Annotated in this window: 45 protein-coding genes and 1 tRNA gene (1 of these 46 running past the window's edge); 26 read left to right on the top strand and 20 right to left on the bottom strand. The window is 56.7% G+C overall.

Translation table 11 applies throughout. The annotated features are described in order from the left end of the window. Positions 1-166 carry the 3' portion of a MoaD/ThiS family protein gene (locus H6F75_RS21460; protein WP_190754487.1) on the top strand. 110 nt of this gene lie to the left of the window's left edge, so only the last 166 of its 276 coding nucleotides appear in the window; its start codon lies beyond the left edge, outside the window; the stop codon is at positions 164-166. Positions 167-629: 463 nt separating this feature from the next. On the opposite strand, the gene H6F75_RS21455 is transcribed toward H6F75_RS21460, so the two are convergent. After that, a complete protein-coding gene (locus H6F75_RS21455) occupies positions 630-1,172 on the bottom strand; it encodes a type IV pilin-like G/H family protein (RefSeq protein ID WP_190754486.1) in 543 nt (180 codons plus the stop codon). 84 nt (positions 1,173-1,256) lie between these two features. Beyond that, a complete protein-coding gene (locus H6F75_RS21450; protein WP_190754485.1) occupies positions 1,257-3,818 on the bottom strand; it encodes an O-antigen ligase family protein in 2,562 nt (853 codons plus the stop codon). A 153-nt stretch (positions 3,819-3,971) separates the two neighbouring features. On the opposite strand from H6F75_RS21450, the gene H6F75_RS21445 reads away from it, so the two are divergent. Next, a complete protein-coding gene (locus H6F75_RS21445; RefSeq protein ID WP_242020260.1) occupies positions 3,972-4,781 on the top strand; it encodes a hypothetical protein in 810 nt (269 codons plus the stop codon). 7 nt (positions 4,782-4,788) lie between these two features. Here the strand turns inward: H6F75_RS21445 and H6F75_RS21440 are convergent, their stop codons facing one another. Continuing rightward, positions 4,789-5,313, bottom strand: coding sequence for a peptidylprolyl isomerase (locus H6F75_RS21440; protein ID WP_190754484.1), 525 nt, complete (start codon positions 5,311-5,313; stop codon positions 4,789-4,791). A 412-nt stretch (positions 5,314-5,725) separates the two neighbouring features. Then, positions 5,726-8,722: an L-glutamate gamma-semialdehyde dehydrogenase gene (gene pruA, locus H6F75_RS21435; RefSeq protein ID WP_190754483.1), complete on the bottom strand. Its 2,997-nt coding sequence runs from the start codon at positions 8,720-8,722 to the stop codon at positions 5,726-5,728. Between the two features lie 174 nt (positions 8,723-8,896). Between pruA and H6F75_RS21430 the strand changes: the two genes are divergently transcribed. The 5 genes from H6F75_RS21430 to H6F75_RS21410 all read left to right on the top strand — a co-directional run bounded on the left by H6F75_RS21430 (position 8,897) and on the right by H6F75_RS21410 (position 12,766). Continuing rightward, on the top strand, positions 8,897-9,472 hold the full coding sequence (locus H6F75_RS21430; protein WP_190754482.1) for a Uma2 family endonuclease: 576 nt from the start codon (positions 8,897-8,899) through the stop codon (positions 9,470-9,472). Positions 9,473-9,541: 69 nt separating this feature from the next. Further along, on the top strand, positions 9,542-10,072 hold the full coding sequence (locus H6F75_RS21425) for a tetratricopeptide repeat protein (RefSeq protein WP_190754481.1): 531 nt from the start codon (positions 9,542-9,544) through the stop codon (positions 10,070-10,072). 106 nt (positions 10,073-10,178) lie between these two features. After that, entirely contained in the window at positions 10,179-11,129 is a 951-nt protein-coding gene (locus H6F75_RS21420; protein ID WP_190754480.1) for a putative selenate ABC transporter substrate-binding protein, read from the top strand. An 11-nt stretch (positions 11,130-11,140) separates the two neighbouring features. Beyond that, entirely contained in the window at positions 11,141-11,884 is a 744-nt protein-coding gene (locus H6F75_RS21415; RefSeq protein WP_190754479.1) for a phosphonate ABC transporter ATP-binding protein, read from the top strand. 144 nt (positions 11,885-12,028) lie between these two features. Beyond that, complete coding sequence (locus H6F75_RS21410; RefSeq protein WP_190754478.1) at positions 12,029-12,766, top strand: endonuclease/exonuclease/phosphatase family protein; 738 nt, start codon at positions 12,029-12,031, stop codon at positions 12,764-12,766. A gap of 3 nt (positions 12,767-12,769) precedes the next feature. On the opposite strand, the gene surE is transcribed toward H6F75_RS21410, so the two are convergent. Continuing rightward, positions 12,770-13,453: a 5'/3'-nucleotidase SurE gene (gene surE / locus H6F75_RS21405; RefSeq protein WP_190754477.1), complete on the bottom strand. Its 684-nt coding sequence runs from the start codon at positions 13,451-13,453 to the stop codon at positions 12,770-12,772. Between the two features lie 258 nt (positions 13,454-13,711). Here surE and H6F75_RS21400 point away from each other — a divergent pair, with 258 nt between their 5' ends. Beyond that, positions 13,712-14,554 (top strand): hypothetical protein, encoded by an 843-nt coding sequence (locus tag H6F75_RS21400; RefSeq protein WP_190754476.1) that lies wholly within the window; start codon positions 13,712-13,714, stop codon positions 14,552-14,554. A gap of 351 nt (positions 14,555-14,905) precedes the next feature. Here H6F75_RS21400 and hemB read toward each other — a convergent pair whose 3' ends face one another. Next, positions 14,906-15,886, bottom strand: a complete 981-nt coding sequence (gene hemB / locus H6F75_RS21395) for a porphobilinogen synthase (RefSeq protein ID WP_190754475.1) — start codon at positions 15,884-15,886, stop codon at positions 14,906-14,908. 369 nt (positions 15,887-16,255) lie between these two features. Here hemB and H6F75_RS21390 point away from each other — a divergent pair. From H6F75_RS21390 to H6F75_RS21380, 3 genes are all read left to right on the top strand, one after another. After that, positions 16,256-16,327, top strand: a tRNA-Lys gene (locus tag H6F75_RS21390). 246 nt (positions 16,328-16,573) lie between these two features. Continuing rightward, positions 16,574-17,653, top strand: a complete 1,080-nt coding sequence (gene fba, locus H6F75_RS21385; protein ID WP_190754474.1) for a class II fructose-bisphosphate aldolase — start codon at positions 16,574-16,576, stop codon at positions 17,651-17,653. Positions 17,654-17,873: 220 nt separating this feature from the next. Next, the gene (locus H6F75_RS21380; protein ID WP_190754473.1) at positions 17,874-18,752 is read left to right on the top strand and encodes an inositol monophosphatase family protein; all 879 of its coding nucleotides are present in this window, start codon (positions 17,874-17,876) and stop codon (positions 18,750-18,752) included. A 94-nt stretch (positions 18,753-18,846) separates the two neighbouring features. Here H6F75_RS21380 and H6F75_RS21375 read toward each other — a convergent pair whose 3' ends face one another. The 3 genes from H6F75_RS21375 to H6F75_RS21365 form a co-directional block, all read right to left on the bottom strand. Then, positions 18,847-22,800, bottom strand: a complete 3,954-nt coding sequence (locus H6F75_RS21375) for a hypothetical protein (RefSeq protein ID WP_190754472.1) — start codon at positions 22,798-22,800, stop codon at positions 18,847-18,849. An 88-nt stretch (positions 22,801-22,888) separates the two neighbouring features. Beyond that, positions 22,889-23,854, bottom strand: coding sequence for a hormogonium polysaccharide biosynthesis glycosyltransferase HpsN (gene hpsN, locus H6F75_RS21370; protein WP_190754471.1), 966 nt, complete (start codon positions 23,852-23,854; stop codon positions 22,889-22,891). A gap of 71 nt (positions 23,855-23,925) precedes the next feature. Continuing rightward, positions 23,926-24,843, bottom strand: coding sequence for an NAD(+) kinase (locus tag H6F75_RS21365; protein ID WP_190754470.1), 918 nt, complete (start codon positions 24,841-24,843; stop codon positions 23,926-23,928). 296 nt (positions 24,844-25,139) lie between these two features. Between H6F75_RS21365 and H6F75_RS21360 the strand changes: the two genes are divergently transcribed. Beyond that, entirely contained in the window at positions 25,140-25,400 is a 261-nt protein-coding gene (locus tag H6F75_RS21360) for a DUF3146 family protein (RefSeq protein WP_190521372.1), read from the top strand. Between the two features lie 140 nt (positions 25,401-25,540). Here the strand turns inward: H6F75_RS21360 and H6F75_RS21355 are convergent, their stop codons facing one another. Then, positions 25,541-25,942, bottom strand: coding sequence for a Holliday junction resolvase RuvX (locus H6F75_RS21355; protein WP_190754497.1), 402 nt, complete (start codon positions 25,940-25,942; stop codon positions 25,541-25,543). 307 nt (positions 25,943-26,249) lie between these two features. On the opposite strand from H6F75_RS21355, the gene smc reads away from it, so the two are divergent. Together smc and H6F75_RS21345 are read left to right on the top strand one after the other, a co-directional pair. Further along, positions 26,250-29,969 carry a chromosome segregation protein SMC gene (gene smc, locus H6F75_RS21350; RefSeq protein ID WP_190754469.1) on the top strand — a complete coding sequence of 1,240 codons (3,720 nt, stop codon included), beginning with the start codon at positions 26,250-26,252 and terminating at the stop codon, positions 29,967-29,969. A 269-nt stretch (positions 29,970-30,238) separates the two neighbouring features. Further along, on the top strand, positions 30,239-31,162 hold the full coding sequence (locus tag H6F75_RS21345; protein WP_190754468.1) for a PRC-barrel domain-containing protein: 924 nt from the start codon (positions 30,239-30,241) through the stop codon (positions 31,160-31,162). A gap of 53 nt (positions 31,163-31,215) precedes the next feature. Here the strand turns inward: H6F75_RS21345 and H6F75_RS21340 are convergent, their stop codons facing one another. From H6F75_RS21340 to bchD, 3 genes are all read right to left on the bottom strand, one after another. Further along, positions 31,216-32,208: a pentapeptide repeat-containing protein gene (locus H6F75_RS21340; RefSeq protein WP_190754467.1), complete on the bottom strand. Its 993-nt coding sequence runs from the start codon at positions 32,206-32,208 to the stop codon at positions 31,216-31,218. A 17-nt stretch (positions 32,209-32,225) separates the two neighbouring features. Further along, positions 32,226-34,115 carry an adenylate/guanylate cyclase domain-containing protein gene (locus tag H6F75_RS21335; RefSeq protein WP_190754466.1) on the bottom strand — a complete coding sequence of 630 codons (1,890 nt, stop codon included), beginning with the start codon at positions 34,113-34,115 and terminating at the stop codon, positions 32,226-32,228. 131 nt (positions 34,116-34,246) lie between these two features. After that, complete coding sequence (gene bchD / locus H6F75_RS21330; RefSeq protein ID WP_190754465.1) at positions 34,247-36,289, bottom strand: magnesium chelatase ATPase subunit D; 2,043 nt, start codon at positions 36,287-36,289, stop codon at positions 34,247-34,249. Between the two features lie 334 nt (positions 36,290-36,623). On the opposite strand from bchD, the gene H6F75_RS21325 reads away from it, so the two are divergent. Beyond that, entirely contained in the window at positions 36,624-37,223 is a 600-nt protein-coding gene (locus H6F75_RS21325) for a hypothetical protein (RefSeq protein ID WP_190754464.1), read from the top strand. Between the two features lie 107 nt (positions 37,224-37,330). Continuing rightward, the gene (locus H6F75_RS21320) at positions 37,331-37,729 is read left to right on the top strand and encodes a gamma-glutamylcyclotransferase (protein WP_190754463.1); all 399 of its coding nucleotides are present in this window, start codon (positions 37,331-37,333) and stop codon (positions 37,727-37,729) included. Here H6F75_RS21320 and selD read toward each other — a convergent pair. Then, complete coding sequence (gene selD / locus H6F75_RS21315) at positions 37,708-40,002, bottom strand: selenide, water dikinase SelD (RefSeq protein ID WP_242020258.1); 2,295 nt, start codon at positions 40,000-40,002, stop codon at positions 37,708-37,710. The two genes, H6F75_RS21320 and selD, sit on opposite strands and share 22 nt — an antisense overlap. A gap of 166 nt (positions 40,003-40,168) precedes the next feature. On the opposite strand from selD, the gene H6F75_RS21310 reads away from it, so the two are divergent. Beyond that, positions 40,169-40,816: a PRC-barrel domain-containing protein gene (locus H6F75_RS21310; protein ID WP_190754462.1), complete on the top strand. Its 648-nt coding sequence runs from the start codon at positions 40,169-40,171 to the stop codon at positions 40,814-40,816. A 190-nt stretch (positions 40,817-41,006) separates the two neighbouring features. Here the strand turns inward: H6F75_RS21310 and H6F75_RS21305 are convergent, their stop codons facing one another. Continuing rightward, positions 41,007-42,137: a cob(I)yrinic acid a,c-diamide adenosyltransferase gene (locus H6F75_RS21305; protein WP_190754461.1), complete on the bottom strand. Its 1,131-nt coding sequence runs from the start codon at positions 42,135-42,137 to the stop codon at positions 41,007-41,009. A 148-nt stretch (positions 42,138-42,285) separates the two neighbouring features. On the opposite strand from H6F75_RS21305, the gene fraC reads away from it, so the two are divergent. From fraC to H6F75_RS21290, 3 genes are read left to right on the top strand one after another with little or no spacing between them, the layout of a single operon-like run. Next, positions 42,286-42,879, top strand: a complete 594-nt coding sequence (gene fraC, locus H6F75_RS21300) for a filament integrity protein FraC (protein WP_190754460.1) — start codon at positions 42,286-42,288, stop codon at positions 42,877-42,879. Beyond that, positions 42,873-43,901 (top strand): DUF5357 family protein, encoded by a 1,029-nt coding sequence (locus H6F75_RS21295; protein WP_190754459.1) that lies wholly within the window; start codon positions 42,873-42,875, stop codon positions 43,899-43,901. The genes fraC and H6F75_RS21295 overlap by 7 nt, the downstream gene beginning before the upstream one ends. A 23-nt stretch (positions 43,902-43,924) precedes the next feature. Further along, entirely contained in the window at positions 43,925-44,704 is a 780-nt protein-coding gene (locus tag H6F75_RS21290; RefSeq protein ID WP_190754495.1) for an ABC transporter permease, read from the top strand. A 281-nt stretch (positions 44,705-44,985) separates the two neighbouring features. Here the strand turns inward: H6F75_RS21290 and H6F75_RS21285 are convergent, their stop codons facing one another. The 3 genes from H6F75_RS21285 to H6F75_RS21275 form a co-directional block, all read right to left on the bottom strand. Continuing rightward, positions 44,986-45,477, bottom strand: a complete 492-nt coding sequence (locus H6F75_RS21285) for a hypothetical protein (protein WP_190754458.1) — start codon at positions 45,475-45,477, stop codon at positions 44,986-44,988. Positions 45,478-45,934: 457 nt separating this feature from the next. Then, on the bottom strand, positions 45,935-46,342 hold the full coding sequence (locus H6F75_RS21280; RefSeq protein ID WP_190754457.1) for a MauE/DoxX family redox-associated membrane protein: 408 nt from the start codon (positions 46,340-46,342) through the stop codon (positions 45,935-45,937). A gap of 100 nt (positions 46,343-46,442) precedes the next feature. Further along, on the bottom strand, positions 46,443-46,730 hold the full coding sequence (locus H6F75_RS21275; RefSeq protein WP_242020255.1) for an acetyltransferase: 288 nt from the start codon (positions 46,728-46,730) through the stop codon (positions 46,443-46,445). 209 nt (positions 46,731-46,939) lie between these two features. Here H6F75_RS21275 and H6F75_RS21270 point away from each other — a divergent pair, with 209 nt between their 5' ends. Continuing rightward, entirely contained in the window at positions 46,940-47,923 is a 984-nt protein-coding gene (locus tag H6F75_RS21270) for an SDR family NAD(P)-dependent oxidoreductase (protein ID WP_190754456.1), read from the top strand. 203 nt (positions 47,924-48,126) lie between these two features. Then, positions 48,127-48,651: a DUF3592 domain-containing protein gene (locus tag H6F75_RS21265; protein WP_347710688.1), complete on the top strand. Its 525-nt coding sequence runs from the start codon at positions 48,127-48,129 to the stop codon at positions 48,649-48,651. Between the two features lie 12 nt (positions 48,652-48,663). Here the strand turns inward: H6F75_RS21265 and H6F75_RS21260 are convergent, their stop codons facing one another. Together H6F75_RS21260 and H6F75_RS21255 are read right to left on the bottom strand one after the other, a co-directional pair. Then, positions 48,664-49,722 carry an NAD(P)-dependent alcohol dehydrogenase gene (locus tag H6F75_RS21260; RefSeq protein ID WP_190754454.1) on the bottom strand — a complete coding sequence of 353 codons (1,059 nt, stop codon included), beginning with the start codon at positions 49,720-49,722 and terminating at the stop codon, positions 48,664-48,666. A 12-nt stretch (positions 49,723-49,734) separates the two neighbouring features. Further along, positions 49,735-50,352, bottom strand: a complete 618-nt coding sequence (locus H6F75_RS21255) for an SDR family NAD(P)-dependent oxidoreductase (RefSeq protein ID WP_347710689.1) — start codon at positions 50,350-50,352, stop codon at positions 49,735-49,737. A gap of 598 nt (positions 50,353-50,950) precedes the next feature. Between H6F75_RS21255 and H6F75_RS21250 the strand changes: the two genes are divergently transcribed. The 4 genes from H6F75_RS21250 (at position 50,951) to H6F75_RS21235 (ending at position 57,319) form a co-directional block, all read left to right on the top strand. Next, complete coding sequence (locus H6F75_RS21250) at positions 50,951-53,752, top strand: ATP-binding protein (protein WP_190754453.1); 2,802 nt, start codon at positions 50,951-50,953, stop codon at positions 53,750-53,752. Next, a complete protein-coding gene (locus H6F75_RS21245) occupies positions 53,742-56,372 on the top strand; it encodes an EAL domain-containing protein (RefSeq protein WP_190754452.1) in 2,631 nt (876 codons plus the stop codon). The genes H6F75_RS21250 and H6F75_RS21245 overlap by 11 nt, the downstream gene beginning before the upstream one ends. A 138-nt stretch (positions 56,373-56,510) precedes the next feature. Further along, positions 56,511-56,753 carry a nitrate/nitrite transporter NrtS gene (gene nrtS, locus H6F75_RS21240; protein ID WP_190754451.1) on the top strand — a complete coding sequence of 81 codons (243 nt, stop codon included), beginning with the start codon at positions 56,511-56,513 and terminating at the stop codon, positions 56,751-56,753. 29 nt (positions 56,754-56,782) lie between these two features. Further along, positions 56,783-57,319 (top strand): GNAT family N-acetyltransferase, encoded by a 537-nt coding sequence (locus H6F75_RS21235; RefSeq protein WP_190754450.1) that lies wholly within the window; start codon positions 56,783-56,785, stop codon positions 57,317-57,319. Positions 57,320-57,671: the final 352 nt, after the last annotated feature.

Here is a 57,671-nt window from a genome sequence, read left to right as displayed (position 1 = left end):
CAACTGCCCCGGTATCAAAGCCCGGCTTTGCGATGATTCTGGTGAGCTGCGTCGCTTTGTTAACTTTTACGTTAACAGCGAAGACATTCGCTTTCTCGACGGCAAAGAGACTGCCCTTAATGACGGCGATGAAGTCAGCATTGTCCCTGCCGTAGCTGGGGGCTAATGTTAAAGCCGGAAACTAGCTATTAGATCAGAAAACGCTGAACAAAGATTTTGTTCAGCGTTTTTTTCAGCTCAGCAGGTTAGGTTGAGCAATCGCCTCTGTTTTCTTTTCTTGCCAATCGATAAGTTGTGCGCATTCAGTTTTCTCCCTCACTGCCACAACCACTACATAAACAGAAAATTTGGATGGATTTGCAAGAAATGATAAATGCTACAAGAGTCAAAGTATTTTGAGAAGATTTTTAGATGGCTGTAAGCTCTCCATCTATTCTGATGAGCACAAATTGTAGAACCTATTCTTGGCTAGATAACCTTTTCACTAAACGTATAGCTTCTACTACTCTCAACATCGAACTGATGGCGGCTTCTCAAACTTCTTTAAAAAACTTGGGATCAGCTACGTAAGAATAAGTAACTGATCCCAAATGTTATTAGAAACTAGAAGTCAAGCACTGATCAATAACCTAGAGTTTCTTCCAAGTACCGGTTGTGCAAGTAGTAGCAGACTGACTCGCAGTAGTGCTGAAGTTAGTGAGCGCACCGGCAGCAGCAGGTACGTTAGCTTGAGTCGATTCACAAATGAGTGCAATCGTGGTTGCTTCCGTGGTTGCGCTACCCGAGTTTAGCTGAGCAGCACCGACGTAGCTCTTCAGAGCGGTATCAACTCTGTCAGCAAAAGCCGTTGCGCCAAAAGGCCCACTAGCGCCAATGGTGTAGTTGTAGTAAGTGGTGTTGGAAGGAATACCAATGGCCAGTTCCACAAAACCAGGAGCAAAGGTGGGGTTCTCTAGACGGTAAGCCTGCTGACCACGGTTCATCGAACCAACGTAGGTTTTAGCTTCCGACTGACGAGCTTTGTTAGCTTGGTTGAGGAAAGAAGGCAGGGCGATCGCAGCCAGAATACCGATGATGATAATAACAACCAGCAGTTCAATTAGGGTGAAGCCGCCTTCTTCTTTTTTAGCGATGAAGTGCTTGAGCAGGTTGGCTTTAAGAGATGCTTTCATGTGTGTATGTCTCCTTGGGTTTAGGCGGCGGTAGAGATGTATTTGCGCCTAGGTCTAACTTACCCACGTGCTCTGACCGAGCGATCACACCCGATCAAAAAAGTTTTTGGGCAGTGAAGGCAGGGGTGTAATTTCAAAGCGATTATTGGGGGCACTAGGTAAGTTAAGCTGCTCGGTTTGAATTGCCTCTATGGCTTGGTCTAGCGCCACAAACTCCCTGGGCAACTCGTCAAACAACTTAAGCAGGCTGGGGATAACCCACTGATCCATGCCTTCTATGGGGGCAATAAAGTTAATGCCTTGAGCATATCGATTGCGGTAGGTGAGCCCTAACAGGCTACGGCCGGTTAGCTCGGCCGGTTCTATCATAGAAGTCAACCACGATCGCGCATCCCGAAATTGCCCCAGCGATTCGGCCAGTAGGGCCTCCTTGGGTGCAGGGAAAGCGGTTTGAGCAAAATAGGTTTGGGCAAAGGTGGCCGGCGCAAGCCATGCCCGCAGCAGTAACAGGGCCTGATCTTGGGGAGTGGCTTGTAGAGCTTGATTAACGATAGCTAGAGCCGCTTCTAGGCTTTGGTCTGTGGCCAAAAGCGCCTGAGTGATTGGTCGTAGGCTATCACGATTGGCGGTGAGAGGTTGTCTCTGCCACCAGCGGATCAGCGCTGTTTGGTCGTAGAAGGTGGAATAGCCCGGAACCTCTGGTGATAGATCCTTAAGCACAGACTCGTGGTAGGTCAACGCCTGATCTAAAACCTGTTGCTTAATTGGGGTTAGTGGCGCTTGCTCCCAAAGGGGAAAAGTCAAAAATTCGGGCTGGGCTAAGCCCTGAAGACTAAATGCGGTTATGGCGGCTTCAGTTTGTCCCTGGGCTAAGTAAGTTTGCCCTAGCACATAGCGGCTCAAGGCACTTTTCCTGGGGAGTAGCTGCACGGCGCGACAGCTATAGTCCGCTGCTGCTACTGGATTTTGGGGTAACAGCAGAACCGCCATGTTGTAATTAAACCAGGCATCGTTGGGGGCGATCGCAACAGCGCTATATGAATCAGCCAGGACGTCTCGGCGCACGGCATCCTGCTCAGCAGGGGGCACTAGAGGCAGCAGTTGATAAATGTTTTGCCCGGCCAGGGCGGAATAGGTTGGATCCCAAGGCACGAAGGCGGCGGCGGTCGAAAGCTGTTGTAGAGAACCGGCTATGTCGCCTTGTTCTGCCCGACTAAGGGCTCGATGGGTAAAAAAGAAACCCAGATCAGCCTTAAGCCACAGGTAGCCCGTAATCACCAGCCAGGCTACCAAACCCAAACTGAGGTAGCGTCGGGCCGCACTACCGAGAAGGGTAGGAGGAGGTAGTGCAGTTTGGTTGGCCAGGCACAGCAGCAGTAAGAGAAAAGCCATCAGCACCATAGAGAGGCCAATGTTTTCAAGCTGGTAGTCAGTTAGGCTAGATACTCCGTAGGCTAGGAGGCTTCCACCTACGCCATACAGCAGCCATTGATTATCCCGAGCTTTCACAATTCGGTACAGGCGGAACCAGAGTGCAGCGATAAGCACTAGCCAAGCTAGGTACAGCCCAAGGCCCACTAGCCCCATTTCTCCTAAAAGCTGAAACGGTGTGCTGTGGAGCTGCTGGGCGTGATCTTGACCCAGGCCCGTTTCTACGGGGCGATATAGATTTGAGACACGGCTCATCACCCCTGGTCCCACGCCCAATAGGGGACGATGGCTGAGAATGTTGAGGGCAGTTTTGAACAGGAAGTAGCGATCGAGTACCGGGCCATCTTGCACCACAAAGCCCGAGGGTTGGTTAAGATTTAGGCCGCTAAATAAGCTGCGAAACCGTGAGTTGCTGGCTAGAACACCGATCGCTACAGCTAGCCCCAGCCCGCCTAGTAGCCATCGCTGGGTTCTACCCTTAGCAGTGGGGTTAACCACAACGGCAATGACAGTCACGAGCAACCACACCAAAACCCCTAACAGCGCCCCTCGCGACCCGCTGACATAAAGGGCAATCGCAGCCAAGGCCGATGCCACCACCATCAACCACCGCAGCCACCCCTTCAAGGCCACAGCACAGGCTGCAACAAACGGCAGCGCCAGGGCAAAGTAGCCACCCACAAAATTGTGATGGCCAAAGGGCATAGCATTGCGCAGAGCAGCCGAGAAACTGTCGTCTAACGCTGCCTCTGACGCAGGTCGCCAAAGGAGGAGGGAAATTAAGGCGGTGCCAAGCATAGCTGTGGCGATCGCCGCGGCGATCTGAGTGGCTTTAAGCTGGGCCTGGTTTACCCAATTGATGCCGCAGTACAAAGCGAAAAAGTAGTACGTCGCTAAAACCACATTCCACAGGGCCACCATTTTGAAGTCGCTGGTCAGGCTGCAAACTATTAAACCAATACCTGTGCCAACTACGGCCCAATCGAGCCCGTAGCCAAGGGGACGAAACGGCACGTGAAACTGGCGCAGCAGCCAGACCAGCCAGCTGCCAAAGGCCAAAAACCCCAGCTGCCAAACCAAAGCCCAGGGCCAGCTCACCATACGTAGATAGCTGTGGGGTAGCCAGGTCATCACGACAACCGACAACAGGCCTACCCCTCCCAGCCACCAGCCTTTAAAGGCAGCATTGAGTTGTTGAGAAGAGGTTTGGGCCATGGGAGATGCCAATAGGTTACGGACTGCCGAAGAATGAGAAGGCTGAATTGAAGCGCCTCAAATGCGATCGCAGCCATGGTGGGTAGACTTATTCTAGAACCACCCCAAAAACTGAAACCCGCTCTATAGGTTTCTTACCCTTGCGCCCCCACTATGCTGTTCTCTTCAAGCAAACACCGCCCGTCCCTGCCCTGGGCCAAACACCTAACAATTTGGGGACTGCCCGTTGTCCTGCTACTGGCTTTGGTGCCCTTACAGCAGAAGCGTCTGGCTAACCTACAAGACCGCAGCGCTACCAACCAACGGCTTGACCAGCAAGACCAATCGACGGCTGCGACCCTGGCGCTGGCTCAGAAAATGCCCACCTTTGGGTTTGACAATCTGGTGGCCGACTGGTTCTTTCTACGGTTTTTGCAGTACTTTGGCGACGACGAGGCCAGAGCTAAAACGGGTTACGACCTCAGCCCAGAATTCTTTCGGGTTGTCATCCCCAAAGACCCGTACTACCGAATGTTTTATCTATTCTTGTCGGGCAGCACTAGCAACTTCGCTGCCCAGCCTGAGAAAAGCGTTGCTATTACCGCCCAGGGACTAGAGCGGTTAACCCCCACTCTGCCATCCGATGGGTTTTATATTTGGCGCTATCGTGGTGTAGATGAGCTGCTCTATCTAGGTGACGGGAAGGCAGCCCAACAATCCTTTCAAACTGCCGCCGATTGGGGACGGCAGTCGCCCGCAGAAGAGGCCCCAATCATTGCAGAAAATTCTCAGCGTACGGCGGATTTCTTAGCCAATAACCCCCTCAGCAAGCAGGCCCAGGTCAATGCCTGGGCCAGTGTATTGGCTAACGCCTTTGACAATGCGACTCGCCAAAAAGCCATCGATCGCATTGAAGCTCTCGGTGGCAGCGTCTTGGTTAGCGAGACCGGCGAGATGAGACTCCTGTTTCCGCCTGATGATTAGCGGCTATCTACAACTGGCCACAGTCGGCAATCACTACTGGCTCAGAGGTTTGGCCGCTGCGGCTGCCCACCTGCTCCATGGCGCTGACCACATCCATGCCCTCGACCACGCTGCCAAAGACGACGTGCTTGCCGTCAAGCCAGGGGGTAGCCACTGTGGTTAAAAAGAACTGCGACCCGTTGGTGTTGGGGCCAGCGTTGGCCATGCTCAACAAGCCGGGGGTAGTGTGCTTGAGGGTAAAGTTTTCGTCGGCAAACTTCATGCCATAGATCGACTCGCCACCAGTGCCGTTACCGCGAGTAAAGTCGCCTCCCTGGCACATGAACTCGGGGATAATGCGGTGAAAGCTAGAGCCTTTGAAGTGCAGGGGCTTCCCGGAGGTACCCATGCCTTGTTCGCCGGTGCACAGGGCGCGGAAGTTCTCGGCGGTTTTAGGGGTGACGTCGGCCCGTAGCTCCATAACGATGCGGCCTGCGGGAGTGCCCCCGATGGTGATATCAAAAAATACTCTGGGATTAGTTGCTTCTGTCATAGCTAGTTCTTAAGGTGTAAGACGCAGGGTTGACCTTGCCATTAACCCACAGTTTGGGCCAGGTGAATACCTGCTTACAATGGCAGGGCAGGTGCTGTTTCACTATATCTATGAAACGCTTTGCTATGTCAGTGGCAAGGCATGCTGTGCCCCTAGCGGGCAACATACATCCACGGTCTGCCACCTAAACCTCATGTCGCTGGCCTGCAATGCTGCACCCGGAGCTGGAGATAAGGTGCGATTCACCGTGATGGATTGCGATCGCAACGCACAGTCATATTCTCAGCCCATCACAGAAGGCAATCCCTAGTCTCTAGTAGGCGATTCACTGGTGACACCGGTGAAGAAAGTCCTTTTTATAACTCGCTCTTCAAGTTCTTAAAGACCCCGAAGAGCGAGTCTGTCACAGGAGTTAATCAACACCTTCAATCGGGGCAAAACCTTGGCGCTGAACGTTTTCGCTGACGTGGCGGGGCTCCAGGAACTGCAGCAGGTAGTCTGGGCCACCCGCCTTAGAGCCTACCCCCGACATCTTGAAACCGCCGAAGGGTTGGCGGGAGACGATCGCCCCCGTAATCCCCCGGTTGATGTAGAGGTTGCCGACGGCAAACTCGTTCTGCACCCGCTCAATGTGGGAGGGGGTGCGGGAATAGAGACCGCCCGTTAGCCCGTAGTCGGTATCGTTGGCGATGCGTAGGGCATCGTCGAAGTCTTGGGCTTTGATGACGGCGAGCACCGGACCAAAGATTTCTTCCTGGGCGATCGCCGCATCGGGTTTCACATCGGTAAACACCGTGGGGCCAACGAAATAGCCATCGGCAGGCGTAGGCATTTCTAGGGCCAGGGTGGCTTCGGCCTTGCCTTTCTCGATGTACTCCTTGATCTTGGCCTGGGCATTGGCGTCGATCACAGGGCCGACTTTGGTGCTGGGTTTCACCGCTTCGCCCACGTTGAGGGAGCGAGTGGCTTCGACTAGGCGATGGATAAAGGTGTCGTACACCGAGGCCACCACGATCGCGCGGGAGCAGGCCGAGCATTTCTGGCCGCTGTAGCCAAAGGCGGAGTAGACCACGCCCTGCACCGCCTGATCAAGGTCAGCGCTTTCGTCGATGATGATGGCATTTTTGCCGCCCATCTCAGCAATCACGCGTTTGAGGTGACGCTGGCCGGGTCGCCACTGGGCCGCGTCGGCATAGATGCGGCAGCCTACCTCGCGAGAGCCGGTAAAGGCGATCAGATGCACATCGGGGTGGTTAACCAGGTGGGCACCCACGGTGGAGCCTCGGGCTGGGAGGTACTGAAAGACACCGGGGGGCATGCCCGCTTCGATCAAAATTTCGGCGATCTTGGCGGCAATCACGGCGGAATTTTCAGCGGGTTTGAGAATGGTGCAGTTGCCTGTGACCAGGGCCGCGACGGTCATGCCCGTGGCGATCGCCAGAGGAAAGTTCCACGGCGAAATCACCACCGCAATGCCGCGCGGGAAGTAGCGATAGCGGTTGGTTTCACCGGGATAGTCGTAGGCATACCCAGCGTCAAGCCGCTCCATTTCGTTGGCGTAGTAGCGGCAAAAGTCGATCGCTTCAGAAACTTCAGGGTCAGCTTGGCCCAGGGGTTTGCCGACTTCGTAGACCATCCAAGCGTTTAGCTCGTGGCGACGCTCCTCCATCAGCTCAGCGGCGCGGCGCAGGATAGCACCCCGCTCTTTGGCCGAAGTGGCAGCCCAGGCGGGGAAAGCGGCTTTGGCAGCGGCGATCGCCGCATCCGCCTGCGCTTGACTGGCCAATCCCAGCTTGCCGACCAGTTCTGCTGGCTTCGAGGGGTTCACCGAATCCGCCGTAGCCTCTGTGTCAACCGCTTCACCATTGATGATTGGGTTGTAGCGCCGACCAAGCTGGGCGTGGACGGTCTTAAGGGCTTCCGCCGCCTGGGAGCGCTTAGTGGTTACAGCAAAGTCGATATCGGCGGCATTGGGGAAAGGAACATGATGGTCAGACTCTGCTCCCTCTAGATCTTCCACAGCAAACTCTGGCGCCGCCAGCAGAGTCTCTACGGGCACGTCCTCCTGGTTTTGTCGCAGGAAAGAGCTGTTGGCGGTGTTCTCCAGCAGGCGGCGAATCAGGTACGACATTCCCGGAATTAACTCGCCGAAGGGAGAGTAAACTCGCACTCGGTAGCCCTTGTCGGCCAGGGTCTTGGCCAGTTTATCGGCCATGCCGTAGAGCACCTGTAGCTCGATGTTGCGGCGAGGGATGTTGAGTGCTTCGGCGATCGCCATGGCGTGGGCTTGCGATCGCACGTTGTGGCTACCGATGGCGGCATATAGATATTGATGGTTCTCCAGCAGCAGCCGGGTCATGCGCTCAAAATTGGCGTCGGTAGACACTTTTTGGCTGTAGACCGGGCTGCGCCAGCCGTTTTGCCGCGCGGTGATGGTCTCTTGGTCCCAATAGGCCCCCTTCACCAAGCGCACGGTGACGGGGGTGCCGCGATTTTTCGCCCAAATTACTAGGTCTTTGAGGTCGTTGTAGCTGTCGCGCAGGTAGGCCTGGAGAGTGACGCCTAGGTCATCACGCTGGCGAAACTCAGCTTCCATCAAAATGTCTTTGAGAATGGCCAGGGTGAGCGCCTTATAACGGTACTGTTCCATATCAAAGTGGACGGCGACGCCCAGTTCCTGAGCTCGGCGCAGCAGGGTGCGAATGTGCTCGCTGACTTTGGCGCGGCTGCCCTCTGCATCAAGCGGGTCAAACTGGGAGTAGAAGGCGGTGAGCTTAACGGAAACCTGGACTTTAGACAGTTCTTTGCCGTCTGCAACATCGATCGCATCGACGGTCTTCCAGTTTTTCGCGGCTGTGGAAAGCTGCTCCATCAAATCCAAGTAGCGCTGCAGGTAGGCCTGGGCTTCTTCCTCAGTGATCACCGCTTCACCGAGCAGGTCCATGGTGAAAGTAAGCTTGTCCTTGCGCATGCGCTCGATCGCCCTGATCGCCTTCTCGATGGTTTCGCCCGAAATGTAGCGATAGGCGAGGGTTTCCACTGCTGGGGCGACGGTGGTGGCGGCGAGTTGACCGGGCACCGAATCGGGATTGGTAAAGTTCAGCAATCCCTTCAGCGCGTTGGGCAATTCCACCTCTTCCGCCGATAGGTACTCTTGCAGGTGACGGGCGATCTCGGGCTTGCTGCGCAGAGCCGGCAGCGCGTCGATGAAGCGAAACAGCTGCACCTTCAGCCCGGGGTTGCCCATGGCGAAGTCCATAATTTTGTCGTCCCAACGCATTTGGTCGCGCATTTGGGCGAAGAGGTTTTTCTTCTCGCGGGTGGCGCCGAGCAGGGCGGTGGCGATCGCGAGGGTCTTGGCCTCGTACTGTAGTGAGTCGGTCTGAGGCTTAATTGCTGGGGCTACCACGGTGTTTGTCTCCTTATTCCCTTACTCCATCTTGAGCGAAAAAAGTCGGGTTAAGGGACCGTGTCAAGATTCTATGGGAGACGGAGATGCTCGGTTCGCAAACAGGTCGTTGAGGGAATTCGCTTAGCCAAACTTCTATGATAAAAACAGCCAATTCTCTTCCTGGGTTCTGTGATGACGGCTTACACCATCAAGCTCCAGCCTGCCCTGACCATGACCGATGAGCAGTTCTACCAACTGTGCATCACCAACCCCGACCTCAAGTTTGAGCGCAATGCCCAGGGAGATCTGCTGATCATGTCGCCAACGGGTGGAGAAACCGGCAACCGCAATATCGAAATTGCTGGAGAGTTTGTGAACTGGAATCGGCAACATCGGTTGGGGGTTCTATTTGACTCATCCACTGGGTTTAAACTGCCTCGGGGTGGCGAGCGATCGCCCGATGTTGCCTGGGTCGAGCAATCTCGTTGGGACGCCCTCACCCCTGAGCAACGACAGAAATTTCCGCCCATCGCCCCCGACTTTGTGCTAGAGCTGATGTCGCCCAGCGATCGCCTCTCAGTCGTGCAAACCAAAATGCAGGAATACATGGCTAGTGGCGTACGGCTGGGCTGGCTGATTAACCCCAGCAGTCGCCAAGTCGAAGTGTACCGGCAGGAACAAGTCCCCGAATTGCTCAATAACCCCGCCTATCTTTTGGGCGAAACTATCCTGCCAGGCTTTGTGCTGAATATGAACTTAATCTGGTAGCCAACTGTCCATTCCGGCAGAATGAAGGTTCAGCAGTAGTTATCCGGCTGTAGATAGTTTTCTTAACCCATGACCGAAGACCCACGCGATCGCGCCAAAACCCAGTACGCCTATGGCCAAGCTGCCTTTGAGCGGGGCAGCTACCGCGAGGCCGTAGAGTTTTTTGAGGAGGCCGTTAAGCTAGCCAAGGCCACCACACCCCTAGGGGGCGAAATTCAAACCTGGTTGGTCAATGCCTACAGTGCAGTGGGTCGACAGAACGAGGCGATCGCCCTGTGTCAAGCCCTGGCCCGCCACCCCGATCTAGAGACCCGCAAGCAGGGTAAGAATCTGCTCTACATTCTGCAAGCGCCCCAGCTTCAGCGGCCGACGAACTGGATGACCGAAATTCCGGCTCTAGACAATCTGTCTCAGGATGGCTCTCAGAGTTCGGGCGGTTCGGGTTATTCAACAGCGGCAAAGGCGGCACCGCGATCGCGGCCCAAGAGCGAGCCCGCTCCCCTTGACCCCAGCCAGATCAATACCAAAGACAACGGTTTTTTGTGGGCAGCGCTAGTGGGGGTAGCTCTGGTGCTGGGCGGGCTACTTTGGCTGAGCTAGCGCCCGGCAGCTTTTCACGGCTTGAACATTCCCCAGGTAGAGCATTGCTTTGGGGGGGATCCGACCCGTATGATTTAGTGCTGCTGTTTAGAGCACTACTCAAACCATGGTGAGCATTCGTCGTTCGTTGATCGCAGGGGCATCGAGCCTGGTATTGTTGCTGCCTTTGGGGGCCTGTGCGCCCTCTGAGTCAGAGCAAGAGGCCACAGGGGAGGGCAGCACAGCGACGGAGCAGAGCACCATTCCCCTAACTGCTGGGGCCATTCCGGACCAAGATCCTGAAGTGCTTCAGCGGCTCTACACCAAGCTAGCCGACTACCTAGAGGCCGAACTGGGCGTGCCGGTGGAATATAAGCCTGTGACCGACTACGCTGCCGCCGTTACGGCCTTTAAGGTGGGGGATTTAGATTTAGTCTGGTTCGGCGGGCTGACGGGGGTGCAGGCCAGGTTGCAGGTGCCGGGGGCCGAGGCGATCGCCCAGCGCGACATTGATGAACAGTTCCACAGCGTCTTTATCGCCAACACCGCCACTGGCCTCAAGGAATTCTCGGATATTCAAGACCTGACCCAAATTAAGGGCCGTACCTTCACCTTTGGCAGCGAGTCTTCCACCTCTGGACGACTGATGCCCCAACACTTTATGGAAGAGGCGGGCCTCGACACTGCCCAAGATTTCAAAGGAGAAGTGGGTTTTTCGGGCAACCATGACACCACCATCAAGCTGGTGGAGGCGGGCACCTACGAGGTGGGAGCCCTCAACGAGCAGGTGTGGCTCGATCGCGTCGCGGAAGGGGCGGTGGATACCACCAAAGTTGCCGTCATCTGGCGCACTCCGTCCTACTACGACTATCACTGGGTGATCAGCCCTGAAGTTGACGAGCGCTACGGCGACGGTTTCGCCAACAAGGTGCAGGCTGCCCTGATGGCCCTCGATCCTGCGGTGCCTGAACACAAGGAAATTCTCGATCTGTTTGGGGCCGAGCGCTTTATTGCCACTGACAACGACAACTACGCCGAGATCGAAGCAGTGGGCCGCAAGATCGGCAAAATCCAGTAGTGCCGGCGGGGATGGCGGGGCCAATTTTTCAGCTGGAGGGGGTGAGTTGCCGGTTTGGGGCGGTAGCCGCCCTGACCGATTGCAGTCTGGGGATCGCCCCCGGCGAGCGAGTGGCGCTAATTGGCCCCAGTGGCGCCGGCAAAAGCACGCTGCTAAGCCTGCTCAACGGCAGCCAAGCACCCACCGCCGGACGAGTGATGATTCTCGGGCACGAGGTCGATCGCCTCAGCTCTAGAAAGCGACGGCGGATTCAGCGGCTGGTGGGCACGGTCTATCAACAGCACCATCTGGTGGGCAACTTAGCCGTGGTTCATAATGTTAATGCCGGTCACCTAGGGCGCTGGGCGCTGCCGAGGGCGTTGTGGTCGCTGGTGTGGCCCCAGCAGGTACAAACAGCAGCTCAGGCGCTGGCTCAGGTGGGCATTGCCGACAAGCTCTACGCCCGCACCGATCGCCTCTCGGGCGGCCAGCAGCAGCGGGTAGCCCTAGCCCGGGTGCTGGTGCAAGACCCCGCCGCTATTCTGGCGGATGAACCGATCTCAAGCGTAGATCCCGAGCGATCGCGGGCGATGATGGATCTATTGCGCCAGCTCAGCGAAACCACCGGCAAAACCCTGGTGATCAGCCTGCACGAGGTGGAATTTGCGGTGAAGTACTGCGATCGCATCGTTGGTCTACGCCAGGGCCAAATTCTCTTTGATGCTCCAGCTACAGAAGTCAGCGAAGCTATGATGACTGACCTCTACCACCTTTAAACCAGCATGAACCTCCGCCTAAAGCTTTATCAAAGGCAGCAGCCAAGAATTTTTGTATTAAAGAATATAGGCAAAAGGCAGACTTCCAGGATTAAGTAGTGGTTGCTACAGAGTCTCTCTGTTACGCCTGTTTACTGATCCTGAATGAAAATCGCCACCTGGAACCTTGAGCGCGCACGCCCTGAGTCAAAACAGGCTGAGCGCCAGCGCCAATGGCTCAGCCGCATCGACGCTGATATTTGGATTTTGACCGAAACTCACCTGGGCATTACCCCAAGGGCAGATTACTACTCTGTAGCCAGCGGCTTGCCCGATCGCCCCGGAGCCGATGGCGAGCGCTGGGTGCAAATTTGGGTCAAGGCCGGGGTGCTAACCCCGCTAGAAACCTCTGACGAGGCCCGCACCGCCGCCGCCCTGTTAACGCTACCCGATGGCCAGCAATGGGTGCTGTACGGCACAGTGCTGCCGTGGTTAGAAAGTGGTTGGCGATCGCACCCCGCCTCCCAAGGCCAAGCCTTTGCTGCCGCTTTAGCCACCCAGCAGGCCGACTGGCAAAAGCTGCGGGCAATCTACCCAGAGGCAGTTCTAATCATCGCTGGCGACTTCAACCAAGATCTGAACACTCTGCATTACTATGGGTCGCGCCAAAACAAGCAGGCCCTGCGGCAAGCGTTGGCCGATGCGGGGCTAGACTGCCTCACTGCCGGAGAAAATGACCCGGTGCATCAGCTAATTTGTGGGCAGCACTCCAACATCGACCACATCTGTCTATCCCAACCTTTACCAGGGCAGTTCCAACGTTCCTTTGCCTGGCCGCCCCGCCTTGAGGACTTACGGGGTCTATCCGATCATTTTGGCGTCGGCATAGACATTTGTGTTTGAGCGCTACCACAGGCAAATTTTAGTCACGGCAATGTTGCCGCCAAAACAGACAGCCACGTCTGAGTCAGGATCGTGGCGGCGATCGCCATACTTGCCCACGTAATAAAACTGGCCCTGGTCAACCTTAAACTCAGTGGGCAGGGGCTGGGTACAGAGGGTGCAAAAGACAATTTCAGGCTCGGCATCGCCTGGCTGTAAGTGAGGCAAATTTACGTTCCAAAAGCACCCCGGTGGCAGCGTCTTGGCCATCAGCACATCGATCACCTGGGTTGCCAAGCGAGCTGCCAGCCCCCAATCCACCGGGCGGCGATTCTCGATGTAGTGGGAAATTGCCACCCCCGGCACCCGCAGCAGCGCCGCTTCTCGCACCGCAGCCACCGTGCCCGACAGGTGAATATCGGCCCCCATATTGCCCCCAGCGTTAATGCCTGAGAGCACCCAGGTGGCCTCTGGGCACAGGTGGCTCAGCGCCACGCGGGTGCAGTCGGCGGGGGTGCCGCCAATGGCAAAGGCGCGATCGCTGCGCTGGTCGATGGCGATCGGGCCGCCCCGGTTCATCTGGTGGCTACAGCCCGACAGATGCTGGTCAGGGGCCACAACCCAGGTGGGGTAGTTGGCCAGGGCATTGCGCAACGCCTGAATGCCCGGCGCGTCGATGCCGTCGTCGTTGGTGAGCACAAAGGTCATTTCCGGACGTCTAAAATTTCTCTGCTTGCAGCATAAACTGTAAGCTCCCTAGGCGAACCAGCGATCAGCTCATACTTTCATTGAATGGTTGAAATCCTAGACCCCATACAGTATATTTGTACTGCATGGGGTTAATCCTTAGTGATTTTTCCCTTTTTGATTACTCCTTCATTGATTCGTTGTGTGATAGCTGCATAGGTCTAAAACAAAGCTAAGAATTTATAAACCTGTTGGTATCACTTAGTTACAGAAAATCTCATGGCAGCACAGCAATCCGCCCCAGCATCAAGCTTAGTTTCGATACAATCGCCCACTCAAATTCTAAATGGTATGGACTGGACATCGATACCTTCTGGTTTTTTAGGCTCCTCATTAACTGCCGTTGTGGCATTGGCGGTAGCTTTTATTCAATGGCGAAGCAACAATCAGCTTCGCCTAGAGAACAAAAGACTCCAAAAAGAAAGTCAGCAGCATTCCATAGATCTAAAACATTTAGAAGCTAAGTTGGCAGAAAAACATGAAGTAAGACGTGCGAAAAGGGAAAGAGTTGAAGTCATAACAACTGAATGGCTTAAAATCATTCGTGACAAGGCAAAAAGCTGCGACAGGGTTCTTTATGAGAAGTTTGAAAGAATTCTTCACGGCCCTCATATCCCCCGTTTTTATGTGGATATATTTTACATAGAAGATTATTGTGACTTAGAATCAATTTTACTGCCTAATGTACGGAACGACCTACGAGAAGCAGCAAATGCTGCTTCTCAAAAAATACGTCTTTTGAAAAAGAATGTAGAAGATCTTACTTATACAGACAAGGCTTCAGATGATTTATTTTTTCCTGCCACTCATCGAGAAATATATAACGGAAGAATTTTAGAAGTTCTAGGACTATATGCAAATGAACCTAAAGAAGTTTGGCCTAAGAGCATGTTGAAAGAAGTGGAGAGGATTAACGCAGAATTTGACAAAAAGTTTTCCATTCCTATTGCAGACTGTGAGCAGAAAATTAGAAGAATAACCTATGATACAGATCAATATTTCATTAATGAGCTGTGGAGAGAGATTCATAGATTAAGAAAAGAATGGGATTTAGATATATGACAATTGTCTTTAGGATGACGCATGCCTTGAGAGAGTTAGTAGCCTCTTGAATCCTATGCTTAAGCAACGAGGTTAAACTTCAGATTAGCTTTAAGCCGTGCTTGGAATCTTCCCCTTATACAGATCCTCAGAAATCGAGACCCCAGGGTTTTTGAAGAAACCCTGGGGTCTTTCCCGAGCAATACCTCAACAAAAGGCGTTGCTAAATCGAGGAATGAACCGGCAAAACTTTAGGCTTGCTTGGCCCCCTAAATCCCCCAATCCTGGGGGACTTTGAGGCTCTATCTCCCCCCAATCCTAGGGGGAGGGGGCCAAATCATACTTGCGTTAAGCAACGCCCAACAAAATTGACTACCCAATCCAACGAGCCACGTCTTTGGCGTGGTAGGTCAAAATCAGGTCGGCCCCGGAGCGTTTGAAGCTGGTCATGGTTTCCATCACCACTTTTTGCTCGTCGATCCAGCCGTTGAGGGCGGCGGCTTTCACCATGGCGTATTCGCCCGACACGTTGTAGGCCGCCACCGGCAGGTTAGTAGCCTGCTTCACCCGCCAGATGATATCCATGTAGGCCAGAGCGGGTTTCACCATGAGCATGTCGGCCCCTTCGGCAATGTCGAGCTCAATCTCTTTGAGGGCTTCGGTGCCGTTAGCGGGGTCCATCTGGTAGGTGCGGCGATCGCCAAACTGAGGCGCACTCTCCGCCGCATCGCGAAACGGCCCGTAGTAGGCCGAAGCATATTTCGCTGCGTAGGAAAGAATCGGTATGTCTTCAAAGCCGCTCTCATCAAGCCCGGCGCGAATCGCCTGCACAAAGCCGTCCATCATTCCCGAGGGCGCAATAATGTCGGCTCCGGCGTTGGCCTGGGCTACGGCGGTTTTCTTCAGCAGTTCTAGGGTGGGGTCATTGAGCACGCGGCCGCTGAGGTCACCCACTTCTAAATAGCCGCAGTGACCGTGGGAGGTGTACTCGCATAGGCAGGTGTCAACAATCACCATCAAGTCGGGCACCGCCTCTTTGACAGCGGTGGTGGCCTTTTGCACAATGCCGCAGTCGTGCCAGGCCTCGGTGGCGTCGGTGTCTTTTTCGTTGGGAATGCCAAACAGAATGATGGCGGGAATGCCTAGGTCGTAGACTTCCTTGGCTTCTTCTACGATTTTGTCGATGGAAAGCTGGTAGACCCCTGGCATTGAGGAGACTTCCTTCGCCACCTGGTCGCCCGGCACCGCGAACAGCGGATAGATTAAATCAGCCTGGGTGACTAGGGTCTCTTGCACCATGCGGCGAAGTTGCGGGTGCTGGCGCAGACGGCGAGGGCGATGGGTCGGGAACATAGCCTGTAGTGTGATGAGGACTGCTCTAAAAATGAAGCTTCATTAAACTAAAGCTTTATTTAGGGCCTAAAACAAGCGCTTAGTAACGTTCCGTAACTAAGTTTAGGCTGGGCCAGAGTTTACCCAGCAAGTGGCGGAGGGGTAGGGGATGGATGGAGTCCGATGGATGGGTGCTGGTCCAAGCCGGATAGGATTTATGTAGGGAAAGCAAGGGCGATCGCCCCGCATCCACTCTGTTCTGGCAAACAACCAAGCCACCCAGTCAAGGCCGCAAAGTTTTTTTGGAGATATGTTGCAAAATCCCCATGGCGGTATGCTATGTTTATAAGCCGTGTCTGGTTCATAACCAAACACCACTTCCCCTCACGGGGGTCGCTAGCTCAGCGGTAGAGCACTCGGCTTTTAACCGATTGGTCCTGGGTTCGAATCCCAGGCGACCCATTTTTATAGTTGAACTTTGTCTACCTTCCAGTAGCAAAGTTCACGGTTCCTGTCCCCCAGTGTTTTATGATGGGTCAAACAGCAGGGCAAACACACCCCAGCTGGGTGGGGAGTTCTTTTAAGCTTGACTTTAGCTTGTCCAAACATTTCGTTATATATCCATCGATCTGTCCTAAGATTGATGAGTAAGGCTACCTACTAAAACGTCTGAAGGCCTAACGGCGAGAACACACTAGGAGGATTTTTATGGCGCTTGTCTCACTGAGGCTACTGCTGGATCATGCTGCTGAGAACGGCTACGGCATTCCGGCCTACAACGTAAACAACCTGGAGCAAATTCTGGCGATCATGAAGGCGGCGGATGACACCGACAGCCCCGTGATTTTGCAGGCCTCTCGCGGTGCTCGCTCCTACGCTGGCGAAAACTTCCTGCGTCACCTGGTGCTCGCCGCCGTCGAAACCTATCCCCACATTCCCGTGGTGATGCACCAAGACCACGGCAACTCCCCCGCCACCTGCTACTCGGCTCTGCGCAACGGCTTCACCAGCGTCATGATGGACGGCTCTTTGGAAGCTGATGCCAAAACCCCCGCTAGCTTTGACTACAACGCTGCCGTTACCGGCGAAGTCGTGAAAGTTGCTCACTCCATCGGCTGTAGCGTGGAAGGCGAACTGGGCTGCCTCGGCTCCCTCGAAACCGGCGCCGGCGAAGCAGAGGACGGTCACGGCTTTGAGGGTACCCTCAGCCACGATCAGCTGCTGACCGACCCCGACGAAGCCGTGCAGTTTGTAGAAGCCACCCAGGTGGATGCGCTGGCCGTTGCCATCGGCACCAGCCACGGTGCCTACAAGTTCACCCGCAAGCCCACCGGCGAGATCCTGGCTATTAGCCGCATCGAAGAAATTCACCGCCGCCTGCCCAACACTCACCTGGTTATGCACGGGTCTTCCTCTGTGCCCCAGAAGTGGCTCGATATGATCAACGAGTACGGCGGGAATATTCCTGAGACCTACGGCGTGCCCATCGAAGAAATTCAGAAGGGCATCAAGAGCGGCGTGCGCAAGGTGAATATCGACACCGACAACCGTCTGGCCATCACCGCCGCCATCCGCGAAGCAGCCTTTAAGGATCCCGCCAACTTTGACCCTCGCCACTTCATGAAGCCCTCGATGAAGTACATGACCGAGGTCTGTGCTGAGCGCTATGACGCCTTTGGCACTGCCGGTCAGGCTAGCAAGATCAAGCAAGAGCCCGTGGAAGTTTACGCCGTTAAGTACGCCAAGGGCGAGCTTGACGCTAAGGTTTCCACCACCGCTGCGGTCTAGTTGCAAGCCATAGGTCAGCTTCGCTAAGCAGCTGACATTACCTGAACCAACACAGGGCTTCTTCGTTTGAGGGGCCCTGTTTTTTTAGATTATTTTGCTGTTCTAGCGCTGATATAGCCGGTAAAGTCTGGGTTAGACCAGCCCAAAGTACCAAGACTCAAACCTGTCGGGCGTTTTTTATTTTTTGCTCTTCCATTTTCATTCTTTCGCTGCATCTCCTATGACCCCCATCACTCCCCGGCAAATTCTGGCGGCGCTGCTGCCCTACCTCAAGACTGCTGGGGCCTATGCCCAGAAGGTTCAGGCCCAGATTGCAGCTCAGCCCGACAAAGACGGTAAGGGCGACAACTTTTTTGCCTCGGCCCTCAGCGATGCAGATCTGTCAATTCAAACCATGATGGAAGTGGTGCTGCTGGGGTTGTTTCCCTCGGTGCGCTTCTACGGCGAAGAGCATGAACAGACCTACAACACCAAGTACTTTCGCGCCATTGATCTAGGGCCGCAGGGCGACTATTTAATCACCCTTGACCCCATCGACGGCACCCAGTTTTATCTGGATGGCCACTCGAACTACCAGATTATTCTGGGGATTCTCAATGCGGATGACTACGAGGCGGCGATCGCCATCACCCCTAGCCAAGACCTCTATTACTACACCCTGCGGGGAGAGGGCACATTTATGGGGAGCCTGGCTCAGTCTCTCGATGACTGCACCCAGCTCAAGGTTCAAAGCCCTACTCCAGCCATCTGTTTAGGGTGGCAAATGGGCGATCTGGTGCCCTACTTGAGCGATCGCTACCGGGTCTACCACACCAAAACCGACTACTCCAAAGAGACCCAAATTCCTAACTTTAACGGTCTGCTCAGCGGCGACTTGGCCGGGGCGGTGCTGGCCAAAGGGCAGTTTATTGACGGAGCCGTGCTGGCCTTCATGGCCCAGGAAATGGGCTACATTGTTACTACGTTTACCGGCAATCCACCGCCGCCGCTGCACACCTGTAGCAACTACCTAAGGCCGGGCATGGTGATCGGCAGCTCTAAAGCCGTGCACAGCGATCTGTTAGCCGCTGTTACCGCCGCCAGAGTAGTTGGATCCTGAAAATTCAGCATCCTAGAGCAGCTAGTTTTGAGTTCTTAGTTTTGAATTGCTCGGTCAACTTAAAATTCAAAATTAATAACTCAGAACTTTTCTCCTACTGCCAGGCATCTAAGTCTTGGCCCCAGTTCTGGGTGAGTTGAAGCCACTGACCGCGGCGACGCTCCACATCGGCGGCAATCCAGATCAGGGCAACGCCGACTAAAATGCCAACCACCCACTTGATAAAGGGAAAGGCTGCGTTGAGCACCACTAGCTGGTTGAGGGCGTTGAGGGCAAAGACAACGGTGCCCACGTAGAGCAGGGCACGAATGCGCAGCAGGAGCCCGGCGGCGATTGCCCCCAAGGCCATCGCTCCCACCGGCAGCCCCGCCCAGCGTTCGGTTAGCAGCGCTGTAAGCAAAATCAGTGCCAGGGCAATCAGCCGCAGCCAGTGGCGTTGTTCTTTTCCCTCAGAGCGCTTCAAAGCTGGATCGACCTGGGCGATGTAGAGCAGAGCCAGCCCCAAGGGCAGTACCCAAGCGAGGCTGTCGTCGATAGAGCGGTTCTCAAGCCAGACCCAGACCGCCCAGGCAGCACAGAGAACTGAGAGGTAAGACAGGCGAATTTTGCCGCTGTGCCAGGCCAGCCAGCCGTAGAACCCAACCAGCATCCACAGGGTCGGGATATGGTCAAACCCGCCCGTGAGCAGGGCAATCAGCAGCGGCAACACTACGGCCATCACCCGCCAGGGTCGCTGGGGCCAGCTCCAGGTGACCCAGGGTAGCCAATACACGGGCACGGCCACGGCACAGGCCACTACGCCCCACCAGTTATCGAGGAATCCTAGCGTTGGGAACAGCGATCGCCCCAGGGCAAACCAGCCCACTAGCTCGACTAGGCCAGCGTAAACCCAGGCTTGCTTGACTGATTCCGCAGTCCCCAACCGTCCTTGGCTGAGGGCATAGAGCAACAGGGCAGTGGCGATCGCTAACCCCAGCCACCCCAGAGTGGCCTCGGCAAACCCAAAGCCAATGCCACCTCCCAGCATTAGTAAACTACCAATGAACCAGTGCAGGTGGGCCGCCCAGACTAGCTCCAGCTGGGGCAAACCCAGGGTGCGATCGAGCTGCCCTGCCGCCAAGCGGTACAGGATCATGATCAACGCAGCAACTCCCGCCAGCACCAGCAGAGCATCGGCCGCCTCGCCGCCAGAGCCCTGCAACATCTGGTAGATCACCAGCTCGTACCACCCCACCGACAGCAGCCCCAAGGCCAGCCAGCGAGCCAGGGCGGTTTGGGAACACCGCCCCACTTCCAGCACCAGCAGGGCCGCGACGACGACGAGCCAGCCTGTCCAAGCCGTAGCTGTGTAGGCCCGTAGAGCTAAGGCCAATCCGGCATAGAGCAGCGTCAGGGTTTGCAGGGGGGGACCCAGATCCGGGCGAGAACGTCCCACAATCGCGGATAGAACCAGAGCGATCGCCCCGAGTCCCAAAGTTGGCACCGCCAGAGAAACCACTGCGGAATAGCGCTCGATTACGATCCCGGCTACTAGCAGTTCTATCCCCCAACCCCCCAGGTAAATAGCCAAAGGACGCACAGTTCCCCAAAAGCGGAGGACCAGAGTCATCAAGAATGCAGCCAGGACAGCAACGATCAAGGGGCGAGGTTCACGCCAGTCAAGGTAGTAGAAAGAGACTGCAAAAGTAGACAGGGTCAGTAAGCCAAGGGCCAGGATGTGGCCCCAGCGATCGCAAGCTACCCGATACAACTCAGGCAGCGAAGGCGTCTCAGCATCCTGGGCTGATGGCAGCACTCTCCAAGCAACCCACAGTGCTGCCATCAGCCCCACCGTCACCAGACCCCAGTCAGCTAAATGGCGGGGGAAACCCGTAACCCAGTCCGCCAAGCTGCTATAGACCCAGCCCAAGGCGAAGCCCACCGCCAAAAACGCCACCCCTGGCCGCCGATAGACGGTGCTATTCACCCCCGTTAAAGCTGTCGCCGAACTCAGGCCCACCAGCCTTGTCCACGGTAGGCCTAGAGTAAAGGGCAGCGCAATACCTGTGGTCAGCACGCTGGCACGGTGGCGACCGATCAGCAGCAGTACCAGCGGTATCACTAGACCCACCCAGCTCGAGCTGACCCGCCAGCCGCTATCGACCAGATCTGCCCACAGCAGCGCGTAGCTCAGAGCAGACAAGCCGACCCCATAAAGCCAGGCCGTACTGCCCCAGAGGGCACGCAGAGCCTTGCTCAGCACCAGCGCCACCGTTGCCAGGGCCACCATGACCACGACCCAGCGGCTCAGGGGCAGACTTGGCCAGCGATCGCTAATGGCTGCCACAATACTCCCCAAGGCCAAGCCATAGGTGACAACAATGCGCCACGGGGCAGGGGAAGAGCGCCGCAGCGTGACCACCAGCGCCGTGATCGTGGAGGCGATCAAATTCACCACCAGCACCGGGCCGCTGGCCAGGCTGATCAGCGTCAATACAAGGTTGCTACCCAGGGCAATGCTGTCACTAAAGCGGCCCAGCTTCAGCTTGTCTCGCCGCCGATACCAGTCGGCCAGGGCCACCATTCCCACCACGTAGGGAAATAGCGAAATTCCCAGCAGTGGCCAGGTGCCAGCCGCAAATTCATCTAGCCTAGCCAGGGAGGCAAGCACGGGCTGCCGTAGCGACAGGGGCAGCATCTCCCAGCCGACAAAGCCGAGCTGTATGGCGATCGCATAGGCAATCAGCAGATCCCGCCGCTTACCCAGCTTGCCCAACGCCTGAACACGCAGGGCAAGGCCAAGCAGACCGATCCCAAATGCCTGGATAAGCCAGTCTGCGATCGCTAACAGCCAGCCCCACCACAGCAGTCCTCGCCCAGCAGCAATTCCCCAGCGAGAGGTGCCATCGGCAGCAGATTCAGCCCCCGGGGATGCCTCCAGACTGGCTTCACGCTGGGGCTGGGGCACCAGTCGTCGCTGTCCCAGCCATACCCAGGTCGCGCCATACAGCCCAAAGGCTAGGCCCAGCTGCCCCAGTTGTTCAGCGTCTAGGGCCCCCAGGCCCCTTGCCAGCAGTAGCCCCAAGGCCGCCGTGATGGCTACCGTAGACCAGCGCAGCCCAGGAGATCTGCCCTGCCGCTGACCATAGACCGTGGCCGCAGCAGTTCCTAAAACTCCGGCATAGACGGCCAGCAACGGCACCCCACCCCACTCACTGCTTAGACCCCAGCCAGTGTGCAGGTAGGCCAATCCCAAAGCATTGGCCTGCTCTAGGGGAGTGCTTTGCTGCTGACGCAGCACCTGCAGAGCCGTTAGGGTCAACAGAATGGCGGCGATCGCCCCCACCAGCACTCCGCCCCCACGCCACACCCCCAGCCCATCCAGTGCCCAAAAATTCAGCGGCACCAGCAGTAGGGTAATCATTTGCAGGGTTTTAGCCGTTAGCTGCAAATTTGGGCGGCGATGACACCACAGCCCCGCCGCCCAAAATACCAGGGTATAGGCCAACAGCACCAGGTACTGCCCCACCGCGTTAAACCTGGCCCACTGGGTCGCCGCCAGCACCGCCGACGACAGCACGACTAAAAATACTCCTAACCCCAGCAGCCATACCACACTCAGTTCGCTCATTAAGCGGCCAAGCCAGAGGTTTGTCGGGGCGGGTGGCTGAGCGGTGCCCTGAGGTTGTCTCGCGGTAGATGGACGAATGTTTCGGAAACGGGGCGATCGCTGACGTTTGGGGCGAACAGCCGGTTCAGCGGGGACAAAATCCGTAATTGGCGCGTCTCCAGCGGGGACGGCATCGGTCGTAGGCATTTGTCCTGCCGCTAGAGCACCTTCAGGCTCCAGAAAAGGATTGACCGCATCGGCCAAATCCAATTCTGAAACGGCTCCGGTTGCTGTCGCTGGCAGCCAGTCACAACTGAGATTGGTTCGCCCCAGGTCGCGCACCTGCTGGTCAGTGATTAGGCCCAGCCGCAGCCAGGTGTCGAGCCCTTCCAGCAGCCCTGGCTGGTCGGGCGACAGGTCTAGCTGTAATCGAATAATGGGGTCTCGATCGTCAGCCATACTCTGCCTTGAGGGACGGTTCTAGAATTATGGGCGTTGCCACAGCCGGTAGATTCTCAAGCCTGAGATTCTTAACCTCAGGTCGGGTTTACTCCATATCGGCATGAAGTCGCCCACGTTTGCCCAGGGTAGTGGCCAGTGTATAAACCGTATAGAACCAGCCCAGCCCAAAAAACACCCCTCGACTCAGAATCTTCAGCGGATGGCCGCTTTTATTGCAGGGGGGGTGCCCCAGCACATGACAGTCGAACAGGCGGCCGTAGAGCCGCAGGTTTTGCCCCAGGGTAAGATTTTTCAGCGCCAGCAGAAAATGGTTGTGGTAAAAGTTCATCTGGTAGCTGAGCGATCGCGTCGTAATGTCGTGGCAGCCGCCCGTCTCTTCGCCCAAGTGCACCAGATGCGCCGCTGGGTTGTACCAAATGATGTAGCCGGTGGAGCGAATGTGGAGGCAAAAGTCAGACTCTTCCCGCACGGCACTGCCGTAGAAGCGCTCATCAAAGCGCAGTCCGTGCTTGTCGAACAGTTCTCGTCGAAACGACATATTGCACCCCCGCGCCGTTAGCACCCGCTGGGGCTGCGTGGTGTGCACCAGGTCGATGTGATACCAAGCGATTCCTGGATCCATCGCCTGGGGAGGCAGGTAGTCAATCTCCAGATCCGTCTGCTCCGCCAGCTTCATGCGGTCAAACACGCGCCCTGCCACTGCCCCAACCTCCGGCCGCTCCAGAAAGGTGCGGGCGTGGGCGTAGAGATAGCCAGGGGGCAGCACCACATCGTCGTCGATGAAGAGGACAAGATCAGAACGCGATCGCTCTATGCCCAAATTCCGAGCTGCCGGCAAGCTTGCCCAGGGCACTGAGTACCAGGTGATTTCCCCCGCATCCTGCCAAGCCTGAAGCTGCTGCCGAGTCTCCGGCTGGTGGGTTTGGGTCTGATCTACCACCACGACCTCGTAGGCCGGATACTCTTGGGCCAGCAGGCTGCGCAGCGTGTCGCACAGCACCGTCTCCCGCTGGTAGGTCGGAATGATGACAGCAATGGTGGGCCAATCCATAGCAACCGGGAATGTAGGGCTCAGACCAGTATTCCCACTGAGCTACCCCTACCCACCCATCCAGCCACCCCTCACGGCAACTCTACCGACGTTGGCTTAGCAATATGCGGCAGTCCCCAGCCCAGCTTTTCGCGCAGTACCGTAAAGAACTCCGGCGGTTTTAGCCGAATGAACCGCGCCGGATAAGGTGCACGGCAGGTGCTCACCTCGTCTTTGGTCATGACGTAGCAGCCTGCGTTGCCGTCCACAATCAGCACTAGGGGGTCGGGGTTGGCTGAGCGAATCACCACCTGTTCGCGATCGGGGAACACCAGCCCTCGAGACGCCAGCGAATGCGGGCAAATGGGGATGAGTTGAGTTACTGACACCCCAGGGGTAATTACTGGACCGCCTGCCGAGAGCGAATAGGCCGTAGACCCGGTGGGCGTTGATACAATAATGCCGTCAGCCGCAATATCCACCGGGGAGTGACAGCCGATCGCCACTTCAAAATGACACATGCTGGTCAGGGGCTCACGGTGCAGCACCATCTCGTTGAGGCAAAGGGCTTCCCATACGAGGCTAGACTCGTGGAAAAGGCGCACCGCTAGCATGCCCCGCTCTTCAACTTCGTAGTCGCCCGCCAGCACCTGGTCGATCGCTTGGGGCAACTGGTTCAGGTAGGCCTCGGTCAAAAAACCCATGTGGCCCGTGTTTATCGTTAGCAGGGGCACCCCGATGGGGGCGAGTTGACGACAGGCCGACAGCACGGTGCCATCGCCCCCTAGCACCACAGCAAAACTCATATCGGCGTCGAAATTGGGCGGCACCAAACTGTCAAGGGGAGTATGGCAAACGGGTCGCTCGGGGTGAGAATAGCCCAAGATGCCGCCCATGCCAGTGGCCAAGCTTACGGTGTAGCCTCGACGAGTCAGTTTTTCCTCCCATTCGAGAGCGGCCTGGCAGGCCACAGGCTTAACGTCGTTGTAGATAATGCCAACCTTGGGCACAGGCGGGGTCCAACCTTACAATCGGTGAAATGAGGTAAGCGAAACGTGCTCTACACCCGCTAAGATGCCTAGCACGCTGGTGGGGATCATAGTTTATTTCTTCCTAGGCTACCGTTTTTTCGTCTAGGGTAAAACAGCCCGTGACCGAATTGCCCGATCGCTGAGGCGCTGAGCCGTATCGCTGCCCACAATATCGGGGTAGACCACAGCCTAAGCTACGGTTATCTTACCTGTGGGGGTTTTGCCTAGCCCTGCCCTCGATCACGATTATTTTGTATCGCTTTGCTTTTGCTGCCGTGACCCGTCGCCCATCTGAAACCACCGCCTACGTTCGCATTACCCACCAGTCATGGAGCCAGGGCCGCATCGAAGGCGAAGTGCGGGCTAGCACCTACGAATGGCAATTTCAGTGGCGCTTTCGCCAGGGCAACCTGCGGGTAGAGCCATCTCTGGGGCGAGCGCTGATCTGCGAACCCCTCAGCCGCTTTCTAGAACGCTTCGACTACCAGCTCGAGCCCGGCGGTGACTACTCGTTCACCATTCGGGCAAAGCTGTAGGTCAAAAGCTTGCATCTCCAGAATCACCAGTGTCTGAGGCAGCGAAACTCACTTTAAACTCGTGTTGATTGGCCAGTTCGCAGCCCTTTCTTAACCCTTGTACCCAACGTGGTGGAGTTTTACGGGTCACAGATCGTGCCCTACTCCCCTGTCAGGCGGTTCAAATAGCGCTCGATCAGCAAAATGGCCACAATATCGTCTATGGGGCGAGAAATTTTGCGCAGCGATTGAGGAATGATCCCTGCCAGTCCCGACGGGGGATACATCTGCCAGTAGCGATCGCGCGCCTCCAGCGTGGTATATCGTTCATCCACCAGCATGATCCGAGGCGGGTCAGGGAGCTGACTGAGGGTATCTTTCCAGTTCCCCGAAGCGGTTTGGTCGCCCAGCACAATGGTCGAAATTGGAAATCGCTGGCGCAGCGTAGCGATCTCATTGATTACCGCATCGGCGGCAACCACCTGCTGATAGCACAATAATCGGTCTAGCCCCATGACGGCCAAACCACATTTTTGCCGTCCGGGGTCAAAGCCCAAAATCATTGGCTGGGACAGAGGTGGGGGAGTGGGCTGGCTCACGGGGGCTGGGGGTAGATTTTCCCTTTCATTGTGCCATCCTGAATTAGTTTTCCTGGCAGGGTGCAGTTCTTGCTGCCAACCCAAAAATTTGAGGCGGCTGGCGCAAAATGTGGAGGACTTCTCCGCCATCTAGCGTACAAATTCTTCTCTTTGCACTAAACTTAGGCGGCATCAGCCTAGCTAACAGGTGTGGATCCTAGCTGCTTAAGTCAGATAGCTAAAATCCTTGCCCTATAGTACACTTGTTTCACGTCTGAGGTAACGCTGGCCAGTGCACATCAAGCGTGTCGAGCTGTCCCACTTTAAATCGTTCGGAGGTACGACCCAGGTTCCACTGTTGCCTGGGTTTACTGTCATATCTGGGCCTAACGGCTCGGGCAAGTCGAACATTCTAGACGCGCTGCTGTTTGGCTTAGGGTTGGCCAGCTCTAAGGGCATGCGGGCCGATCGCCTGCCCGACCTGGTGAACCAAAACCAGATGAGCCGTCGCGCGACCTCTGAAGCCAGCGTCACAGTCACCTTTGACCTCAGCGACGTGGCCGCCGACCTGATGATTGATAGCGACGAGGGCACCGAGGCCCAGGGGAATAGCCGCAACGGCCACAGTGCGTTGGCGAAGCCTCCCTTGCAGGGAATCGCTAACCCCAACGGTCACAACGGCAGTTCTCCCACCCTCGAAATTTCTGAGCCAGACGGCACGGCCAACGTCGTGACTCTGCCCACGGGCCGCGAGTGGAGTGTGACTCGGCGGCTGCGGGTGACCAGCCAGGGCACCTACACCTCTAATTACTACATCAACGGCGAGCCCTGCACCCTTAACCAACTCCACGAGCAGCTGCAGCGGTTTCATGTCTATCCCGAAGGCTACAACGTGGTGCTGCAAGGGGATGTCACCAGCATCATTTCGATGAACTCCCGCGAGCGTCGGGAAATTATCGACGAGTTAGCTGGGGTCGCCGCCTTCGATCGCAAAATTGACCAGGCCCGGGGCAAGCTGGAGGCCGTGCGCGACCACGAAGAGCGTTTTCGCATCGTCGAACGCGAGCTGCAAGCCCAGCTGGAGCGCCTGGCCCAAGACCGGCAAAAGGCTGAGAAGTACCAGCGCCTTAAGGAATCCTTTCAGACCAAGAGCCAGTGGGAAGCCGTGCTGCTGTGGCAGAGCCAGCAGCGAGCGATCGCGGCCCTACAGCAAACCCTAGAGCAGGGAGAGGTCAAATCTACCCAGCTAGCCGAGGCGATCGCCCAGGGGCAGGGGGCGATCGCCGCCCTCGACGCCGAACTCGCCACCCTCAATGCCCACATTCGGGCTATGGGCGAAGACGAGCACTTGGCTCTGCAATCTCAAGTGGCCACCCACGAGGCTGAGCTACGCCAGCTCCAGCGCCAAGAACAGGAGAACCGCAACGCCACCAACCAGGGATCGGCCCTTCGTCGCGACACCGAGATCGCCCGTCAGCAGCAGCAGCGCGATTTAGAGCAGGTAGGACGATCCATTGAGTCATTAACCACGGGAGAGCTAATTGCCCTTACCGAGGCCAAAAACCAGGTGCAGCAAGCTCTAGAAGAACGCCGCCAGGCGACGTTGGCGATCGCCTCTGAGTCTCAAGCCAGCATTCAGCAGCAGACCCAGCTGCGTCAGGCGATCGAAACTCTGCGGAGCGATGTCGAACCCCAGCGGGCCGAGCAGATTCGTCTGCAAGAGCGCCTGCGCCAGCTCGACCAGCAAATTGAGACGTTGACCGAGCAGCGCAACACCCTGGGGTCTGCGCCAGCAGAGTCTGATGCCGATGCCGGGTTCGCCCAGCGGTTGGCGGCAGCGGAAAAAGAAATCCAGGCGATCGCTGCCAAGATTGCCGCCGCTGAGGCAGAACTCTCTGTCCAGCGCGACACCCAAACCCGTTTGCTCAAAGAACAGCGCGACAAGCAGCGCGAACTCGACAAGCTCGAAGCCCAAACCCAGGCTCTGCAAGAGAGCCAGGGCACCCACGCCACCAAACTCCTGCTCGACAGCGGTCTGGCAGGCATCAGCGGTCTGGTCGCTCAGCTGGGCAAAGTAGACCCCAAATATCAGCTAGCCCTAGAGATCGCCGCCGGGGCCCGCCTCGGCTACTTAGTGGTGGAGAACGACCAGGTGGCCGCCAAGGGGATCGAGTTTCTCAAGCAGCGCCGCGCCGGACGGGCCACTTTTTTGCCCCTGAACAAAATTCGCGCTCCTCGGTTCACCCCCGTGCCCGATTGGAAGCGACCGGATGGCTTCCTCGACTACGCCGTCAACCTGATCGACTGTGATCCCCGCTACCGTGACATTTTTGGCTACACCTTTGGCAGCACCGTGGTGTTTGACAGCCTCACCTCAGCCCGGCAGTACCTCGGCGACTACCGCATCGTCACGCTGGAAGGAGAAATCCTCGAAACCAGTGGGGCGATGACCGGGGGTAACGTGTCGTCGCGCTCCGGTGGCCTGCACTTTGGCACCGTAGAACCGGCAGAATCCTCAGAAGCCCAAGCCCTGCGCCAGCGGTTGGGAGATATTGAGGTGATGCTAGAACGGTGCGATCGCGACCTCAACGCCACCTCCGCAACCCTGCAAACTCTCTCCCAAAGCTTAATTGCCCAACGCCAGCAATACCGCGAACTCCAGCTGGCGAACGAGCAGCAGCAGAGCCAGCAGCAGCAGCAGGCCCAGCAACTTGCCCAGCTCGAAACCCAGCTCAGTCAGCACCAGCAGGAATTGACCAGCACCCAGGCCCGCCTGCAAGAACTCGCAGTCTCCCTGCCCGCTCAGGAAGCCGAGATCGCCCGGCAGCAGCAGGCCCTCGGTGAGCTAGAGCAATCCCAGGCCCACAGCGAGTGGCAGACGGCCCAAGCGGCTGTGGGGCAGCTAGAGAGTCAGTTGAGCGATCGCCAGCAGGCCCTGCAAGACGCTGAGCGCCAGCTGCAAGAGCTGCACAACCAGCGCCAGCAGCTTGAGATCGCCCTTACCCAGGCCCAGCAGACCCTCACCACCCAGGCCCAGCAGCAGGCTGAGCGCGACCAGCAGCTTACCCAGCTCCAGCAGCAGCAGGCCGGGCTGAATGGTGAAATTGCTCAGCTGCGCCAGCAGATGGCCGCCCTCGACCAAACCCTAGCCGCCGAAAAAGCTGTTCGCGACGAGCTAGAGGGACGGCTGCGCACCCAGCGTACCCAGACCCAACAGCAGGAGTGGGAGCGCCAAAAGCTGCTCGAAACCCAGCAGGAGCGCCGCCAGCTGCTGGCCGAGGCTCAAGAATTACTGGCGACTCAAGCGGCGGAGCTGCCCGACCCCCTGCCCGAGATTCCTGCCGAAACCGATTTAGAGGAGTTGCGGAAAGAGCTGCGATCGCTCCAGCGCCGCATGGAGGCTATGGAGCCGGTCAACATGCTGGCCCTCGAAGAATACAACCGCACTGAAGAGCGTCTCACTGAGCTGACCCACAAACTCACTACCCTTGAAGAAGAGCGCACCGAGCTGCTGCTGCGCATCGAGACCTTCACCACTCTGCGCCGCCAGGCCTTCACCGAAGCCTACGATGCCGTCAACCTCAACTTCCAGTCAATTTTTGCCGAACTTTCCGATGGCGATGGCCACCTCCAGCTCGAAGACCCCGAAGACCCCTTCAACGGCGGCCTTAACCTGGTCGCCCACCCCAAGGGCAAGCCCGTGCGCCGACTGGCCTCCATGTCTGGGGGCGAAAAATCTCTCACTGCCCTCAGTTTCATCTTTGCCCTCCAACGCTATCGCCCCTCCCCGTTTTACGCCTTCGATGAGGTTGACATGTTCCTTGATGGAGCCAACGTAGAGCGACTGTCGCGTATGATCAAGCACCAGACCGAGCAGGCCCAGTTCATCGTGGTTAGCCTACGTCGCCCGATGATTGAAGCCGCCCAACGCACCATCGGCGTCACCCAGGCTCGCGGAGCCTATACTCAGGTACTCGGCATCGATTTGGAGCCCCAAAGTGCGACGCCATAGTCTTAGCCAAGGTAGACACGACATGTAGTAAAAGGCATGTCAGGTTTAAGGCTTTCCCCCATTTCCCTAAAGCCTAATTTGTCAACCAAATCAAGCTAGTAGACTGCTTGAATCTGTCTGGTAGTTCGGTCTTCCCTCCTGTAGAATTAGACGATTCTGGTTAAGATAGCTACTTAGGTTAAGGAATCGTTTTACCTCGGTAACGCGGTCTGCCACCGGCCCAGCTCCTACTAGCGCTCTGTTGTCTCGGTCCACGAGATGGATTAAACATGACCTTAGACAAATATCGTCTTCGCTCCGACTTCTTGGGCACCCAGGTGATTACCCGCAACTCTGGCCAGCGGCTGGGAATTGTGAGCCAGGTTTGGGTCGATGTAGACCAGCGAGAAGTCGTGGCCATTGGCCTACGCGAAAATATTATGTCTGGGCTGGTATCGAGCACCCAGCAGGTCATGGCCCTTACCAACATTCGCCAGATTGGCGATGTCATCTTGGTAGACGACGAAGCCGTTTTAGACGACGAAATGAGCGTGGCCCCCTACAGCACGCTGGTCAACTGTGAAGTCATCACCGAGACTGGGGAACCCCTGGGCCGAGTGCGTGGTTTTAAGTTCGACGTCACCACCGGACGACTAGAAACTATTGTGATCGCCTCCTTTGGACTGCCCCAGATTCCCGACCAGGTGATCAGCACCTACGAGCTTTCCATTGACGAAGTAGTCAGTAGCGGCCCCGATCGCCTGATTGTCTTTGAAGGTGCCGAAGAAAAAATGGTGCAGCTCAGCGTTGGCTTGCTAGAGCGCCTGGGTATCGGCAGCGCTCCGTGGGATCGCAACGACGACAGCGAATACATTATGCCGGTGTCAACTGCCAATCAGTTGCCCTCTGGGGTGCAGGTACCTGCCGAATTCAGCAAAGCCCGTCCTGCTACCACCGAAGAGCGCTGGAGCGATGATGACTGGGGCGAACCCGAGCGCATTGAAGCCCCTCTCCAGGCCCAGCAGCCTGCAGAACGCTACCAGGCCGCTACCCTAGATGACCAGAGCACCTACAAAGCCTACGACGCCGATTTCCAAGATGTCACCGAAGACGTTTGGACAGAGGAAGACGAGGGCGCACCCTACGAGGCAAAGCCCCTCAACATTCCCCAAAAGAAAAAAGTCACTGAGTACGAAGAAGAACTGGACTATTAAATATCTATGGGAGCGATTGGCGCTGTAGTTCACCAGGAACAGAGCCGCTCCTATCACTCGTGAATACTGCCATCAGGCATGGTAGTTCCCGCTAGTGTGACGTTGACTAGGGTGGTGCTACTGATTTCGGCTCGCTCTAAAATAGCCTCGCTCAGGTCGGCATCGGTGAGATCGGCCCGGCCCAAATAGGCTTCAACTAGCAGAGCTTTAGTGAGAATAGAACGACGCAGACTTACCCGAGACAGGTCAGACCGACTAAAGCGAGCGCTGGCCAAGTTGCAGTCATCCATCTGAGCTAGGGCCATGGTGGCCTCAGTAAAGTCAACCCCTTTAGCATTGACGCGGTTAAGATTAGCCTGGCTGAGGTTGCTACGGGGGAAACGGCAGTGGGTGAGATCGGCGGATTCTAAACAGCTTTGACTAAGGTCAACATCGCTAAGATTGGCATTGCACAACAGCGCCCCTTGCAAATTGGCCCCCTTGAGGTTGGCATCGCGCAGCACCGCCTCACTGAGATTAGCGCCGCTAAGGTCAACGTAGGCCAAATCGGCTCCCGAAAGATTGGTGCCCCGCAGGTCGGCTAAGTGTAGCTTAGCTCCCCGCAGATTGGTGGCGTATTTGCGGTTTTCCTGGCGTAGATTGGCGCCGCGCAGGCAAGCCCCGGTGAGGTTAGCGCCGCTGAGATCGGCGTTGCGCAAGTCGGCGCCAGTGAGATTGGCATCGAGCAAATCCGCCAGGGTCATGTTGGCGCTGCGCAGGTCAGCCCCCTGCAGGCTGGCTCCGTGCAGATCAGCATCACGCAGCATAGCAGCCGACAGATCAGCCTGGTTGAGGTTAGCGCCCCCCAGCCGCGCCCGCGACAAATTGGCCTGGCGAAAGCGCACCCGCGTTAAAAATGCCAGCATGAGGTTGGCGTTCTCGAGATCCGCCTGCACCATATTGGCCCCAATCAAATCAGCCCCGGCGAGGTCGATGCCCACCAGGGTCTTACCCTGAAAGTCCATATCGCCGCGGGCATAGGCGTCGAGCAGTTCGCGGGCATTCATATCGAAGACCAAGGGGCTTAAGCAGAAAATCGGGCGGATACAGGGGCAGCCACAGCGGGACGATCGCCAGCGTTAGATGTCTCAGAGACAACTTCAAGATGGGGGGTTGGGCTTTGAGCCTCTGCCTCTGCCGACTCTAGCAGACCATTGGGGTCTTGGGGGTAGTAGGCGCGCATTGCCTGGGCGATGGCGTTGGCCACCTGCCCGCCGTCGCCGACCCGACCGAGACAGTGGGCAATAATGGATAGCTTACTGTCTAAGTCGGAGTAGGTGGGGCAGTATTCGAAGGTTTGCTGCAGCAGGTCGTCGAGGGTGCGGCGGCTAAGGCTAGACCAGTCTTGGGTTGTATAGCCGAAGGGGCCGTAGAGACAGGAGTACAGCAAGATTTTAGCCCGCAGCGGATTGGCATACTGAATAATATCGCCCCGCAGGTCAAATAGGGACGAGCGATCGCGCCTCGGGCCTCCCGGCTCAGACCCGCTACCTATGGGGTTAGAGAGGGTGCCATGGAGGGTAGTCAAATCCGCCGGCTGGTCGTAACCGCTGCTGGACAGGGTGGTGTAGACTTCGGCAATTGGAGAGGGGCCAGAGGGCTCAGCCAGGACGGTGGCCTCGGCCAAAACTGTTTGTTCTACTAGGGCTGTGGCCTCGGCTAGGGCCTCAGGCTGGGTTTGGTAGAGGGGCTGGAACCCTACCATGATCTGGTTGGCCAGGCGGGTGTACTGCTGGCGACGGTTGAGATACTTAACAATGCGGCTCAACCGATAGCGCAGGTCTTGGGGCCGAGGTGCCAGGGTAAGCGTCTGCTGAATTAGCCCAGGCAAATAGGTCTCGCTGAGACGGCTGGGGTCGTTCTCCCACCCACCGTGACAGAGACAGTGCAGCAGCTTGCGCAGTCGCAGCGCATCGGGGCTTTGGTCAAACTGATCGGCAATGGTTTGGCAGCGCTCTTCTAGAGAACGCACGGTGAGCTGAGTGAAAACTTCGGAGGTCGCCTCAGGATTATGAAACAGCGATCGCCCATACCAGGGCTGGAGCTGCTTCATAATGGTTTCGGCTACCTCGCTGTAGAGATCTTGGCGGTTGAGCCCAGCTACCACCCGCTTTAACTGATCTTCAAATTCAGTTAGGGTCGGGTAGCGATCGCGCAGCGACAGCAGCAGCGATCGGAGGTCAAATTGATCTAGCACCGCAGGGTCATTTTCCCAGGCCTGCTGATAGGTGGCAAACACCAGTTTCTTAATGCGCAGGTTGTGGGCGTGGGTACTGAGGTGGCGCAGGGCGTTGGCTAGCAGCGCCTCCGTGGTCATGGGTAGGGTGCAGGTGTGATCCTCAGACCCCTGGGGGCCAGACTCAGTGTCTTCAGCGTGGAGCGCCAGCTGGTAGGCAGGTACCGCCTCCTCAATATTCTTGAGTTGCAGGGGACCTAAAAAGGTAGCGTGAAGATTGAGCCGAGCTTTGACTACATCGTAGATAGTGCGCGATACGCACAAGCCTCGGGGTTTGGCAAAGGTTTGCAGTCGGGCAGTAATGTTGACCCCATTGCCCATGACATCCTGCTCACTGACCAAGATGTCGCCAAGGTGGACGCCAATGCGGTGATCGAGATATTGATTGGGCTCTAGGCCCTCGGCCAGGTCGACCAGCCGCCGCTGCATCTCCAGCCCACAAGAGACCGCCTCTACAGCGCTGAGAAAGTAGATCAGCAGACCGTCACCGGTCGATTTGAGCACGGTGCCGCCAAACTCTCGGCAGATGTCGCCGATCAGCGTCAGGTCGCGATCGATCAACCGCAGAGTGCATTCTTCATCGGTTGACATGCGGGTGCTAAAGCCTACCGCATCAGTAATCATGATGGCGGCCAGCAGGCGTTGCCCCTGGGATAGCGATGACACTCGACGTTCCATGGCGACTCGCGATGGTGCACATTAGGGATAGGCTGACTCTAGAGCAGGGACCAACCCCTAGAGATTCATACCTTACATATTGCCCGTCTAGACCTTAAGATGCGCTAAATGGAGGCCAGAAGTCGAACGGTTCACCCAGTCTTCATATCTGCGATCGCTCCTCGGGCCATGGCAGCAATGGCCTGATCGGTGGCTTTAGGCAGTTGGTAGTAGCGGCCCCCGGCAGTCTTGGCCAACTCTTTACCAAACCCAGTTGAGACAAACTTGCGCTCGGTGTCAATAATCAGCAGTTGATACCCCACTCCACGAATGCGGCCGGCGATCTCTAGCAGTTCCTGCTTGATATCAGGCTTGGGGGCATCCGGCTCAGGCAGATCGCCCAGAGAGCGCGACAGCGGCACGTTGCCCCGACCGTCGGTGATCGCCACAATCACCACGCTGCCCACGTCCCCTGACTGCTGCGCGTTGATGCCCACCCGCACCGCTTGGGTGAGGCCGTGGGCTAGTGGAGAGCCGCCGCCGCAGGGCATGCGCTCTAGCCGTCGCCGCGCCATGGCGATCGAGCGGGTGGGCGGCAGCAGCACCTCTGCCTGCTCGCCCCGAAAGGGAATCAGCGCCACTTGGTCACGGTTTTGGTAGGCTTCGGTTAGCAGTTCTAGCACCGCCCCCTTAGCACTCTGCATGCGGTTCAGGGCCATGGAGCCCGAGGCATCGACCACAAAAATAATTAGCGAACCGGCTTTGCGGGCCAATCGCTTGGCGCGAATATCCCCCTGTTCGACAATCACTCGGCGACCGGGCTCGCGCTCGCGACGGGCCCTTTGGTAGGGGGCGGCAGCCCGCAGGGTGGCATCTACCGCAATGCGGCGCACTGGCCCCTGGGGCAAGAAGGGTTTGATGTAGCGGCCCCGTTCCTCAGAAAAAATCAGGTTGGCATTGCCCGACTTACCCTGGCGGCCCATGGTTTGGGCGAATAGCAGCATTGAGGGGTCAATAATAACGCCCTCGGGGTCAAAGATAAACTCCTCCGGAATGCTGGGGGGGCTGTCGTCCTCGTCGGGGGTATCGTCCTCTTCGTCTTCCTTGTCTTGATCTTCGGAGTTGTCCTGGGGCTCTTCTTGATCCTGATTGGAGGGCGGCGGCGGGGGCGGCGGGGGCGGCTCTTCGGGCATGTCTTGGGGCAGCAGGGAGCGGGGTACGATCACCAGCTCCACCGCCACCCGCAGGTCGTCGGCGTTGACCTCGGCGCGCCCCTCTAGCGCGGCGTGGGCCTTGGCCACTCGCACCGCGAACAGCTCGGCCCGGTGGCCCTGAATGCCGCCCCGCAGCGCCTCGGTCACCAGGTACTGGATCTGCTCCCGACTGATGGTGACCTCTTTGAGCCACTCGCGGGCCAAAATAATCTGGGTTCTGAGGGCGTCGATCTCATCGGCGTAGGCGGCAATCACCGCCTGGGGATCGTTGGCGAACTGGGTGGACTGCTCGACGGCGGCAACTCGGTCTTCGAGGGCCATGGCAATGTCTGCCGACAGGGCGATCGCAATGCGATCGAGCAGGTGCTGCCGCAGCGGCCCGGCCTCCGGGTTGTAGGTGGCGATCAGTAAGGGCTCGCAGGGATGCTGAAAGCTTAGGCCCTCGCGCTCGATTTGGTTGCGACGGGCGGTGAGGGCCGCCAGCAGCAGGTTGGCCACCTGATCGTCGAGCAGGTTAATGTCATCGACATACAGCACGCCCCGATTAGAGGCAGCCAGCAGCCCCGGCTGAAACACGCTCTCCCCCGCCTGAATCGAGCGGGCCACATCCACTGAGCCCAGCAGCCGATCTTCGGTCACCCCCAGGGGAATTTGCACAAAGGGGGCGGGCACCACACGGGTGGGCAGATCAAGATGGGGGCTGGAGTCGCCAAAGCGATCGCGGGTTTGGTCATCCCACAGCTGAGGGGCAGCGGGATCAGCGTTGCAGCAGGAACCTTCGACTACTTCAATGGGGGGCAACAGCTGGTGCAGCGCCCTCGCCATGACAGACTTTGCGGTGCCGCGCCGTCCGGCAATCACGACCCCGCCCAGGTTAGGGTCCACCGCCGCCAGCAGCAGGGCCATTTTGATCGCCCCCTGCTCGACAACCGCCGCCAGGGGAAATACAACCGGAATTGGGGAATCTACTGTGGCCATCATGGCGTGGTCAACGTACTTAAAAGGGGCAATGGTTCAGTCCTTCACCATATCAGGAATTGCCAAACCCTAGCCCGGCATGGCTTGCCAACGGTGGAGTATTCTGCCCTGACGCGCGATCGCGCCGTTGCCACCACTGCCATTTTGTGTTGCATTTTGTTGCAAATCGTAGAAAGCCTCAGTATTTTTCCTGGCCAATGCTCTTTTTGGGCAGCCAAACCTCCGTTATTTCAACATTGGGAAAATACTGACCATCCACCATGCTATTGAGTAAACCACTGTGTTACTGGGGGCAATCTCCAGTAACGGCCCCACCCACTGCAACTTCTACTGCCCTATGAGCGTTTCCCCCCGCCTCGATCAGGTTTCTCTGGCCCCCGCCCCGGCCATGGCCTGTAAGCTGCTGTTTGACCGCGACCTGTACACTCCCTGCCATGTTCGGGTGCCCGATATCGACCACCGGCTGTCAGCTATCTACGTCGACAATCAGTTCTACAGTTTTCTCAAGATTGTGCCTGAGGCTCGCAAGGCGCTGAATGTGGTGGCCCGCCTAGGGAAGCGAGACCATACGGCGGCAATTACACAAACCCGGCAGGGCTATGCCGTGTGGGCCCACGAGCCCCAGGCTGTTTACGCCGCCCCGGCCAGAAAGCCGGGCTACACGATTCGCCCAGTGTTTGGACCCCAGGCCTGCCTGGTGGTGACTGACGAAGCCACGTATCAGACCTGTCGGTTGCAGGTGCCCGACGTGACTAAACCGCTGATGGCGCTGACCCACAACGCTCGCTACTACAGCTTCTTTAAGCAAGATACCGATGCGGCTAAGGTGCTCGATATTGCCGCCAAACTAGCCCGTCGCGGCGATGAAACCCTACTGGTGATTGAGCCGCCGACGTTTACCCTGGCGCTGCTGGAGCCCAACGGCCGATTGGTCTAGTCAACGGTAGTAGACTGTATACAAAAAGCTGTGTTGGGGTGGCGTGATCCTCTAAGGTGATAACTTGAGGACCTTTTCACGCTCTCTCCGGCACTGGAATGCTCGCCATGACTGACACTACCGACAACATTACGGTCTTTATCTGTGGTTCGGCCCTGCGCGGTCAGCCTGACAACCAAAACCTCCAGGATGCAGACTTTCTCGGAGCGGCCGCGACAGCTCCCATCTACCGGCTGCACGCGGTAAAAGACGGCTGGCATCCAGGCATTTACGAGGTTGAGACGGGGGGAATTTCGATTCCCGGTGAGCTATACGCGATGACCCCGGAGCAATACGCCTATCTGAAAGACAATGAGCCACCGCATATGTACCCCCACGAGGTGCAGCTGGCGGATGGGGGCCAGGCGATCGCATTTCTCTATCCCAAAGACCTAATTGACGAGCACGGCTGGCCCGATATCTCGGATCACGGCGGTTGGGCCGCCTACAAGGCGGCGACTGTGTAAATTGCCCAGTCACCATTAGGGGCAGACCCAACCTCACCGACCTGGACCGCAGCGCTGTAGCCTCGGCTGTGAAGGGCATCTAGGCAGCGCTGAGCGGCCGCCGCCGGTACGGCCGCTAACAGCCCGCCAGCGGTTTGCGGGTCAAACAGTAGAGGATAGAGGGGATGGTCTGCTCCAGCAGGATCAATCCATGCGGCGGCCTGAAGGTTTTGGGGGTGAAGGGTGCTGAGGAAGCCTGCGCCCAGGGTATCGGCGGCACCGGTCAGCACGGGCAGGGCATCCATGGCGAGAGTAGCGGTAACGTTGGCGGCCCGCACCATTTCGAGCAGGTGCCCGGCGAGACCAAAGCCAGTGACATCGGTGCAGGCAGTGGCCCCGTGAGCGCAAAAGATCTCAGCGGCGGCCTGGTTGGGGGTGAGTAGGTGGGCGATCGCCTCCTCAATCCACCGCCCCTTGGCCTTGCCCTGCATATCGGCCGCGAACAACGTTCCGGTCCCCAGAGGTTGAGTGAGAATCAGGGCATCACCGGGCCGCATCCCCCCTTTACGCAGCAGGGCATTGGGGCTGGCGATGCCGTTGCAGGCAAAGCCGAGGGCTAGCTGGGGGCCAACGACAGTGTGGCCTCCCACCAGTGGAGCATTGGCGGCGAGCAGGCCTTTGAAAGTGCCGGCTAAGATTTGGTAGAGCATTTCAGCCTGCTTAGCCGGGGTGGCATAGGGTACCTGCACCAGGGCCAGCACCGTGTGGGGCTGGGCACCCATGGCGTAGAGATCGCCAAGGCAGTGCTTGAGGCAGATCTGGGCAAAGATAAACGGATCGTCTACCAGCGCGGTGAAGTAATCAACGGTCTGCACCATGACCTGCCCCGGCGGCATGGTAACTACAGCGGCATCATCGGGGGCATCTAGACCAATCAAGACGGCCTCGCTGGCGACTTCAGGAAAGTCTTGGCGCACCCGACGGAGGGCTTCAGCCAGGGTGGTGCTGCCCACCTTGGAGCCGCAGCCCGCACAGGGGGGCGAGGGAGGGACAGCGGCAGGCGTTTTAGCCGTAGGCTGAGCCATTCCCCCAACCGGCAGGTCGCGGAAGCGGGCCATGAACTTGCGATCGATGTGGTCTTTCCAGCGATGGGCCAGGGGCGACTCGATCGCGAAAGGACCGCGATCGGCAATAGCGTTGCCGTTGCCGGTTTCGATCAGGCTGAGGAACTGGCGCTGGGGGCGAAAGGGTTTGAGCGGCTGACCCTGCACAAAGCGGCGCAGGTTATCGGCTAACGGCGGCCCCTGGCGCACGGCAAACACCCCGGCCTTGGGGCGAGGGGAATTCACCATCGTCGCCACATCCCCGGCGGCAAAGACATTGGGGTGGGAGAGGGTTTGCAGGGTGTCGCCAATTTGAATAAAGCCCTCGTCAGTGAGGGATAGGCCAGACTCTTGCAGCCAAGGGGGGGCACTGGCACTGGTGACCCAGAAGACGCGATCGCACCCGACCGTCAGCCCCGACGATCCCCTTACCAGGCGCTGACCGCTGGCTTCGTCCAGGCCAATCTCCTTGACTGCTTCGTTGAGATGGAGGTGAATGTGACGCGATCGCAGCACCCGCTCCAACCGGCGACGCGTCCACCGATTGCGCTCGGGGGCCAATTCTTGGCTCCGGTGGAACAGGTGCAGCGTCAGATTAGTTGTAGGTTGATTCAAGGTGTCTAGCAGCCCCACCAGCCGTTCGTGGATGCCGATAGCTAGCTCCACACCCCCCACGCCCCCACCTACCACCGCTAGAGTGAGCGGTTTTTGAGGATTCGCTGCAACACTGTCAACTAGTTGTTGCCACTGGCGCAGCAAAGCGGGCACTGGCTTGGCGGCAATAGCATACTCCGCTGCCCCCGGCACCGATAGCGTCGCTGGGGTGCTGCCCGTATCGATCGACAGCACGTCGTAGGCCAAGGGCGGATGGTTGGCACACAGCACTCGCTGCTGGGCCAAGTCGAGCCCCACGGCGCGATCGACCACCAGGCGGCACTGAGCAAAGCGCGCCAGCGGCCGCAGGTCAATGTGAGCCTCATCAAAGCTATAGCGCCCGGCCACATAGCTGGGCAACATGCCCGAGTAGGGCGTATCAACTAGGTCGGTCAGCAACGTCAGTCGCACCCCTGGCATAGGAGCCATACCCCACTGCCGCAGCACCAGGGCGTGGGTGTGACCCCCACCCACCAGCACCACATCCATCACAATCGTCGGTTCAGCCTGCATCATGTCTATGTTCACCCATTTCATTGATGTATGCCTACTGGGGTTATAGCCGTCCCCCTATCGGGCGATGAGAGAAAAGGCCGCTTTCGCTAACCTCTGGATAGGATGAATTAAAGGAGGCTCTAACATGCCTTTACATCGGCTTAAGAACTATTATCCTAATTACCGTGAGACTCTTGCTGACGGACAAATGGATAAGATCAGTTCTTACTCTGTCTATGCCCAAGGTGAAGACAAAGTAGGCTCTGCAAAAGATTTGTTAGTGGACGACTCTGGTCATTTTCGCTATTTGGTGATTGATACCGGGCCGTGGATTTTTGGCAAAACCGTCCTGCTGCCCGTCGGCTTAGCCCGGTTTGACTACGACAACACCCGCATCTATGTCGATGGCTTAACCAAGGCCCAGGTCGAACATTTGCCAGAATATAGCGACGATATGGTGGTAGACGAGCATTACGAAGAGCGCGTCAGAGGCATCTACCAACCCATCGCCCAAGGCCGATCCAGCCGTCAGTTTTTAGGCGAAAACTACGTTTCCACTGAAGCTCAAAACGATTCTCGTGCTGGCGACCTGCGACGCATGCCCCCCATCGGCAACACGGCCAGCGCGACGGCTACCCGCAACGATTCCGTTGCAGGAGACCTGCGACGTATGGGTCCGATCGGTGCGCCTGCAAGCACGTTAACAGAAGCCCAACCTCGCAGCTCTGAGCACAATGCCAGTATCTATGATCAAGAAACCGGTTTCTACGGATTGAGCGACGAAGACAACCATGGTTTACTCCGCTCCTATGAAGAGCGTTTAGCTGCCCATCGCAGCCGCAACTGGGTTGAGTAGAAACAGCTGACCATCCCAGATCGAGCTAATAAATTCTGTAGTTGCGTTACACAGCTTATAAGGTGAAGCTTGACGAAACTCTAGAATGACGAAATGCTGATCGAAGCGGTAGCTTCGATCAGCATTTTATGTCTGAACTTGTGAATAGCTGTTCTGTTCCTTAGTTGAATGTTGACGAAAGTAACCCCCTTTAAAAGTCGACGCCGCGCTTTAAATCAATACCTTTCTCGGCGTAGTGCTTGTGGTTAAAGACTTCGGAGTGAGTACTGGCTAACTCAAAATAGGCGGGGCGATTTTTGCAGCGACCGGTGATGATGACTTCAGTGCCGCGAGGCTTACGCAGCAGCGCCTGAAGAATCGGCTCCTCGGGCAGCAGCTCTAGATCAACAGTGGGATTGAGCTCGTCGAGGATGATGGTTTTGTAGAGACCCGAGGCGATCGCCGTCCGAGCGATCTCCCAACCCCTTTCAGCCTCCACATAGTCTATTTCCTGCTGCTGTCCGCGCCAGACAATGGCATCGCGGCCGCAGCGCTGGTGGTCGACCAGATTGGGGTAAATCTTGCGCAGGGCGGCGATCGCCGCGTCTTCGGTATAACCATTGCCCCCCTTTAGCCACTGAATAATCAGCACTCGGTGAGAGAGATCTTGGCTGATGCCCCGACCAATGGCTTGGAGAGCTTTGCCCAGGGCGCTGGTCGATTTGCCCTTGCCCGAGCCCGTATAGATCTCAATGCCCTCAATGCCTTCAATGCCCTCGGGCCGAGGCTGGGGCTTCATCTCTGAATGCAGATTGGCCACATCGAGCAGCGGCTGGGGGGCGCCGCGCCCGGTGGCGATAATCTCCAGATGCTCGGGTTTGTTGAGTAGGGTTTTGGCCACCTCGTCGACGCTGAGTAGCCCCAGGTCGAGCACTGGGTTGATTTCGTCGAGCACCACTACGGAGTAAAGGCCCGAGGCGATCGCGCCCTTGGCTACATCCCAGCCCCGTTGGGCCTCCTGCTTGTCAAATTTGGTAATTTCCTCAGGGCCAAAAAACTCGGCCCGCCCGGTGCGCACCTGGTCAATCAGGTGGGGAAAGCCCCGCTGGAGCGCTTCGATGGCGGCGTCTTCGTCGTAGGTGCGGCCCGGCCCCTTGAGAAACCGCAGCAGCAGCACCCGGCTCTCTAAAAAATTCTGAATGCCCAGACCGATGGAGCGCAGCACCACCCCCAGAGCCACCTGGGACTTGCCCTTGCCCTCGCCGTCGTAGACGTGAATTTGCCCCGTGAGCCGCTCGTTGCCCTGCTGGGCCGTGCGGATGCCAATGCCGGTTCTAACCATGGATGTTGCGGATTGCGTACTAGGTGTGCGTATTCTTGAGCGGCCCGATCTAAGATCTTAGCGAAAGCCGGGCCGAGGTTATACCCTTGAGAGTGCACCGGGAAACCCCCATCAAAGGTCGAGATTTGCGACCTACCCTCAGCGCCCCATGCCCATCAACGATTTGCTGTCAGAACTTGGCATTCTGCCGCTGCGGGCGATCGCCGTGCAGAGCATGCTGCTCATGGTGGCCATTGTGCTAGAAGCGATGGTGCTGCGCCAGCAGCTGCGCCTGGGCTACCGCACCAGTATGCAGTATGCGGCCACCCTCAACCTGTTGGCCACTAGTTTGGGCTGGGTCGCGTTTTTGGCCCTCGAGGCGGTGCTGCCCCTGTCGCTGCGCAGCCAGGTAATCAGCTATGTGCTGTTCAATCGGTTTTACACCAACAGCTGGCGCGATGCGCTGCCGGTGGTCGTGGTGGTGGCGGCGATCGCCGCTTTCTTTGTCACCTACTGGATCAAGCTCCAGGGTCTGCTCTGGCTGCTGCAACTGCTGGGTCAAAAACCCGCAGAAAACACCGCAGAGGCGATCGAAAGCGATCGTCGCCAGCGCTACGAACGAGCCCGGCGAGCCCAGATCGAAGGACGACAGGGTGGCACCTCGCCTCGGGCGCTGGCCATGCTCCAGGCTAACGCCGCTAGCTTTACCGCCATCTTGGTGCTGCTGCTGCTAATTAACCAGAGTGGGGTGCTGGGATGGTAGGCCTTTTCGGTTTTCTGCGTCGGACCCTGACTGAACTCTGGCAAGCGGTGCTGCCGCCGCGCTACTTTTCCTGGCAGACCGTCATCTACATGAGCTTGTTTTCGTGGCTCGTGTCAATGCTGGCGCGTCTCTTAGCGGCCACAGCCTTTACCGTAGGGCTGCTGGCCACCATCAGCTGGATCTGTCTGGCTCTGGGGGTGGGTTGGGCGCTAGAGGCCAACAAAGTCCGACTTTTTGGGATCCCCGTTGCTCCCTGGGTATCGGGAGCGATTCTATGCCTCTTTCTGTTTGGGTCGTGGGGTGGGCGGTGGCTACAGCCCGCCCTGGTATCCTGGCCCCTGGTATCCTTTGCGGTGATTGCTGTGCCCAGTTTAGTGAGCTGGGACTTTGACCTTAAGAAGCCGCCGCCGATGGTGCGCCAGCAGTTAGCGCTGCTATTCTGCCTCAGCCTGCTGTTTAGCAGCTGGTTTCAGTTTTACTTTCGCATTCAATCCTGGGTGCGCGACTACCCCAGCCTAGTGGCCGACAGCGTTGACAACAGCGCCTTTGTCTACCGCTTTCCGGGCCAGGAGGTGGCCTTGCCGGCTGGAGTCACCCACCTCACCATCGCCGAAGAAACGCTGCGGGAGCAGATCGACAACAAGCCCTGGCCCTCGGTAGAGCGGTGGCTACTCAACCTTGAGGGCCAACGTCAGGCCCTACAGCGGCGGGTACAATCGCAGATGGGTCGCGACGCATCCCTAGAAGATTCGCTGTGGCGGCTCGACTTTCAGCCCCTATCTAATGCCGATGGCTATACTCTCAAGCTGTGGGCAATTTGGTCGGGGCCAGCCGCCAACGAAGACGGCTATTACCTAGAAAAAACCTGCCTGCTGATGCCAGTCAACCGAGGCGGCCTAATAGACACCGAAAACGCCGCGCCAGGCTACACCACCACCCAGTGGGCCAGCCTCACCTGCGACCTGCAAACGCCGCGGCAGGCTGGGCATCCTAGGGGCACACAACAGCAAGGCTTATCTTGAGAGGGACAAAAGTGGTTAAGCCAATGGTGCTATCGCGGGTAGGGGTAATTGCCCGCACCGTATTTTTAGAGGTAATTCGCGATCGCATTCTGTATCTGGTGGCCCTGTTCGCCCTGCTGCTGGTGCTCGCGCGGGTGCTGCTGCCCGACATTTCTGCCGGAGCCGAAAACAAGATTTTGATGGACCTGGGTCTGGCGGGCATTCATCTGCTGAGCGTAGTGGTGGCTGTATTTGTGGGCACTGGGCTCATCAACAAAGAAATCGAGAAGCGCACGGTGCTGGTGCTGATTGCTAAGCCGGTCAGCCGAGCCGAGTTTATCGTGGGCAAGCATCTGGGCCTCACGGCGGTGCTGGCGGTGCTAATCGCGGCCCTCGGAGCTATTTTTGTGCTGGTGCTGGCGGCCAGCGGCGTGCCCTTCTCGCTGGGGAGCCTGCTGCTAGCGCTGCTCTTTACAGCCTTGGAAGCGGCGCTGCTGGTGGCCGTAGCCATCGTATTTGGCGTGTTTACCAGTTCGCTACTGGCCACAATGCTCACCTTTGCGGTGTATTTGATGGGGCACCTGAGCCAGGACTTGGTAGCCTTTGGCAAACTCAGCGAAACCCCAGCGGTGCAGCGGCTCACCAACGTCCTATACCTGGTGCTGCCCGACCTAGAACGCCTCAACTTGCGCAACGCCGCCGCCTACGGCATGGAACTGTTGCCTACAGCTCCAGAGCTTTTTGGCCATGCCCTCTATGGCTTACTTTACACAGCTCTACTGCTGGCGGTGTCGATCCTAATTTTCTCGCGCCGTCAGTTTTAAGAGGACGTTTGAAAGTCTTATTTTTGACAGCAAAAGTGAAGAGCCCCTTAAATACGCCTTTTCTAGACATATCTGGGGGCTCTTCTTTGAAGGAGCAGTAGGGGACAAATCGCTTCTCAAGCGCCCTCTAAGAGGATGCTTTAAAGGGGTCAGATTGAGGATCAAAAGCCACCTGTACGGATTACATCGTTCCTCGAAACCCTCATTCCTTCGTAGCAGTTCCTCCGTAGTTAAAGTAGTTCAGGTTACTCCAGAGGACTTTTCAAACGCCCTCTAAGACCCTACATAGCGAAAGGGTTGATGCCAAATAACATCACCGCTGCCATCGTCCCAGCCAAAACGCCATAGCAACAGGCCACCAACGCTTTGAATTGGCCTCGATATTTGTAGCGCCAGAGCATAGCGGCTAAAGTCAAAGAGTAGAGCAATTCTTCGATTGGAAAATAAACGGTTTCATTAGTAATATCAACACCGAGCACCAGCATCGTCCACAGCAGGAAGACGATAAAGCTGTTGATGATAGGAGCGCCGCTCTCCCGAGCAGGGATTTGAATTCGCGCAATAAACCCCAAATAAATTAAGACCGTTAACGGAAATAGTGCGGCAGCAAGACTTCGGGCTCCAGCGCCAGAGGAGTAACCCATGGCAAACAGCACGCTAGAAGAAAGCTGGTATAGCAAAAAGCCAACGGCTAAAAAGAGCACAAAAAAACTGGCTATGCCCTTTGACCCTTTAGTCCAGTCATTAGAAGGTTGCCTTCGACGAGTTTGCATGCTGAATCCCAAACATAAATTCGTATATTTAAAGATACCGTCGCTACTGCCGCACAAATGTTTGGCACTGCGTTTAGGGCAGGTTTAGGTAGTGAAAGTCTCATCTGAGGAGCGATCGTCGTCAACCGGTATTACTCTCATTATTTCATACGCCATCACAATCCAAACAGTACAGCTCTGGATTCGTATGAACAGTGTATTACCTAGCTTGGTTGCTTAAGGCTAGCAGCACTACAGGGGCACACCTATCGCCCCCGGGACGGATTTTTCCCGTAACAGCTCGTGTCCAGGGTTAAAAATTAGACGATTGAAGGGCAAGTAAAAAGCCTTGACACTATTGGTTGGCATATCTTTAGCAGGAGCGTTAAGAAATTGTCTTAACAATCTTGCATCAAGAAAATGTTCCAACGCTATTAGTTTCAACGCTACAAGCGATGGCAATAGGCAACCGAAATACTTAACTACTCTGGGAGGTTTCCGGTAGCTCTGGCCGGGTATACCAATAGGCCCAGGCTATCAGCACGAACTGAAACGGCAGTCGAATCGCTTGAAACCACCAGGTGTTGGGAATGCCTTCGATTTGAATGTGATTGATGGCCATATTGAGATTGGCTGGAAACACTGCAATAAACAATGCAACCAGCCCCCACGCCGAAGCTTGGCGCAGAGCAGGCACCAACAGGCCAATGCCCAGCATAATTTCAATTACACCGCTGATGTAGACCAGGGCAGCTGGGGCAGGCAAAAAGCCTGGCACAATCCGAATAAACGGTTCTGGCTGGGCGAAATGCAAAACCCCTGCCACTATTATGCAGACGGCCAAAATGCCCCGGAGGGTAGTTTTGCTGTGCTCAAGGCGGTGCATAGGTCAGAGAGTGATTGCTGCGGGACAAAGTAAGAACCACCGTTGTGAGGGTGGAGGGACTGCGATCGGAATATATCCGTGCTCTGGCGCAATAGACTGGCTATGCCTGGGGGGTTGGGCTCTGTTGCAGTTTGTAGTCCGGATTAGTCCAGCACTCAGGTAATGCCTCGCCAGAGGGAAACTGAAGGCGCGATTTTTCGTAAGCTTGGGGTGGCTGTTCTTCTTCACCAGCCTGCTGCTGCCCCTGAATCTGGTTGTTCTGCGGATCAATTAAGTCAGTGACGTCGAGTACTTTAATTAGCGTTTGATCTTGGGCGTCTTTAACAAACATAGTTTCACGGTTGGATTGGGTAGGGCCGACATTTAGGCCGACGCCGTTTATGGCCATAGATTATCTAATTAGAGGGGTTGAGACTTCTGTCTAAATAAGTAACTATTGCCCTACTGCGATTCTTCGGAGGCTTACCCACAGGCGGCGGGGCTGTTAGAACAAAGTTGTTGGAACCGATCGCTAACTCACAGCTACGTTTAGTGTGGGGTTCATTGCCAGTGGGCGACTGCTTGAGGGCTGCCCGCCGGTTTAACTAGGAGATATCCATGGCACGACTAGACGGACAGGTTGCGGTGGTGACCGGGGCCACCAGGGGGTTGGGGAAGGGCATTGCCACTGGGCTGGGGGAAGCTGGGGCGGTAGTTTATATTACCGGGCGCACCTTCACTGCCTCGGCCGACTCGATGGGCTCGCTCGAAGAAACTGCAGCGGCGGTGAACCAGGCAGGTGGAACGGCGATTCCGGTACAGGTAGACCACAGCGACGATGACCAGATCAAGGCCCTCTTCGATCGCATTCAAACTGACCAAAATGACCGACTCGATCTGCTAGTGAACAACGCCTACGCCGGGGTATCAGCGATCAAGGCGGCCTACGGCAAGCCCTTTTGGGAAGCCGAACCCGCCGAGTTTTGGGATGCGTGCAATGCTGTGGGGCTGCGGAGCCACTACCTGGCCAGCGTCTATGCCGCTCGCCTGATGGTGCCACAGCGGCGGGGGCTAATCTGCACTCTGTCGTCGTGGGGCGGGTTGTCCTATATTTTTGGGGTGCCTTACGGCGTGGGCAAGGCGGCCTGCGATCGCCTTGCCGCAGACATGGCGGTAGAACTCAAACCCCACCAGGTAACCTCGCTCTCGGTTTGGCCGGGCATTGTTGGCACCGAGTTAATGACCCAGTTTGCCGCTGAGATGGGGTTAGGGAATAGCCCACTTTCCGGCGCTGGGGAAGATGGCTCACCACCCGACAACTACAACTGGGAAACACCACTGCTCACCGGACGGGTGATTGCGGTGTTGGCGGCCGATCGCCACCTGCTGCGCCGCACTGGGCAGGTGCAAATCGTGGCCGAACTAGCCAGAGAATATGGCGCGGTCGATGCCGAGGGCAACCGACCGGCATCGCTCAGGTCACTGCGATTTGTGCTGCCCTATGCAGTGCCGGGGCTGCGACCCTATGCCGGGCTGGTGCCCGATCTAGAGCTACCCTGGCCGTTTTTGTTGCTGGGGCCACTGGGCTCTCCTAAGGCTTAGATGAGATGGGCACAGGTGAGGAACAGCTGCCGTGGATATAGAAAAAGAACGAAGTTAGAAGAGCGAAAAAGGAAAAAGCTTGACAAGCTGGAATCCTGATATTTCAGGCTGTCCTAATTTAGACTTCAGCTGATGTTTGGCTAGGGCTATCTAATTGCAGGGCAAAATTATTGAACCTGTTCGTTAGTTCACGTTGAAAAATCGTGCGTAAGTTACTGCTGGTTCTTAGCCTCGCTGCCTTCAGTATTGCCGGTGGGATTATGACTGTATTGACAGTCTTTGTAGCTATCATTTCTCTCTCAGCATCAGTGGATAACTTGGCTTACAGAAACTGGCTCTCGGCCTCAGCCACAGTGGTGCAGGTAGACAATTCGGAGCAAACCGCAACCTCTAGCAGCTCTAGAACCATTACGTCTTGCCCAGTGATTCGCTTTAGCGATCGCACTAGGCAAGCTCATGACGTGAGCAGCGACTGTGTAAAAACAACTCCCTCCGGCGATCGCCGCTGCAGAAATAGGCTAAACCCTGCCTTCTGGCGCGGTCAAACCGTCACTGTTTGGTATGATCCAGAGCATCCCTCTCGCACCTTGATTGCCGATCGCAAGCCCCAGTTCAATCCGCTGGCTGCCTTTAATAGCATGTCTCTATTTTTAGGCAGTATGGCAGCCGGTTTTTGGGTGGGGGCTAAGCTAGTTGAGGATGAACTACGGCGATCCAACTCAGATTGACCAGCTGCGCCATCAGTCCTTTAGGGATGCCATATCGATCACAAAGCGATATTTCACATCGGATTTGAGTAGGCGATCGTAGGCTTCGTTGACCTTTTGAATAGGGATGACTTCAACATCAGCGGTGATGTTGTGCTGGCCGCAAAAGTCAAGCATTTCTTGGGTTTCGGCGATGCCGCCGATCATAGAGCCGGAAAGACTGCGGCGACCCGTGATCAAACTGAATGCTGCGACATCCAGGGGCTTTTCGGGTGCGCCAACCAGGGTAATGTTGCCATCGAGGCGGAGCAGGTTGAGATAGGCGTTAATGTCGTGCTTGGCGGCAACGGTATCGAGAATAAAATCGAAGCTACCAGCGTGCTTCTGCATCTCGTCGGCATTGCGGGAGACAACCACTTCGTCAGCACCAAGCCGGAGCGCATCCTCCGTTTTGCCAGGTGAGGTGGTGAAGACGACGACGTGGGCACCCAGTGCATGAGCAATTTTCACCCCCATGTGTCCCAGTCCACCAAGACCGACTACGCCTACTTTCTTCCCCTCTGTGACTCCCCAATGACGGAGTGGCGAATACGTGGTAATACCTGCACATAGCAGCGGCGCAACTCCAGCCAATTCGAGGTTGTTTGGAACGCGCAGAACAAAGCGTTCATCGACAACAACGCTATTGGAGTAGCCACCATAGGTGACTGGAGCCGTCTTGTGTTTGTCTGGGGAGTTGTAGGTGAAGATCGTATTTTGGCAAAACTGCTCAAAGCCAGCTTTGCAATTGGGACAGGTACCATCCGAATCGACCATACAGCCGACTCCCACTAAATCGCCAGATTTATGCTTCGTTACTGCTGAGCCCACCTCAGTGACCCGTCCGACAATCTCATGCCCAGGAACAATCGGGTAGGTGGTGGACATGAAGTCGCTCCACTCGTCACGCACTGAATGGACGTCAGAGTGGCAGATGCCGCAGAAGAGGATTTCGATTTGAACATCATGTTCGGTTGGGTCGCGCCGAGCGATCGTATCAGAAGCTAATGGTGATGTTGCACTGGCAGCGGAATAAGCTTTGGTGTTGTACATGGGTTTATGCCTTTAAGTAGTGCGTGAGCTAGAAGTTCCATCCGTAGACTTGGAAAGTGCCTCGTGGTCTTTGATCTCTCGGAGACGGGCATTCAAGGCTGGCTTAATCATCGCGACGGCATCGCTGCCCGCGTAAAACTGCTTCGGCGGGTTCTCCATTTCGGCAATCTTGACCAGAGCATCACCCAACTTCGCCGGGTCGCCCTGTTGGGTGCCATTGTAGGCGGCCCACGTCTCTTGAACGCTCCCTCTGATGGCGTAGTCTTCGGTTTTGCTAGACCATCTGGCGTTCTGAGCATCTAGCAGTTCTGTGCGGAAAAATCCCGGTTCGACGAGGGTGATCTTGATGCCAAAGCGCTCAACCTCGGGTGCGATCGACAGCGAAAGACCTTCGACCGCGAATTTTGATGCAGCGTAGGCGGCGCAGTGCTCAAATCCGATTACACCTGCCGTCGAGCTGATATTGATGATGTGGCCCGATCGCTGCTGACGCATGACCGGCAGCACGGCTTGCATAACATGCACCACGCCGTAGAAGTTGGTAGACATTTGGCGTTCAACATCGGTGGTGGTCATCTCTTCAAAATTACCCAGCAGGCTATCGCCCGCGTTGTTAACCAAAACGTCGATGCGATCGAACTATTTCACCACCTCATCGACGGCCATTTTTGCCCGTGCCTCATCGGCGACGTCCAGCTGGACAAATACAAGATTCTCGCTTGCCATGCAACCAAGTAGGGTACGACGATGCTCCACACTTCAACCGAGAGTACAAGCGGCTCTTTGGTAACCTTCCCATGGGCGATGTGAAGCGGCTGCGCAAAGCGGTTCAAGCGACAGCCAGTTCATGACGCCAGATCGGTTAGGAAGCCTCACTCTGGGTGGTGAGGCTGGAGGCTAGGGTGACTCCCAATTTTTATCAAAGGCAGTGACCTCCCAACCCGGTGGCGTCGCTATGTTTTCCGTCTTCAAAATCACGACTTGTAAACCGGTAACAATTGGCTCAGCCTAGCTGGGCATTTCTACGGGTAACGGCATCCATCTTTACCTGGTTGATGCCAGCCCCAAAAATCTCGGAGATCGCGCCCTTGTTTGCCCTAGGACAGACAAGGCCTTTGCCAATTCAGCCAAGAAACTTTTGCATTACCAGGAGGATGCTTCTACAAATTATTGCCTAAGCCTCAGCTTAGGGACAGTCCTTCTTCACGCCTTTGGAATCGGTTTAGCGATGAAAATTCCCCTTCGGTTGTTGCTGATTGTTCCGTTCATACTCGAGATCGGGGCGGCGGTCGGGTTGACGGGATGGCTCTCGCTCCGTAACGGGCAAAAGGCGGTAAACGATGTGGTGTCGCAGCTGGAACAGGAAGTCACCAACCGCATCCAGGTGACGCTGGACGAGTATTTGACAGTGCCACACCGCATCAACCAAATCAATGCGGATCTGTTTGAGTTGGACATACTCAGCTTTGAGCAGCAGGCTACATTTGAGCGCCACTTTTGGCAGCAAATGCAGGAATTTGAACAGGCCAGCTATATCTACGTCAGCAGCGAAACCGGCGGATTTTGGACGGCGCACCGCAGCGCTCAGGATGGCCCTGTCAGCTACTACGTGACAGATAACCCTGGCGACGGGGTAATGGTGCATTTTGCGATAGACGCCCAGGGCAACCGCGACCAGCAGCTCGACGTCACCACCGACTATGACCCCCGCCGGCGGGACTGGTATACCGATGCTAAAAAGGCGGGCACCGCTCGCTGGACAGAGGTTTATCAGCTCGTGCCAGAACTCACCCTGGCAATTACCGCCAATACGCCAATCTACGACGCCGCTGGGCAGCTCGAAGGCGTGCTGGGGGTGGACCTGGTGCTGGCCGATATTGGCGACTTTTTGAGCACGCTAAAAATTGGTCAAACTGGGCAGGCATTTTTGATCGAAAAAGACCAGTCGCTGATTGCCAGCTCAACCCAGGAGAATCCGTTTGTCAAAGCCAAGGCGGAGGGGCCAGAGGAGCGATTGCATGCGATCGCCAGCACCAACCCCATGATCGCCGCCACCACCCAACATTTGCTAGATCAGTTTCAAACCCTAGAGAGCATTGAGGCCTCTCACCAGCTGGCGTTTCCCATCGATGGGCAAAAGCATTTTGTGCAGGTGACGCCCATTGTGGATGAGCTGGGGCTTGACTGGCTGTTGGTGGTCGTCGTCCCCGAATCGGACTTTATGGCGCAGATTCAGGCCAATACCCGCACCACGATTTTGCTGTGTTTGGTGTCGCTGGCGATCGCCACCGGCCTAGGCATCATCACCGCCCGCTATATTGCCCGCCCCATCCAGCAGCTGAGCGATCAGTCAAAACAGGTGACTGAGGCGCTGCAAAAAAGCCACACTGCCTCCATTGAATCCTTGGCGTTGCCAACCGATCAGCTCGGTCCGGTGCAGGAAGTTGCCATCCTGTCCGACTCCTTTCGGCGCATGGCCACCGAGCTAAACCAGGCCTTTGATGCGCTTCAGCACACCAACGAGGAACTAGAAGAGCGGGTGCAGCAACGCACCCTCGATTTGGCCCAGGCCAAGGAACAAGCCGAAACCGCCAACCACGCCAAGAGCGAATTTTTAGCCAACATGAGCCACGAACTGCGCACGCCCCTGAGCGCGATTTTGGGCTTTGTGCAGCTGATGAATCGCAACCATGTCTCAGCCCAAACCGAAAAAGAATATTTGGAGGTGATCAACCACAGCGCCGAGCATCTGCTGGAGCTGATCAACGATGTGCTCGATCTCTCAAAAATTGAAGCGGGCAACATTACCCTCAATCTGACCAACTTTGATCTCCACGCATTGCTCAATCGGCTGCAGGAGATGTTTTTGCCCCGCAGCCAGCGGCAGGGCCTATCGCTGCAAATTGAATGGGCTGACGAGGTGCCCCGGTATGTTCGCAGCGATGAAAAGAAGGTGCGGCAAATCTTGATCAACCTGATCGGCAACGCCCTAAAGTTTACGCAAACGGGAGGCATTGCGGTGACAGCCTTGGTGCTGCCGCAGCCCAACCAAACCTCCGTTCCATTTTCCCAAAATTCCCCCATCTCCCCATCCGACAGCCCTTCGGTGTGGCTCCGCATAGAAGTTCAAGACACCGGCCTGGGCATTCCCCCTCAGCAGCTAGAGGCGATTTTTGCCTCCTTTAACCAGCTCCATCCCGAAAGCGAAGGCACCGGGCTAGGGCTGACCATCAGCCGCCAATTTGCCCACCTGCTGGGCGGTCAGCTGATGGTGCACAGCCAGGTGGGCCAGGGCAGCACTTTTACCTTGGAGGTGCCGATGCAGCCTGTGCCAGCAACGGCGATGCCTGTTGAGGTGCTGCCGCAGCGGGCGATCGCCCTAGCCCCCGGCCAGCCCACCTATCGCATCTTGATCGTGGATGACCGCTGGAGCAACCGCCAGTTTCTGGTCAAACTCTTGGAGCCCTTTGGCTTTGAGCTGCGGGAAGCCGCCAACGGCCAAGAGGCGTTTGATGTCTGGCGCGACTGGCAACCCCACCTGATCTGGATGGATATGCGCATGCCGGTGATGCATGGCTATGAAGCGGCCCAGCGGATCAAATCTCACATTGAGGGCCAGGCCACAGTGATTGTTGCCCTCACCGCCAGCGTGTTTGAAGCACAGCGGCAGATCGTGCTGGCCTACGGCTGCGACGACTTCATTCGCAAGCCCGTTAAGGAACATGTGATCTTTGACAAGTTGACTGAGCACCTCGGTATTGTCTTTGTATACGAAGATACTCCTTTGCCCACTAAACTTCCCTCCATCGCGCCGCTGCAGCCGGCGGCCCTACAGGTCATGTCTGTGGATTGGCTGCAACAGTTAAAGCAAGCGGCGACCATTGCCAAACCCGGCACTATCCTGAGCTTAATTGGTCAAATCCCGTCCAATGAGGCGATCTTGGCGGCTGAACTCAGGCGCATGGTTGACCAATATCAGTTAGAAGCCATCATTCACTTAGTCGATACGGCAACCCACTATGAGTCATGAGCTGTTTGCCGATCGCATTCCCGAAATCCTGGTCGCTGATGATACCTTAGATGCGCTGCGGCTGTTGTCGGATGCCCTCTCCACCCATGGGTATGACGTTCGCAGTGTGACCAGTGGCCTGCTGGCGATCGCCTCGGTGCAGGCCGCCCTGCCCGACCTGATTTTGCTCGACATCAAAATGCCCGACTTAACCGGCTATGAGGTGTGTCAGCGACTCAAGGCCGACGCCAAAACCCGAGAGATTCCCGTCATCTTCATCAGCGCCCTAGATGAAACCTTTGATAGGGTCAAGGCCTTTCAAGCGGGCGGGGTAGACTACATCACCAAACCGTTCCAAATCGAAGAAGTGCTGGCCCGGGTGCAAAATCAGCTGGCGCTGCGGTTTTCCCTCACCCAAATTCATCGGCTGAATACCCAGCTCGAACAGCAGGTGCAAAACCGCACCGCCCAGCTGCAGGCGGTCAATCAAACGCTGATTCAAGAAGTGTTGGAGCGGCGGCAGATCGAGCACGATCTGCGGGAGAGCGAAGAGAAGTTTCGCCAAATTTCAGAAAATATTCGGGCCGTATTTTGGCTGACGGACTTTGACCCCCAAACGGGGCAAGAGACCCAAACGCGCTACGTCAGCCCCGCGATCGAGAGCATTTGGGGGCAGCCCCGAGAGCTGTTTTATCAAGATCCCCAGACTTGGACAAATAGCATTCACCCCGAGGATCGCGATCGCGTCATTGCCGCATTTCTAACCCAGGCTCACCTCGGCCAGTACGACGAGGAGTTCCGCATCGTTCGCCCCGATGGCACAATTCGCTGGATCCACGATCGCGGCTTTCCCATTCATGACGAAACCGGTGCGGTGTATCGCCTCACGGGTGTAGGCGAAGACATTACGGACCAGGTGCAGGCTGAGCTAGAGCGCGATCGCTTCTTCAACCTCTCCCTCGATCTGCTGTTTATTGCCGATCACCAGGGCCAGCTCAAGCGCCTGAACCCCGCCTGGCAATCGATTCTGGGTTACCCCTGCGACCAGCTGATCGATCAGCCCTTTGCCGCCATCGTTCATTCCGAAGACCTACCCCTGGCCGAACAAACCTTGCAGCAGCTGTTGCGCGGGGAAGAAGTGAATGAGGTCGAAATGCGCTGCCGCTGTGCCGACGGCAGCTACCGCTGGATTGCCTGGAACGGCGTGCCTTTTTTGCAAGAGTACCTGATCTACGGGGCGGGGCGCGATATTTCCCAGCGCAAAGCTTCCGAGTCGCGGCTCATGCATGAAACCCTCCACGATGCCTTAACCGGGCTCGCCAACCGCCCCTGCTTCATGGAGCGCTTGCAGCTAGCGATCAAACAGCAGCGGCACCAAACCAGCTGCTTTGGGGTGCTCTTCATTGACCTGGATGGCTTCAAAAGCGTTAACGACACCCTGGGGCATGGGGTTGGCGATCAGCTCTTGATTCGCGTGTCGCAACTGCTGCTCGAAACCGTACGCGAGGTCGATTCGGTGGCCCGCTTGGGTGGGGATGAGTTTACTATTTTGCTAGAAAACATTCAGCATCCCGAAGAGGTGGTTGTCGTTGCTGAGCGCATTCAGCAAAAGCTCCGCCCCGCCCTCACCATTGGCCACCGCGACATTTTTACCAGTGCCAGCATTGGCATTGTGATTGGCGCACCAGACTATCAGCAGGTGGCCGATATTCTGCGCGATGCCGACATTGCCATGTATCAAGCAAAGGCCAACGGCAAAGCGCGCTATGAGGTGTTTAACAACGCCATGTATGCCGCCACCCTCCAGCACGTCGAGATTGAAACGCACCTGCGCCACGCCATTTTCAACAACGAGCTTGAAATTCACTATCAGCCCATCGTCAGTCTTCAGCCTGAGCGGGGGCTAGAGGGCTTCGAAGTTTTGCTGCGGTGGCGGCATCCCCAAAAAGGGATGATTCCCGCCTGCGAGTTTATCCCCATCGCCGAAGAGACGGGCCTGATCAATGCGATCGGGGAATGGGCGCTGCAAGAAGCCTGTATCCAATTCAGCCACTGGCGACAGCTCTGGCCCGATTTTGCCAAGCTCTATCTGAGCGTCAACATTTCCGGCCGCCAGCTGCGCGAACCTTCCTTGCTACAAACCCTAGACCGCATGCTCGAGGAAACCCATATTCCGGCCCACTGCCTGCGGTTTGAAATCACCGAAAGCAGCCTGATTAAAAACACGACGATCGCAACTCAACTGCTGGAACGCATGCAGATCCGGGGTATTCAGGTAAGCCTGGATGATTTTGGCACCGGCTTTTCCTCCCTCAGCTACCTGCATCAGTTCCCTATCAACACGATCAAAATCGATCGCTCCTTCGTCAACGTCTTGCTGCACGGTGAAAAAGAACGCAGCATTATTCAATCGATTGTGGCGCTGGCCAAGACCCTGGGCCTGGCCACGATCGCCGAAGGCATTGAGACCCGACAGCAGCTCGAAGCCCTCCAATCGCTGGGGTGTGAATCGGGGCAAGGCTTTTTCTTTGCGCGCCCGATGACTCCTGTTCAACTAGAGGCGTTTCTAACCCAAACTTGTCAGCAATGCCCGGTGCGCCATATCTGCTTTACCGACTGCCACCGGGTGGCTGCTCGCTAATCAGTTGAGGAACCCAGCAGACGGCAGACGTTTGCTAAGGAAAGGGGCTCAAGAGGGATACTGGCTGCCAGGTAACAGAACCTTGACGAGTCGGTAGGATAGAGTCTTTCCCTAGAGACATGGTTTAAGGGCTAGAAAATGGAAGCAGTCTACGGCTACTTGAGAGCACTGGTGACGCCGCCGATGGCCAGCCGTGCTGTGCGAGTGGCCTTTGTGATTGGTACGCTGCTGTTTGCCATCAACCACGGGGCAGCGGTACGGGCCGGCACCATGACCCGAGCCCGCTGGTACTCGGCTGGGCTCACGTATTTGGTGCCCTACGCCGTCAGCATCCACGGACAGTATTTGGGACAGGGGGGAAGCAGAGGCGCCGGCAAGTAGGTCAGGGTCATGATTGCTAATCTGTAGCCATGGAAATACGATTTCTCAACTCTGAGGATGTCGCGGCCTATCGAGATCTGCGGCTCTACGCCCTGAGGGAGTCGCCCACGGCTTTTGTGTCTAGCTATGAGCAGGAGTCGCAGCTCTCGCTGGCCGATTTTGCCGATCGCCTGCGCTCCAGTCACGATGCTGCTAGCGGCGTTTTTGGTGCTTTTAGCGATCGCAGCCAGCTCATCGGCATGCTTGGGTTTTCGCGCGAGCAGCGCCCGAAGCGATCGCACGTTGGGACTCTCTGGAGCATGTATGTTTTGCCTGAGTTTCGCGGGCAAAAGGTGGGCTCAAGCCTGCTCGATCGCGCGATTTTCTATGCCCGAGAGCTTGAGGGCCTGCGGCAAATTGTTCTCAGCACCACGGCGAGCAACGTGGCGGCGCGTTCCCTTTACATCTCACGAGGGTTTGAGTCGTTTGGTATAGAACGGGATGCTTTATGCGTTGAGGGTCGCTACTTTGATGAGGAGCATCTTGTGTTGCGGTTGCATCCCGATATGGAGCCATTATCCTTGTGACGGTGGATGCCACAGGCGGACAACCACTGCTTAAAGCACAGTAGAAAGTGTCTCAGCTCAAACACAGTTCAGAGTTGTCTCGTCTGTGTTCTGTTTTGCGCGATCGGGCTGCTGATGTCAAGCAGCTCCCAATTCTCTACTATTGTTCTATAACTGCTTAGCTCTAGAAGTCTTTTCTATGAGCTGGTCAACTAAGCCTATGACCTCGCCCTTACAGAGATTGGAGCTAGGTGGGAAACTATAGCTATGGTCAAGGTGGTTAGGACATAGACTAAGTAGGGGAGTCTCACGGTGAGGAGTGCAATGGCCAAACCCTACAGCCTTGATTTGCGTCAGAAGGTCATCGACGCCA

Origin of the sequence: Nodosilinea sp. FACHB-131 (assembly GCF_014695395.1) — a bacterium.
GTDB lineage: Bacteria > Cyanobacteriota > Cyanobacteriia > Phormidesmidales > Phormidesmidaceae > Nodosilinea.
This window is presented reverse-complemented; position numbering and strand designations above follow the sequence as displayed.

Bases quoted from the DNA above. Each gene is read 5' to 3' on its own strand.
- H6F75_RS21275 (WP_242020255.1), bottom strand. From the start codon at position 46,730: ATGGCCATAAACGGCGTCGGCCTAAATGTCGGCCCTACCCAATCCAAC.
- H6F75_RS21345 (WP_190754468.1), top strand. From the start codon at position 30,239: ATGACCTTAGACAAATATCGTCTTCGCTCCGACTTCTTGGGCACCCAG.
- H6F75_RS21450 (WP_190754485.1), bottom strand. From the start codon at position 3,818: ATGGCCCAAACCTCTTCTCAACAACTCAATGCTGCCTTTAAAGGCTGG.
- H6F75_RS21455 (WP_190754486.1), bottom strand. From the start codon at position 1,172: ATGAAAGCATCTCTTAAAGCCAACCTGCTCAAGCACTTCATCGCTAAA.
- fba (WP_190754474.1), top strand. From the start codon at position 16,574: ATGGCGCTTGTCTCACTGAGGCTACTGCTGGATCATGCTGCTGAGAAC.
- H6F75_RS21320 (WP_190754463.1), top strand. From the start codon at position 37,331: ATGACTGACACTACCGACAACATTACGGTCTTTATCTGTGGTTCGGCC.
- H6F75_RS21425 (WP_190754481.1), top strand. From the start codon at position 9,542: ATGACCGAAGACCCACGCGATCGCGCCAAAACCCAGTACGCCTATGGC.
- bchD (WP_190754465.1), bottom strand. From the start codon at position 36,289: ATGATGGCCACAGTAGATTCCCCAATTCCGGTTGTATTTCCCCTGGCG.
- H6F75_RS21295 (WP_190754459.1), top strand. From the start codon at position 42,873: ATGGTAGGCCTTTTCGGTTTTCTGCGTCGGACCCTGACTGAACTCTGG.
- H6F75_RS21400 (WP_190754476.1), top strand. From the start codon at position 13,712: ATGGCAGCACAGCAATCCGCCCCAGCATCAAGCTTAGTTTCGATACAA.
- H6F75_RS21235 (WP_190754450.1), top strand. From the start codon at position 56,783: ATGGAAATACGATTTCTCAACTCTGAGGATGTCGCGGCCTATCGAGAT.
- hpsN (WP_190754471.1), bottom strand. From the start codon at position 23,854: ATGGATTGGCCCACCATTGCTGTCATCATTCCGACCTACCAGCGGGAG.
- hemB (WP_190754475.1), bottom strand. From the start codon at position 15,886: ATGTTCCCGACCCATCGCCCTCGCCGTCTGCGCCAGCACCCGCAACTT.
- H6F75_RS21305 (WP_190754461.1), bottom strand. From the start codon at position 42,137: ATGGTTAGAACCGGCATTGGCATCCGCACGGCCCAGCAGGGCAACGAG.
- H6F75_RS21415 (WP_190754479.1), top strand. From the start codon at position 11,141: ATGGCGGGGCCAATTTTTCAGCTGGAGGGGGTGAGTTGCCGGTTTGGG.
- H6F75_RS21375 (WP_190754472.1), bottom strand. From the start codon at position 22,800: ATGGCTGACGATCGAGACCCCATTATTCGATTACAGCTAGACCTGTCG.
- H6F75_RS21430 (WP_190754482.1), top strand. From the start codon at position 8,897: ATGACGGCTTACACCATCAAGCTCCAGCCTGCCCTGACCATGACCGAT.
- surE (WP_190754477.1), bottom strand. From the start codon at position 13,453: ATGACCTTTGTGCTCACCAACGACGACGGCATCGACGCGCCGGGCATT.
- H6F75_RS21285 (WP_190754458.1), bottom strand. From the start codon at position 45,477: ATGCAAACTCGTCGAAGGCAACCTTCTAATGACTGGACTAAAGGGTCA.
- fraC (WP_190754460.1), top strand. From the start codon at position 42,286: ATGCCCATCAACGATTTGCTGTCAGAACTTGGCATTCTGCCGCTGCGG.
- H6F75_RS21410 (WP_190754478.1), top strand. From the start codon at position 12,029: ATGAAAATCGCCACCTGGAACCTTGAGCGCGCACGCCCTGAGTCAAAA.
- H6F75_RS21420 (WP_190754480.1), top strand. From the start codon at position 10,179: ATGGTGAGCATTCGTCGTTCGTTGATCGCAGGGGCATCGAGCCTGGTA.
- H6F75_RS21335 (WP_190754466.1), bottom strand. From the start codon at position 34,115: ATGGAACGTCGAGTGTCATCGCTATCCCAGGGGCAACGCCTGCTGGCC.
- H6F75_RS21270 (WP_190754456.1), top strand. From the start codon at position 46,940: ATGGCACGACTAGACGGACAGGTTGCGGTGGTGACCGGGGCCACCAGG.
- selD (WP_242020258.1), bottom strand. From the start codon at position 40,002: ATGAAATGGGTGAACATAGACATGATGCAGGCTGAACCGACGATTGTG.
- H6F75_RS21445 (WP_242020260.1), top strand. From the start codon at position 3,972: ATGCTGTTCTCTTCAAGCAAACACCGCCCGTCCCTGCCCTGGGCCAAA.
- H6F75_RS21310 (WP_190754462.1), top strand. From the start codon at position 40,169: ATGGATAAGATCAGTTCTTACTCTGTCTATGCCCAAGGTGAAGACAAA.
- H6F75_RS21245 (WP_190754452.1), top strand. From the start codon at position 53,742: ATGAGTCATGAGCTGTTTGCCGATCGCATTCCCGAAATCCTGGTCGCT.
- nrtS (WP_190754451.1), top strand. From the start codon at position 56,511: ATGGAAGCAGTCTACGGCTACTTGAGAGCACTGGTGACGCCGCCGATG.
- H6F75_RS21280 (WP_190754457.1), bottom strand. From the start codon at position 46,342: ATGCACCGCCTTGAGCACAGCAAAACTACCCTCCGGGGCATTTTGGCC.
- H6F75_RS21325 (WP_190754464.1), top strand. From the start codon at position 36,624: ATGAGCGTTTCCCCCCGCCTCGATCAGGTTTCTCTGGCCCCCGCCCCG.
- H6F75_RS21250 (WP_190754453.1), top strand. From the start codon at position 50,951: ATGAAAATTCCCCTTCGGTTGTTGCTGATTGTTCCGTTCATACTCGAG.
- H6F75_RS21440 (WP_190754484.1), bottom strand. From the start codon at position 5,313: ATGACAGAAGCAACTAATCCCAGAGTATTTTTTGATATCACCATCGGG.
- H6F75_RS21260 (WP_190754454.1), bottom strand. From the start codon at position 49,722: ATGTACAACACCAAAGCTTATTCCGCTGCCAGTGCAACATCACCATTA.
- H6F75_RS21340 (WP_190754467.1), bottom strand. From the start codon at position 32,208: ATGAATGCCCGCGAACTGCTCGACGCCTATGCCCGCGGCGATATGGAC.
- H6F75_RS21380 (WP_190754473.1), top strand. From the start codon at position 17,874: ATGACCCCCATCACTCCCCGGCAAATTCTGGCGGCGCTGCTGCCCTAC.
- H6F75_RS21290 (WP_190754495.1), top strand. From the start codon at position 43,925: ATGGTGCTATCGCGGGTAGGGGTAATTGCCCGCACCGTATTTTTAGAG.
- H6F75_RS21355 (WP_190754497.1), bottom strand. From the start codon at position 25,942: ATGATTTTGGGCTTTGACCCCGGACGGCAAAAATGTGGTTTGGCCGTC.